The following is a 44846-nucleotide window of genomic DNA, read 5'->3' as shown; positions in this document are numbered from 1 at the left end:
CTTCGGAAACATCAACAACTTCAACCACTTGCGCTTCCGATCTCTCGTTAGCGGGAGGCGAATTCTACAGCGTTACTCGCTGCTGTCAACACCTCTTTTTCACCGCTTTCGACCGAGAAGATCGAATCGCCGATAGAGCCAAACAACACCGCTCTATCTGCTCCTTCCGGGCTTCGATGACCTGAAGCCCAACACCTTCGAAACTTACTTAACTCATTGAATCTCAAGGAGTTTTCCGTTTCGACTGCGCCGGAAGTGGGGCGAATTATAGACTTCCAGAATCTGCCGTCAACCCTTAATTTCGCTTTTCTATCAATAAGTTGCGCAGCACTGGAGATCGCCCTTTAAAACGCTCCTCTATATAGAAGAGAACGCTCAAAGAACCCCCGCCTCTCTGAACACCTTCACCGCGGCCTCATCCAAGCCCAGCACTCGCTGCAGCACCTCCAGCGTATGCTCCCCTAATAAAGGGGGCGCATTGCGATATTCCACCGGTGTCTCGGACAGTCGAATCGGACTGGCCACCTGCGGCACGCTACCGGCCAGTACGTGAGGCAATTCCATCGCCAATCCACGCGCCTGCACCTGAGGGTCGGCAAACACCTGGGCAAGGTCGTTGATTGGTCCACACGGCACACCCGCCCGCTCCAATTGAGTCACCCACTCGGCGGTGGTCTTGAACACCGTCGCCTGGCGAATCAACGGAATCAACACCGCCCGATTCGCCACCCGCAGTTTGTTTGTGGCAAAACGCGGGTCGTCAGCCCACTGCGGTTGACCGGCAACCTCAGCGAACTTTCGGAACTGGCCGTCATTACCCACCGTAAGGATGAAATCGCCATCGGCGGTAGGAAAATCCTGATAGGGCACGATGTTCGGATGGGCATTGCCCAACCGCTTCGGCGCATTACCTGTGGTCAGGTAATTCATCGCCTGGTTGGCCAGGCAAGCCACTTGAACATCCAGCAAGGCCATATCGATGTGCTGCCCGCCACCGGCATGATCCCGATGAGCCAGCGCCGCCAAAATAGCAGCAGTCGAATACAGCCCCGTGAGGATATCCGTCAGCGCGACCCCCACCTTCACCGGCCCCGCCCCGTCATCGCCCTCAGGGCGGCCAGTCAGGCTCATCAGCCCCCCCAGCCCCTGAATCATGAAGTCATACCCGGCACGCTTGGCATAAGGGCCCGTCTGGCCAAACCCAGTGATCGAGCAATAGATCAATTGCGGATTGATCGCCTTTAGCGACTCATAGTCCAGGCCATAAGCCGCCAGCCCGCCCACCTTGAAATTCTCGATCAGGATGTCGGACTTGGCCGCCAGCTCTCGCACCAGCCGCTGCCCCTCTGGACGCGTGAAATCGATGGTCACCGACTGCTTATTGCGATTGGCCGACAGATAATAAGCCGCCTCGGTCGTGTTCTCGCCTCGGGCATCCTTCAGGAACGGCGGCCCCCAGGCGCGCGTGTCGTCACCATTGCCGGGACGCTCGACCTTGATGACATCAGCCCCCAGGTCCGCCAGGATCTGTCCGGCCCACGGCCCGGCCAGGACCCTCGATAAATCCAGTACCCGCAGATGCGAAAGCGCGCCCATGAACGTTCTCCTATTAATAGAACGCCTGGATACCGGTTTGAGCACGCCCCAGGATCAGCGCATGAACGTCGTGAGTACCTTCGTAGGTGTTTACGACTTCCAGGTTCACGAGATGACGAGCGATACCGAACTCATCGGAAATACCGTTGCCACCCAGCATGTCCCTCGCCATGCGAGCGATATCCAGGGACTTGCCGCAGGAGTTGCGCTTCATGATCGAGGTGATCTCGACCGCTGCCGTGCCTTCATCTTTCATACGCCCCAGACGCAGGCATCCCTGCAAGGCCAGCGTGATTTCGGTCTGCATGTCGGCCAGCTTCTTCTGGATCAACTGATTGGCAGCCAGCGGACGCCCAAACTGCTGTCGGTCCAGCGTGTACTGGCGAGCGGTGTGCCAGCAGAACTCAGCCGCCCCCAAAGCGCCCCAGGAGATGCCATAACGCGCCGAGTTCAGGCAGGTAAACGGGCCCTTCAGGCCGCGGACATCGGGAAAAATGTTCTCTTCCGGAACGAATACGTTGTCCATCACGATTTCGCCAGTGATGGAGGCGCGCAGGCCGACCTTGCCATGAATAGCCGGCGCACTCAGCCCCTTCCAGCCCTTCTCGAGCACGAAGCCGCGGATATCGCCCGCATCATCCTTACCCCAGACGACAAAGACGTCGGCGATCGGACTGTTGGTGATCCACATTTTGCTACCCGTCAGGCTGTAGCCGCCTTCCACTTTGCGCGCACGAGTAATCATCGCGCCCGGGTCAGAACCATGGTTCGGCTCGGTCAGACCAAAGCAACCGATCCATTCACCAGACGCCAGCTTTGGCAGATACTTCTGTTTTTGCGCCTCGGTACCGAATTCATTGATCGGCACCATGACCAGCGAGGACTGCACGCTCATCATTGAGCGATAACCGGAATCGACGCGCTCGACTTCGCGAGCGATCAGGCCATAGCTGACGTAGTTCAGCCCACTGCCGCCGTACTGTTCAGGAATGGTTGCCCCCAACAGGCCCACCTCACCCATCTCGCGGAAAATCGCCGGGTCGGTCTTCTCATGGCGGAACGCTTCCAGCACCCGCGGCGCGAGCTTCTGCTGGGCGAACTGCTCGGCAGTGTCGCGGATCATGCGTTCTTCTTCGGTGAGCTGCTGATCCAGCAACAATGGATCGATCCAGTTGAAGCTCGCTTTACCGGCCATGAAAGAGTCCTCGCCAATTAAATGGAAATCGTGGATTGATCCTAGGCGCGCTTTCCTACAAGGGCAAACGAGGATTGCGCACTATCTTGTGCTAATTTCTCACTCCGTAAACGCCATAAACCCAGTTTATGTCGATATTGAGTGAGGCTTGCGTACATGCGCCGTAAAATCCCCAGCACCACCGCCCTGATCAGTTTCGAAGCAGCTGCACGCCATGAGAGCTTCACCAAGGCGGCGCACGAGCTTTCTCTTACGCAAGGCGCTATCTGCCGACAGATCGCCAGCCTGGAAGACTTCCTCAGCGTGGAGCTTTTCCGACGCTCACGTCGAGGCGTCAAACTGACCGAAGCCGGCCTTTCCTACAGCCGTCGAGTTGCCACCCAACTGGATGCCGTCGAGCGCGACACGCTTTCAGTAATGGGCCACACCGGTGCGAACGTGATTGAACTGGCCGTCGTGCCGACCTTCGGCACCCAATGGCTGCTGCCACGCCTCAAGGACTTCCAGCAGCAGCATCCGGAAGTCACCGTCAACCTGACCAACCGCACGCGGCCCTTTCTCTTTGCGGACACAGAGTTTGACGCCGCCATCTATTTTGGTGATGCGGACTGGTCCGGTACCGAATCCCACAAACTGATGGGCGAAAATCCGATGCCGGTATGCAGCCCTACCTTACTGGGAGGCCGGACGAGCCTGACACCTGAGGCCATCGCCGAATTGCCCCTGCTCCAGCAGACCACTCGCCCGTATGCGTGGCGCCAGTGGTTCAACGCCCAGAACCTGAACATTGCACGAGACCTGACAGGCCCGCGTTATGAACTATTCTCCATGCTTGCCCAAGCGGCCATGCACGACATGGGCATTGCGCTGATTCCGCCCTTCTTGATCCAGCGCGAGCTGGCAGAGAAACGACTGGTCGTGGCCAACCGCAGCGCGCTATCGAGCATCAAGGCCTACTACCTGATGATTCCAGAGCGAAAGGTCGAATCCGCCTCTCTTCGAGCTTTTCGCGATTGGCTCGTGAAGCAAGCAAGCAACTATCACCTTGATTAATGAAGAAAAACTTAAAACAGACTTAGGTAGTCAACTAACAGAAGACGCTACAGATATAAGTTTATGTCGCATTCAGTCAATCTGTTATGAAGCCCGTGCAGTAGTCTCCAAAGCGTTTAAATACATGGCTTTGAGCCATATTGCGCAGCGCATCAGGGCCTATTCATCTGACCGATGGGAAAAGTTGTCAATTTGAACCTGAATCCTTGGAAAGCACGGCCTACAAGGGATGCCGATCGATAATTGCGACATTCGGTCACAGGGTGACTTGTAGTTAATTTTCCGTCACCCGTCATAATCCCTTGAAGGGCTGAATTTTCGCCTGCAAAATGCCGCGCCCCGCCTGGTTTGGCGGGATCGTGCTGATCGGCCGCCCCAGCCGCACCATCCGAAGTGCCTGGGTTTACTCAATAAGATCACGCAGGAGATTTGACGTGCACATTGGTGTTCCCCTCGAAACCCAAACGGGTGAAACACGGGTTGCTGCTACCCCGGAAACCATCAAGAAGTTGATCGGCCAAGGCCATAAAGTCACTGTTCAAAGCGGCGCCGGCATCAAGGCCAGCGTTATCGACAGTGCCTATGAGGCGGCGGGCGCAAGCATTGGCAGTGCCAGTGATGCATTCGGGGCCGAGCTGATCCTCAAGGTGGTTGCCCCCAGCGACAGCGAACTGGCGCTGATCAAGAGCGGCACCGTTCTGGTGGGCATGCTCAATCCGTTCAACAACGAAACCATCGCCAAGCTGGCCGAAAGCGGTATTACCGCTTTCGCCCTTGAGGCCGCGCCACGAACCTCCCGCGCCCAAAGCCTGGACGTGCTGTCGTCTCAAGCGAACATTGCCGGCTATAAAGCCGTGCTGCTGGCCGCCCACCACTACCCGCGCTTCATGCCAATGCTGATGACCGCCGCAGGCACCGTGAAAGCGGCGCGCGTGCTGATTCTCGGCGCAGGCGTGGCCGGGTTGCAGGCGATTGCCACGGCCAAGCGCCTGGGCGCGGTGATCGAAGCCTCGGATGTGCGTCCGGCGGTCAAGGAACAAATCGAATCCCTTGGCGCCAAGTTCGTCGACGTGCCTTACGAAACCGACGAAGAGCGTGAATGCGCCGTCGGCGTCGGTGGTTACGCCCGGCCGATGCCGGCCAGCTGGATGCAGCGCCAGGCCCAAGCGGTGCACGAGCGCGCCAAGCAGGCGGACATCGTCATCACCACCGCACTGATTCCGGGCCGCAAGGCACCGACACTGCTGAGTGCCGAAACCGTCGCGCAGATGAAACCCGGCTCGGTGGTCATCGACCTCGCGGCAGCCCAGGGTGGTAACTGCCCGCTGACCGTGGCCGACCAGGTCGTGATCGAGAATGGCGTGACCATTTGCGGTCCGACCAACCTGGCCGGTGAAGTCGCGGCAGACGCTTCGGCGCTGTACGCCCGCAACCTGCTGGACTTCCTGAAGCTGGTCTTCACCAAGGAAGGTCAGTTCGACGTGAACCTGGAAGACGACATCGTTGCCGCGTGCCTGATGTGCCGCGACGGCCAAGTCATCCGCAAAAACGCCTAAGCAGGGATTCAGACAATGGAAGAGCTTATCTCCCCCGGTATCTACAACCTGATCATCTTTGTGCTGGCAATTTATGTCGGTTATCACGTGGTCTGGAACGTAACACCCGCGCTGCACACACCATTGATGGCGGTGACCAACGCCATTTCGGCGATCGTGATCGTCGGCGCCATGCTCGCCGCTGCGCTGACCGTAACGCCTCTGGGCAAGACCATGGGCACCCTCGCCGTGGCCCTGGCCGCGGTCAACGTATTCGGTGGCTTCCTGGTGACGCGCCGCATGCTTGAGATGTTCAAGAAAAAAGCCCCGAAAGCCGTAAAAGAAGAGGCGCCCAAGTAATGAGCATGAACCTGGTAACGACGCTCTACCTGATCGCGTCGATCTGCTTCATCCAGGCCCTCAAAGGCCTGTCGCACCCCACCACCTCTCGCCGTGGCAACCTGTTCGGTATGCTCGGCATGGCGCTGGCGGTGATCACCACTGTGGGCCTCATCTATAAGCTCGGTGCTGAGCTGGCCACTGCTGGCATCGGCTACGTCATCGTCGGCCTGCTGGTCGGCGGTACCGCCGGCTCGATCATGGCCAAGCGCGTCGAGATGACCAAGATGCCCGAGCTGGTGGCGTTCATGCACAGCATGATCGGCCTGGCGGCGGTGTTCATTGCCATCGCGGCGGTCGTCGAGCCGCAATCCCTGGGCATCGTCAAGCAACTGGGTGATTCGATTCCGGCCGGTAACCGCCTGGAACTGTTCCTCGGCGCAGCCATTGGTGCAATTACCTTCTCCGGTTCGGTGATCGCCTTCGGCAAGCTCTCCGGCAAGTACAAGTTCCGTCTGTTCCAGGGCGCACCGGTACAGTTTGGTGGCCAGCACAAGCTCAACCTGATCCTGGGCCTGGCAACGCTGGGCCTGGGCCTGACCTTCATGTTCACCGGCAACCTCGGCGCGTTCGCCTTGATGCTGGCCCTGGCCTTTGTTCTGGGCGTGCTGATCATCATCCCGATCGGCGGCGCGGACATGCCGGTGGTGGTCTCGATGCTCAACAGTTATTCCGGTTGGGCCGCCGCGGGTATCGGTTTCTCGCTGAACAACTCGATGCTGATCATTGCCGGTTCGTTGGTGGGTTCGAGCGGTGCGATCCTGTCGTACATCATGTGCAAGGCGATGAACCGCTCGTTCTTCAACGTGCTGCTCGGCGGTTTCGGCAACACAGCAGATGCTGCTGGCCCGGCAGGCTCCAAAGAAGCCCGCCCAGTGAAATCCGGCTCGGCTGACGACGCGACCTTCCTGCTGACCAACGCCGACACGGTGATCATCGTCCCAGGCTACGGCCTGGCGGTGGCACGGGCGCAGCACGCGCTGAAAGAGCTGACCGAGAAGCTGACCCACCACGGTGTGACCGTTAAATACGCGATCCACCCGGTGGCCGGTCGCATGCCCGGGCACATGAACGTATTGCTGGCCGAGGCCGAAGTGCCTTACGACCAGGTGTTCGAGATGGAAGACATCAACTCCGAGTTCGGCCAGGCAGATGTGGTGCTGGTGCTGGGCGCCAACGACGTGGTCAACCCGGCGGCGAAGAACGATCCGAAGTCGCCGATTGCCGGCATGCCGATCCTCGAGGCCTTCAAGGCCAAGACCATCATCGTCAACAAGCGCTCGATGGCCAGCGGCTATGCGGGCCTGGACAACGAACTGTTCTATCTCGACAAGACCATGATGGTGTTCGGTGACGCCAAGAAGGTCATCGAAGACATGGTCAAAGCGGTGGAATAACGCTCACGGCTTCACCATCAACGCCCCGACTTGTCGGGGCGTTTTGATTTGTATCAAGGCCGAACGTTACCGATCCGGTAATAATGTTTTGCCTGAAACCCCCGTAATAGAGGCCTCAAATGCGACCTTTGTAGCGGGTCGGGCACCGCGCGAATTCACTAGACTGCGCATCTTGCTTTCCAGCCCGAGATAACAACCTATGTACCGTGATCGCATCCGCTTGCCTTCGTTATTGAATAAAGTGATGAGCGCTGCCGAAGCAGCCTTGTTGATTCAGGACGGCATGACCGTCGGCATGAGCGGCTTTACCCGCGCCGGAGAAGCGAAAGCAGTGCCCCACGCCCTGGCCGAGCGCGCCAAGGTCACTCCGCTGAAAATCAGCCTGATGACCGGTGCGAGCCTGGGTAACGACCTCGACAAGGAACTCACTGAGGCCGGCGTGCTGGCGCGACGTATGCCATTCCAGGTCGACAGCACGTTGCGCAAGGCGATCAACGCAGGCGAGGTGATGTTCATCGACCAGCATCTCTCGGAAACTGTTGAGCAACTGCGCAACGGCCAGCTCAAGCTGCCCGACATTGCCGTGATCGAAGCGGTGGCCATCACCGAGCAAGGGCATATCGTACCGACCACATCGGTAGGTAACTCGGCCAGTTTCGCCATCTTCGCCCGGCAAGTGATCATCGAGATCAACATGGCCCACAACCCGAACCTGGAAGGCTTGCACGACATCTATATCCCGACTTATCGCCCGACCCGCACCCCGATCCCCCTGGTGAAAGTCGACGACCGTATTGGCAGCCCCGCCATCCCGATCCCGCCGGAAAAAATTGCCGCCATTGTCATCACCAACCAAGGGGACTCGCCTTCGACCGTCGCGCCTCCGGACAGCGACACCCAGGCCATCGCCGATCACCTGATCGACTTCTTCAAGCAGGAAGTTGCAGCCGGGCGCATGACTAACAAGCTCGGGCCGTTGCAGGCCGGGATTGGCAACATCGCCAACGCTGTGATGTGCGGGCTGATCGATTCCCCGTTCGAAGACCTGACCATGTATTCCGAGGTCCTGCAGGACTCGACATTTGACTTGATCGATTCTGGCAAGCTGGGCTTCGCCTCCGGCAGCTCTATCACGCTGTCGAGTCGACGTAACGCCGACGTATTCGGAAATCTGGAAAGGTATAAGGACAAACTGGTCCTGCGCCCGCAGGAAATCTCCAACCATCCCGAAGTCGTACGCCGCCTCGGCATCATTGGTATCAACACCGCGCTGGAGTTCGACCTCTACGGCAACGTCAACTCCACCCACATCTGCGGCACTCGGATGATGAATGGCATTGGCGGTTCGGGGGATTTCGCCCGCAACGCCCACTTGGCGATTTTCGTCACCAAGTCGATTGCCAAGGGCGGCGCCATTTCCAGTGTCGTGCCGATGGTCAGCCATGTGGACCATACCGAACACGATGTCGACATCCTGGTGACCGAGATCGGCCTGGCCGACCTGCGTGGCCTGGCGCCAAGGGAGCGGGCACGAGTGGTCATCGACAACTGCGTGCACCCGTCCTACCGCCAGGCGTTGAATGATTATTTCGAAGCAGCGTGCGCTCTAGGTGGGCATACCCCGCATATCTTGCGCAATGCACTGAGTTGGCACGTCAACCTCGAAGAAACCGGGCGCATGTTGGCCGTCTGATACAGCTGGATCACCGCTATCGCAAATACAGTTTTGATTGGAGGCTGGCACTCAAGCCTGACGCGACAAAAACTGTACTGCTGTACCGGTGTTTTCTTACAGTCTTTTCCCACAAAACATTAGGCAACCACCTAAAACGCACCAATACAGTGCTGATAGGTACAGTTGCCTCAATATTGACCAGTACACCGCTCTTTAACAGTTAACTGGTCTCTCACAATACAGGTGAACTGTATCTAGAGAGACTGGCCAAACGAGAGGATCATGGGCACCAGTTAAACCACTACCTAATCCCGCCACAAGCGGAAGGATGTCAACCATGGAACGTACACTCAGTTCCGAGCTGTTTTTCGAAGACAAAGCTGAAAAAAACCAGGCTTCCCTGCCTCTTCGCGTTATCGCTAACCTGATGTTGTGGCAGCGCCGCATCGCCAGCCGCCACCAACTGGCTCGTCTGGATTCGCGCCTGCTGGCTGACGCCGGTATCAGCGAAGCACAACGTTACGAAGAGCTGAGCAAGCCGTTCTGGCGCTAACTCAGCGTCGCTGGCCCTGACCCACCGGGTCCACCGCCAGCACCGAATTGAACAAACAAGACCCGTCGCGGGAAACCGCGACGGGTCTTGTCGTTTCCGGGCCCGTTTTTTTGAAGACCGGAGAGACATAACAGTTTTCTGACAATCAAAAACATACCAGTACAGTTAATCTTGAGCCGTAGCGCCCAATGCGGGCATCATGCTGCCGATGACTGTTGCAAAGGGCTGTCAGCCAACGCGTTCTGTCCTAATATCGATACGAACGTGGCGAAGCGAGTCGAGCATGCGTCTCTTCTTCCAGCTACACGCACCGGCATCACCTCATCCTTCAAGGAGTTTCCTCATGATCCGTCTTCGCCTGCTCAGCGCAGTTGCCCTGCTGGCCGTAGCCGCCCACTCCAACGCCAGCAGCTTTATCGTTACCACTGACTCGATCGTCGGCGCACTCAAGGCCACGTCCGACGTGACCTCCGATGCAACCTCATCACTGCGGGACAACAAGATCGTTCAAGCCGCCCGTGATGACGCCGCCAGCTTCGTGGCCAGCGAAGGCGCCATCCGGGGTGTGAAACTGGAAAGTGCCCTGGATTACATCCGCCAGCAGGCACCACAGCTCAACGCCACCGATGCACAGCTGGCCCAGGCTATCCTGGTGATCTGATGCAACATGAAACATCGGGCACCAAATGGTGTTCCGATGTTTCAGCGCTGGCTCTGGCCCGCAGGTTTGCGCTAGCCTTCAGGCTCGCCATCAACCGTCGAGCCCCATGCGTTTTTACTCAGATCTGTTCATCGCGTCTTTCTTCGTCGTTTTTTGTTGGTCTGTTCCGGCCCATGCTTTCGATGTGTCCACCCAGCAAGTGGTGGTCAGCGGCTATGCCACGAGCATGGTGACCTCCGCGCCCTTCGACCATAAACTGATCGTCGCCGCTCACGATGACGCTGCGGCCTTCATTGCCAGCGACGGGCAGTTGCGAGGTGCACAACTGGAATCGGCCCTGGATTACCTGCGCCGGACCCAGCCAAAACTTCACGTCAGCGACCTTGAACTGGCACAGGCAATTCTCGTCCAATAGTTATCCTTATTTCTCCGGAGTCGTTCCATGCGTAGCCCGCTGATTGCTGCCGCCCTAGGCCTGCTGGTGTTGGCCGATGTGGCCCAGGCACATACCCTGGTAGCCACCAGTAACATCATCGTTCGCGCATCCCAGCGCACGATTGATTTCACTTCCGACACCACCACCTCCATCCGTGACTCAAAAATCGTCCGCGAAGCCCATGACGATGCGGCCAGTTTTGTCGCCAGTAATGGTGAGATTCGTGGCGCTCATCTCGAGGCCGCCTTCGACACCTTGCGCACCCGCATGCCGGAAGCCCGCGACGCCAGTGACCAGGTTCTCGCCGAAGCCATCCTCGCATTGTGAGGCGATTCGCCGCCTGGCTGGCGGCCGGGGTCTTGCTGCTCACGGGCAGCATGGCCCAGGCCGGCCTGCAACTGCACCTCAACGTCGAAGGACTGAGCCCGGCGCAACAGCAGGCCAGCCAGGCGCTGCTCGATGAAGCCATGCAGGCGCTGCCGCCGCGATTCATCGAGCGGCTGGACCGACGCATCGATGTCGGCTGGACCGACCAGATGCCGGCCAACGCCTACGGCCAGGCCTCGCTGGTGTCGCAACTGGACCTCAACAGCAACCTGCTCGACAGCCTTGTCGACGGCAGCGCCGCGACGCAAAAGACCCATCGCCCCCACGGCACCGTGCGACGGGAAATGCTCGCCACCGTTTTGCACGAACTGACCCACATTTATGACCGCTCGCGTCTATGGCCCGATGCCGAGCGTGCGCTGATCCAGCGTTGCACTCGACGCAACAGCAGCGCCGGGTTGATCGGCCTTCCCGATGAATGCCGGGGCCAGAACGACCGCCGCTTCACCCTCAGCGATGATCCTCGGTTGCTGGACCTCGCCGGCTGGCCACAATACGTCGGCCGGCGCGGTGAGCGGGAACAGCACAACCGCCAAGTCGCCCGCAGCCCGGATCTCTATGAAACGAGCAGCCCCAAGGAGTTCGTCGCGGTCAACATGGAGTACTTTCTCCTCGACCCGAGCTACGCCTGCCGACGCCCCGCCCTGTATCGCTATTACCAGGAACACTTCGACTGGGCACCCGCAGCCAAGGACACCTGCGCCAAATCGTTCGCGTTCCTCAACGCCGGCAACGACTTCGCCAAGACGCCACTGGGCAAAGTTGATCCCGAGCGGGTCTATGCCATTGATTACCTGCTGGCCGAAGCCAACCAGAACTGGGTGAGCCGCTGGGGCCACAGCATGCTCCGGCTGGTAATCTGCGCACCGGGTCGTCCACGTGGCCCGGACTGCCGACTGGATCTGGACCAACACCTGGTGCTGTCATACCGCGCCTTCGTCGGCGATGTGCAGCTGTCGAGTTGGGATGGGCTGGTCGGCAAATACCCGTCGCGCCTGTTCGTATTGCCGTTGGCCCAAGTGATCGATGAATACACCAAGACCGAACTGCGCAGCCTGGCATCGGTGCCGCTGAACCTGTCGCGCACCGAGATCGAGGAGACGGTCGAGCACGCCGCCGAAATGCATTGGAGCTACGACGGCAACTATTACTTCCTGTCCAATAACTGCGCCGTGGAAAGCTTGAAGTTGCTACGCAGCGGCAGCAATAACGCGCAGCTCAACGGCCTGGACAGCATCCTGCCCAACGGCTTGTTGGAAGTCCTCAAGGGCCGAGGCCTGGCGGACACCAGCGTGCTGGATGATCCCAAGGAAGCCTTGCGCCTGGGCTACCGCTTCGACTCATTCCGTGAGCGGTATCAGGCGATGTTCGATGTGCTGAAGAAGTATCTGCCGATCAAGCAGCAAACGGTGGAAGACTGGCTGGCCCTGGACGCCGCCGAACGCCGCGTCTGGTTCGAAAAGGCCGACCTGCGCACCAGCGCGGCGCTGTTGCTGCTGGAACAGGCCAGTTATCGTCGGCAACTGCTGTTGGCGCAGGATGAAGTCAAACAGCGTTACCTCGGAGCCCGTGAATTGCAGAATGGCGGTATGGAAAGGGCTAACGCGACGTTGCAGCAGATCCTCGCCAACAGCGGCTTCCTCAGCCGTCCCGCCGAGTTGTTGGGCAGCAGCGGCTACGGCTTGCCGCAACCCAGCGAGTGGCAACGTTTGGAATCGGAAAGCAGCTTGCGTCAGAAACAGCTTCAAACGCTGACAGGCGACCTGGACAAGGAAGTCCGGGCATTGCTTGAGCCGAGTCGCGCGGCTGAAATTGCTGCCAGCGAGGCCAATGTGAAAGCGATCGGCGAGCATTTGCGCAAACTGCACAAGGCCGGGGGCGGGTTGGAGTTGCCCTGATCTCCCTGCCACATGTTAAGACAGGCGACATGATGAACCTGTGGCGAGGGGATTTATCCCCGCTGGACTGCGAAGCAGTCCCGAGAAGTCGATACTGCATGGAGCTGAATTGGGGCCGCTTCGCGCCCCAGCGGGGATAAATCCCCTCGCCACAAAAGCCAGGCCTCAGACATCAACCGCCAAGCATTTCATGCGCAATAAAAAAGGGTTCAGAACTTAGTTCTGAACCCTTTTTTGTGCCTGCGAGTCGAATCAAAATCAGCCTAGACGCGCCTTGCGCACACCATCAGCCAGGGCGGCACACAAGCTCAACACGCCATCAATCGCCTGCTCCGACGTATCGGCACTGGCGATATGGTCGATCAGCGCCGAGCCCACCACCACCCCATCAGCCAATCGTGCGATGGCCGCCGCCTGCTCCGGCGTACGAATACCGAAACCAATGCTGATCGGCAAATCGGTGTGGCGACGCAGCCGCGCCACAGCTTCTTCCACGTGCTCCAGCGTCGCGGCACCGGCACCGGTCACACCCGCCACCGACACGTAATATACAAAGCCCGAACTGCCGTTGAGCACCGTCGGCAAACGCACGTCGTCGGTGGTTGGCGTGGTCAGGCGGATGAAGTCCAGGCCAGCTGCCTGGGCCGGTTCGCACAGTTCGCTGTTGTGCTCGGGCGGCATGTCCACAACGATCAGGCCATCCACGCCAGATTCCAGCGCCTCGCCAATGAAACGCTGCACGCCATAACGGTGGATCGGGTTGAAGTACCCCATCAGCACCAGCGGTGTCTGGCTGTTGTCTTTGCGGAACTCACGAACCATCTGCAGGGTTTTCGCCAGGTTCTGCTGGGCCCCCAGGGCGCGGATGTTTGCCAACTGGATCGCCGGGCCATCGGCCATCGGGTCGGTGAACGGCATACCCAACTCGATCACGTCGGCACCGGCCGCCGGCAGGCCCTTGAGGATCGCCAGCGAGGTGTCGTAGTTCGGGTCGCCAGCCGTGACGAAAGTCACCAGGGCGGCGCGGTTCTGTTCCTTGAGTTCGGCAAAACGGGTTTGCAGGCGGCTCATCAGTGTTTCTCCTGCTGGGACTGTTCCATGTGGTGCATCACGGTTTGCATGTCTTTGTCGCCACGGCCGGACAGGTTGACCACCATCAGGTGATCTTTCGGCAGGTTGGGTGCGCGTTTGAACACTTCCGCCAGGGCATGGGCGCTTTCCAATGCAGGAATGATCCCTTCCAGTCGGCAGCATTTGTGAAAGGCTTCCAGGGCTTCGGCGTCAGTCACCGAGGTGTACTGGACGCGGCCAATGTCGTGCAACCAGGCGTGTTCCGGACCGATACCGGGGTAGTCGAGACCTGCGGAAATCGAATGGGCGTCGATGATCTGACCGTCGTCGTCCTGCAACAGGAAGGTGCGGTTGCCGTGCAGTACACCGGGGACGCCGCCGTTCAGGCTCGCCGCATGCTTACCGGTCTCGATGCCATAACCGGCGGCTTCGACGCCGATGATCTCGACACTCTTGTCGTCCAGGAACGGGTGGAACAGGCCCATGGCGTTGGAGCCGCCGCCGATGCACGCCACCAGGCTGTCCGGCAGGCGACCTTCCTGGGCTTGCAACTGCTCGCGGGTTTCCTTGCCGATCACGGCCTGGAAGTCACGCACCATCGCCGGATACGGATGCGGGCCAGCCACCGTACCGATCAGGTAGAACGTGCTATCAACGTTGGTGACCCAGTCACGCAGGGCCTCGTTCATTGCATCCTTCAGGGTACCGGTGCCAGCGACCACCGGGATCACTTCAGCGCCCAGCAGCTTCATGCGGAACACGTTGGCCTGCTGGCGCTCGATGTCGGTGGTACCCATGTAGATCACGCAATCGAGGCCAAAACGCGCGGCTACGGTGGCGGTGGCCACACCGTGCATGCCGGCGCCGGTCTCGGCGATGATGCGTTTCTTGCCCATGCGCCGCGCCAGCAGGATCTGGCCGATGCAGTTGTTGATCTTGTGCGCGCCGGTGTGGTTCAGCTCTTCACGCTTGAGATAGATCTTGGCGCCGCCGCAGTATTCGGTCAGGCGCTCGGCGAAGTAGAGCGGACTCGGACGACCGACGTAATCGCGCTGGAAGTAGGCCAATTCTTCGAGGAACGCCGGATCTTCCTTCGCCACTTCGTATTCGCGGGCCAGATCGAGGATCAGCGGCATCAGGGTTTCGGCCACATAGCGGCCACCGAACGCACCGAACAGGCCGTTGGCATCGGGACCGCTGCGCAGGTTGAAAGGGGTCGTGGACTGGGTCATCGGGCGCTCCAAGCAAATGCGTTGAAAGACAATGAGGTTCACTCTACCCCTGACATCCCCGACTGAAAACCGATAAGATCGCCACAACCTGTCAGAAAAACTCACAGATCACATGAGCCACGACCTTCCCCCCCTCAACGCCTTGCGCGCCTTCGAGGCCACCGCCCGCCTGAACAGCGTAAGCCAGGCGGCCGAACAGCTGCACGTCACCCATGGCGCTGTAAGTCGACAGCTGAAGGTACTGGAAGAGCATTTAGGTGTCAGCCTGTTCGTCAAGGATGGACGCGGCTTGAAACTCACAGATGCCGGCCTGCGCCTGCGGGATGTCAGCGCCGATGCGTTCGAGCGACTGCGTGGTGTTTGTGCAGAGCTGACCCAAAGCACGGCCGATGCCCCGTTTGTCCTGGGCTGCTCGGGAAGTTTGCTGGCACGCTGGTTTATTCCCCGCCTGGGCAGGCTCAATGCCGACCTGCCGGATTTGCGCCTGCACCTGTCTGCTGGCGAGGGCGACCTGGACCCCAGGCGACCGGGACTGGACGCCTTGCTGGTATTCGCCGAACCACCCTGGCCGGCCGACATGCAGGTGTATGAACTGGTGAGCGAGCGGATCGGCCCCGTGATGAGCCCGAACTACGCCGGATTCGCCCGCCTGCAGGCCGCACCGGCCAGCGCGTTGCTGGACGAATCATTGCTGCACACCACCTCCCGCCCACAGGCCTGGCCGACCTGGGCACAGCAAAACGGCCTTGATCCCCGGGCATTGAAATTCGGGCAAGGATTCGAGCATTTGTATTATTTGCTGGAGGCCGCTGTAGCGGGGCTCGGCGTGGCGATCGCGCCCGAGCCGCTGGTGGCTGAGGACGTGCGCGCCGGTCGCCTGGTCGCGCCGTGGGGTTTCGATGAGACGGCGGCGCGCCTGGCGTTGTGGCTACCCAAGCGCGCCGCAGACGGGCGCGCTCGGCAATTGGCCCAGTGGCTCAGGCATGAGCTGAGCCAACCGACTCAGTCACCGCGTTTGCACAGCAAGTAAGCCGCCAGTAAACCAAGCGCACCGACCGCGACACCCGCTGTGGTCCATGGGTGTTCCTGCGCGTAGTCGCGTGTGGCGATCCCGGTTTCACGGGTTTTCACCTTGACCTCTTCATACGCGTCGCTGAGCAGATGGCGAGAATGTTTCAGGGCGTTCTCGGCATTGGCCTTGAGCGACTTGAGGGTCTTACGCGACTCGTCCGAAGCGTCGTCCTTCAGGCTTTCCAACGACTTGAGCAGACTCTCGATCTCCGCTTCCATGCTTTGCAACGAGGCTTTGCGTAACGAATTGCTGGCCATGGTGGCTCTCTCCTGCAGTGGTTGAGTGGCGTGTGTGAATTGGGACTGCGGACGTTTCTGAAAGTGCAGTAAATCTGAACTTCAGCGCGCAAACGGCGACACACGTATGACGAAAAATCGCTGCTAGGCTGTTAAAAACAACCAAGGAGAACCTCATGAGTGATCATCACACTTACAAAAAAGTCGAGCTGGTCGGCTCGTCTCCCACCAGCATTGAAGACGCCATCAACAACGCCCTGGCCGAGGCCAGCAAAAGCCTCAAGCACCTGGAGTGGTTCGAAGTCACGGAAACCCGCGGCCACATCGCAAACGGCCGGGCAGCGCACTTCCAAGTGACCATCAAAGTCGGCTTCCGGATTGCCAATAGCTGAGGGGCGGTGAACTTGCACGCTGGCGGAGTGCCATAGGGAATGGCGATGCGCTATGGTGTGCGCATCCTGTTTTTCCAATACCTGCCCTATTTGATCCGACCAAGGAGTGCGAGCGATGAAAAAGTTGATGGTAGCCCTGGGTTTGCTGAGCCTTGCCGGTGGTGCGTTTGCGGCCGGCAAGCCCTGCGAGGAGCTGAAAAGCGAAATCGCGGCGAAGCTGGATGCCAAGGGGGTGTCAGGTTATTCGCTGGAAATCGTCGATAAGGGCGCAGCGGCTGACGGAAAAGTCGTAGGCACCTGTGAGGGCGGTACGAAAGAAATCGTCTATAAAAAGTGATTCTTTTCGAACGTCAAAGCCGACGCAGTGCGTCGGCTTTTTTATGCGCGTCATTCAGCCTTTCATGACCTGCGCCAGCAACTCGTATGAGTGCAAACGATCGGCATGCTCGTACAGGTCGCTGGTGAAAATCAGCTCATCGGCCTGGGTTTGCTCGATCAACACGTCGAGCTTGGCGCGAATCTTCTGCGGGCTGCCGACCATGGCCAGTCCCAGGAAATCACCAACCGCTTCTTTTTCATGGGGCAACCAGAGGCCGTTCATGGTGTCGACCGGCGGACGCTGCACCAGGCTCTGGCCGCGCATCAGCGCCAGGATCCGCTGGTACACCGACGTCGCCAGGTAATCGGCCTGTTCATCCGTGTCCGCCGCCACCAGCGGCACGCCGAGCATCACATAAGGCTTGTCGAGCACTGCCGACGGTTTGAAATGGTTACGGTAGATACGAATCGCCTCGTGCATGTAGCGCGGTGCGAAATGGGAGGCGAACGCGTAGGGCAAACCGCGCTCACCGGCCAATTGCGCACTGAACAGGCTCGAACCCAGCAGCCACACCGGCACGTTGGTGCCGGTGCCAGGCATGGCGATGATGCGTTGGTCCGGGGTGCGTGGGCCCAGATAACGCATCAGCTCGGCCACGTCTTCGGGGAAATCGTCCGCGCTGCCGGAGCGCTCGCGACGCAGCGCCCGGGCGGTCATCTGGTCGGAACCTGGCGCACGCCCCAACCCCAGGTCGATTCGACCCGGGTAGAGACTTTCCAGCGTGCCGAACTGTTCGGCGATGATCAACGGCGCGTGATTGGGCAACATGACGCCTCCGGAGCCGACACGAATGGTCGAAGTCCCCCCCGCCAGATAACCCAGCAGCACCGCCGTCGCGGAACTGGCGATACCGTCCATGTTGTGGTGTTCGGCCACCCAGAAGCGGGTGTAACCGTATTTTTCCACGTGCTGCGCCAGGTCCAGCGAGTTGCGCAAGGACTGGGCGGCATTGCCATCGGCGCGGACAGGCACCAGGTCGAGGGTTGAGAATTTCACTTCGGACAGCTGTTTCATGGGCCGGGATCTCCAACGGCGTTCCGGGCTTTTCCCGAGGGCAAAAGCCTGCCGTTTCTAAAGGTGTGTTCCATGCAATGTGGGCATATACCCGAGTTTCAATAGCCGCGAAGAATTTTCCTACTAAATTCGTCGGCTAATCGACAAGGTGAACTTTTCCGGGCGGTCTATCCTCACAACCCAGACAGTTAAAAAAACACCCAGGCGCGCTCTCGCGCCGGATCTTCAGGAGGCAGACATGGCTATCATCAAGAAAGCATCGGCTCATTGGGAAGGTGACCTGAAAACCGGTATCGGCTCCATTTCCACGGAAACCGGTGTGCTGCGCGAAGCGCCCTACGGCTTCAAGGCGCGCTTCGAAGGCGGCAAGGGCACCAACCCAGAGGAATTGATCGGCGCGGCCCACGCCGGCTGCTTTTCCATGGCCTTTTCGATGATCCTCGGCGATGCCGGGCTCAAGGCCGACAGCATCGACACCAATGCTGAAGTGACCCTGGACCAGGTCGATGGCGGTTTCGCGATCACGGCGGTCAAGCTGGTGCTCAAGGCGAAAATCCCCGGCGCCAGCCAGGCGCAATTCGACGAACTGAGCAAGAAGGCCAAGGAAGGGTGTCCGGTTTCCAAGGTATTGAACGCCCAGATCACCCTGGATGCGACGCTGTTGAACTGACGCGTGAAAGGGGCGCAGCCTTCGCAGGCGCTGCCGAAGGCTGCGATTTCTTGAATACAGTCGAGCTGTTTACCCTGGCGCAATTGTGATCGAATGAAGCCTGCAGTTTCAGCGCACAGGCAGTGCGCGCTGCCATGAGGAATTCGAACATGAAACGAGCAGCCTTGGTGGTCATCGGTTGCGCATTCACTGCATCAGCCCTTGCAGCACCCAAATCCTGCGAAGAGCTGAAAGCGGAAATCGAAGCGAAGATCCAAGCCAATAACGTGTCGTCCTACACCCTGGAAATCGTCACGAATGACGAAGTTCACGACCAGAACATGGTGGTGGGCAGTTGCGAAGGCGGCACGAAGAAGATCATCTACCAGAAGAACGACCGCTAGGACGCTCTACGGAACGCAATTGATTTGTCGCTCTTCGGCCACGATTTGACGCTTGGCATCATAGAGCCGGGCGCTGGGCGTGAACGCCAGGTTGCGAGCCTCCAGCCGATAGCGCTGGCCGGCCTCGAAATGATCATAACGCACGAGCATGTAGCACAGCCGCTCTTGCGGTTCGGCTTGCATGCCCAACCCACCACCGCTAAACACTTCGAAGTCGAAGCGCACTTTCAGTTCGTGGCTGCCCGGCGAAACCTGAAAAAACCGGCCGTCTCGCAATCGCTGGCCATCCAGGCTTTCAGCCATCAGCATTTTGCCGCCCGGCATGGGGGTAGCGAAATCGATCCACGCCATGTTCGGATCGACCTGGGGCAGTGGGCTCGTTGCACAACTGCTCATGGAGACCAGGACCAGTAACAGCAGAGGTAAGCGCATGGTGAATTTCCTGAAATCAGACCCTGAGCATAGCGCCAATCACGTTTGCTGGCAGCCCGCCGGCGTACCTTGCCCCACCACTTTGCGTTGCTGATCGTAAAGCTTGGCCCATGGCCGGAAACCAATGCTGCCGGCCTGCAGCTGGTAACGTTGGCCGGCGTTGAAGTCCTTGAATTTCACGTTCAACCGGCAATCACGCCACAGCGGCTCGGCATCCGGGCCGATGTTGCCGGGTTCGACGGCAAATTGATAACGCACCGTCAGTTCATGGCTGCCGGGTTGCACTTCGAAATAGCGCCGGTCGATGGACGTCCTGTCATCGACTTTTAACGCTTGCAGCGCGGTGTCCTGCTGGTTTCCCAGGTCGATCCACGCTTGGGATGGATCAGGATCAGGCAAACCGGCGCAACCGGTCAGCAGCAACAGGCCGCTCGTCAGCATCAACACGCGCATAGCGAAGCTCCAGGCAAGCGAGATAGTCTTGTGGACAGACTTCCCAGGGTGATTCCAATTGATCAGGCCGCGTTCAAGCCATCGGTTACTCGACCGCGTTTTCCAGACTTTGTTTCCAGGCCTCCTGCTTTTGTTACTGAACGGTTGCACAAGCGCCGGTTACTACAGCCAGCTCGTCGGTGGGCAACTGCGGTTGTTGCAGGCCCGGGAGCCTATCGACCAGGTCATTGCCGACCCTGCTCGTGATGCCCAACTGAAGGCGCACCTGACCCAGGCGCGCGAGGCACGGGCGTTCGCCAGCGCTCACCTGCACTTGCCGGACAATCAAAGCTATCGCCTGTATGCGGACATTGGCCGGCCATTCGTCGTCTGGAATGTCTTCGCCACGCCGGAGTTTTCCCTGGCGCCGCTAAATCATTGTTTCCCGATTGCCGGTTGCGTGGCTTATCGCGGTTATTACAGCCAGGGCGCCGCCCGTGGCGAGGCCGCATTGCAGCGTTTGCAGGGCATGGACGTGTCGATCGGTGGTGTAGAGGCCTACTCGACGCTGGGCTGGTTCAATGATCCGATCCTGAGTTCGATGATGCATTGGGGCGACGAACGCCTGGCGACGCTGATCTTTCATGAACTGGCGCACCAGCGCTTTTATGTAAAGGACGACACCGAATTCAATGAGTCCTTCGCCACCTTCGTCGAGCAGGAAGGCAGCCGGCAATGGCGCGCCAGTCGTGGGCTGGCGCCGGATAACGGCAAGCAGGTGCGCCAGCGCGACCAATTCATCCAATTGATCCTCGACACCCGCCAGCGCCTGGAAAAGCTCTACGCCCACCCCCTGCCGACCGACCAGATGCGCCAACGCAAGACACAGGCATTCGAACGCCTGCGCACCGACTATGAGCAGTTGCGCGACACTCAATGGGCCGGCGACAAACGCTACGATGCCTGGGTCTATGCCCCACTGAACAACGCGCGGTTGCTGCCGTTCGGACTATATGACCAGTGGGTGCCGGCGTTTGCGGCGCTGTTCAAGCAGGAGGGCGGGGACTGGATCGGGTTTTACGCAGCGGTGGAAAAGCTCGGAAAATTGCCGATCGACGAGCGCAAAGCGGCCTTGAAGGCGTTGGCAGCGCCGAAGACGTCTACTGACTAGGCGGACGTCATCGCGAGCAAGCTCGCTCCCACAGGGGCATCTCCAAATCCTGTGGCGAGGGAGCTTGCTCCCGCTCGGCTGCGCAGCAGTCGTCGCTTTTAGGGCCGCTTCGCGACCCAGCGGGAGCAAGCTCCCTCGCCACGGACAACCCAGCACAAAAAAGGGCATACCGATTCATCGGTATGCCCTTTTTGATTGCCGCTTTCTTCCCCCTAGCCGAGGTACTCCGCAGCAATTACGGGTTGACGCTGTCTTTCAGGAATTTGCCTGGTTTGAAGGCAACGGTGTTGCTGGCCTTGATCTTCACCGGCTCACCGGTCTGTGGGTTTTTGCCAGTGCGGGCGCCGCGGTGGCGTTGCAGGAAAGTGCCGAAGCCCACCAGGGTGACGCTGTCCTTGCGATGCAGGGCACCGGTGATTTCTTCGAGGACGGCGTTGAGGACGCGGTTGGCTTGTTCTTTGGTGAGGTCTGCTTTTTCCGCGATGGCGGCGGCGAGTTCTGGTTTACGCATGAATGAAGCCCCTTTGACGGTTTTTTTGTTGTTATGTCCGTGCCGTTCTCTTTGGAACAGCCCCTAAGGCGCCGCAGGCTCTACTCTGCGGCAGACGGGAGTGAGGATGGCACGGTGCCGAAAACGGCGCCAGTGGCCGGGCGACCTTTGTGGGACCAAAAGTAGGGTTTTTGCGACAGAACGACCAGTATTTACGCCAGCAGGGGTGGAAGTTCCTTGTTCAGTGCCAGTTTCTCCATCACCGCCGCACCTGTCAGCGCGTAGCCCAGCAGATTGCCTTGAGCGTCGCGGCATAGTGCCTTGATATCCGCGCCCTGCCCTTCGACACTCCACACGCCCTCGCTGCCTCGCGGCGGTGGCGACACCACCAGTGGGCACACCGGGGTTTTTACAGTAATCGGCATGGCGCCGTAGCTGACGGCCGTCGGGTTGCCGGCCAGGGTCTGGGCCAGGGCGCGGGCACAGCTCATCAGCGGCATGACATACAGCAGGTTCAAGCCATCGACCTCGGCGCAGTCACCCAGGGCGTAAATGTTGGCGTGGGAGGTTTTCAGGTGGCGGTCGACCACGACGCCGCGGTTGACCACCAGGCCCGCCGCGGCTGCCAGATCGATGCGTGGGCGCAGGCCGATGGCCGAAACCACCAGGTCGCAGGCGATCACCTGGCCGTCGGACAGGTGCGCCTCCAGCCCGTCGGCGACCTTCTGCAAGCGGTTGAGCACCGGGCCCAGGTGGAAACGCGCGCCAAGGCCTTCCAGCCCAGCCTGGACCGCTGCGGCAGCGGCCGGGTGCAACAGCGTCGGCATCACTTGCTCGCACGGCGCCACCAGCTGCACTTCGTAGCCACCCAGGCTCAGGTCGTTGGCGAACTCGCAACCAATCAGGCCGGCACCCAGCAACAACACTCGACGCTTGCCAGCGGCCGCGGCCCTGAAGCGTGCGTAGTCTTCCAGGTCGTTGATGGGAAAGATCAGCTCCGCCGCATCGCCCTGCACCGGTACGCGCACGGTTTCGGCGCCCCAGGCCAGGATCAGGTCGCGGTAGCTCACCGCCTCTTCGCCGATCCACAGCCGTTTGTGGCCCGGATCGATACCGCTGATACGGGTGTGGGTACGTACTTCGGCCTTGAGTTGCTCGGCCATCGCGCCCGGTTCGGCCATGCTCAGGCCGTCAGCGTCCTTATTTTTACCAAAACCTGTGGAGAGCATCGGCTTGGAATACGAGCGACCGTCGTCCGCGGTGATCAGCAGCAACGGGGTTTCGCTATCGAGCTTGCGAAACTCCCGGGCCAGGTTGTAACCGGCCAGCCCAGTACCGACGATGACGACAGGTGCACTCATGTTGCTCTCCATTTGATGCTCTCCATGCAGGTGAGGAACGATCAGTTGATTTCGATCATTTCGAAATCCATCTTGCCGACGCCGCAGTCCGGGCACAGCCAGTCTGCCGGTACGTCCTCCCAGCGAGTGCCGGGCGCGATGCCATCTTCAGGCCAGCCGTCAGCTTCGTTGTAGATCAGGCCGCAGACGATACATTGCCACTTCTTCATTCCAATACTTCCTCAAGATGTCAGGCCTTGGCCGGTATTTTCCGGCTCAGGGCCGTTTTGTACTGATCGGTCGCGACAGATGCAAGCACGATCAGCAGGGCAGGCGGCCGGGCCAGTCAAAATCACCGACCGACATGGTAAGCTCGCGCCCTCATTTGCTGCCATTCAAGACCTCTGTGCCGCATACAAATTCGATATTTCCTACACTCCAATGGCTGCCCCAGCCCCTGCTGTCGCCCCGGCCCGATGCAGGTGTCCTCGACTGGCTGTTCGACGAAGGCTCCCTGACCCGGCGCCTCACGCGCCTGTCGGACGGCCATTTCAGCGTCACGCCGTTGTTCGAAGGCTGGCAGCCATTGCGCACCGACGAATGCGCGGCCCTGGACCTGGCCGAGGGCAGCGAGGGCTGGGTGCGCGAGGTGTATCTGCGCGGCCGCGACCAGCCTTGGGTGTTCGCCCGCAGTGTGGCGGCGCGCAGCGCCTTGCAGGGTGACGGCTTGCAGATGGACGAACTGGGTAGCCGTTCCCTGGGGGAGTTGCTGTTTTGCGACCAGGCGTTCCAGCGCCGAGCCATCGAGGTCTGCCATTACCCCGACGCCGGGTTGCCGGAAGAAGTGCGCGCCAGCGGGCTGTGGGGTCGCCGCTCACGTTTCGACCGCGGTGCGTTGAGCGTGCTAGTGGCGGAAATTTTCCTGCCGCGCCTGTGGACCGTCGCCCGCGCCTATTCGGAGAATTTCTGATGTACGTGCAACTGCTCAAATCCTTGAACCGCCTGAATCCACGGGCGTGGGACTTCGTGCAACTGACCCGTATGGACAAGCCCATTGGCATCTACCTGCTGCTGTGGCCGACGTTGTGGGCGTTGTGGATTGCCGGTGAAGGCTCGCCGTCCATCGCCAACGTGGTGATCTTCGTCCTCGGCGTGGTGCTGACCCGCGCTGGCGGCTGTGTGATCAATGACTGGGCCGACCGCAAGGTGGACGGTCACGTCAAGCGCACCGAGCAGCGCCCGCTGGTAAGCGGCAAGATCAGTTCGAAAGAGGCGCTGGTGTTCTTCGCCGTGCTGATGAGCGTGAGTTTCCTGCTGGTGCTGTGCACCAACGCCCCGACTATCCTGCTCTCCCTCGGTGGCCTGGCGCTGGCGTTCAGTTACCCGTTCATGAAGCGCTATACCTACTACCCGCAAGTAGTCCTGGGCGCGGCGTTCTCCTGGGGCATGCCGATGGCGTTCACCGCCGAAACCGGTCATCTGCCGGCCGCCGCCTGGTTGCTGTACATCGCCAACCTGCTGTGGACGGTGGGCTACGACACCTATTACGCGATGACCGACCGGGACGATGACCTGCGCATTGGCGTGAAGTCCACGGCGATCCTGTTTGGCGATGCCGACCGGGTGATCATCCTGACGTTGCAAGGCCTGGCCTTGGGCTGCCTGCTGCTGGCCGGGTCGAAATTCCAACTCGGCGGCTGGTTCCACCTGGGGCTGGTGGCCGCTGCCGCGTGCTTCGCCTGGGAGTTCTGGTACACCCGTGACCGGGACCGGATGCGCTGCTTCAAGGCGTTCCTGCACAACCACTGGGCCGGGTTGGCGATTTTCGTGGGGATTGTGCTGGATTACGCGTTGCGTTGATTCCCCTTGTGGCGAGGGAATTTATGTGGGAGCAAGGCTTGCCCGCGATGAAGGCGCTGCGGTCTCTTAGAAATCGAGGTGCCTGTTTCGCGAGCAAGCTTTGCTCCCACATAAACCCCCTCGCCACAGATGATCTGTCGTTACCTTGGTGGAAATATTTCAGTCAGGGCTTGGCGACCTTCCAGGCACCGTCCATTTTGCCGTCGCCAGTCATGTCTCCGGCCTTCTTGTCCATCACGAAGGTATACAGCGGCATACCCTGATAGGCCCACTGCATTGAGTCATCATCACGCTTGATCACGGTCCAGTCACCCATGGATTTATCACCTGCCTCAGCCATCAGCGGCGGCCAATTGGTGGCACACTTGTCATTGCACGCCGACTTGCCGGCCGAGTCCTTGGCGAAGGTGTAAAGCGTCATGCCCTTATGGTCGGTGAACATACCGTCCTTTTCCATCGCAGGATCGGCTGCCATCGCCAATCCAGGCAGCGTCAGGGCAGCAGCCATCAGCAGGGCTTTGAAAGAAACAGTCATTTGTTTCATGGAAACCTTCCTTTGTAGTTGTCAGAATTCGGACTGAGAAGCTTAGTCCAGGATCCCTTTCACTGCCGCCCCCCGAAATAACTGTCACACGACTGCAATAATTCCGTTATCTAATGCGGCGCAAGACAGTTAAATGACAAGAGGATTACCCCATGGTTGGCAGGAGCATTCTGATCGTCGACGACGAGGCGCCCATCCGCGAGATGATCGCCGTTGCGTTGGAGATGGCCGGCTATGACTGCATGGAAGCAGAAAACTCTCAACAGGCCCACGCCATCATCGTCGACCGCAAGCCCGACCTGATCCTGCTGGACTGGATGCTGCCCGGCACTTCGGGCATCGAACTGGCGCGGCGGCTCAAGCGCGACGAGCTGACCGGCGATATTCCGATCATCATGCTCACCGCCAAGGGCGAAGAGGACAACAAGATCCAGGGCCTGGAAGTCGGCGCCGACGACTACATCACCAAGCCGTTTTCCCCACGGGAGCTGGTGGCGCGTCTGAAAGCCGTGCTGCGACGCGCCGGACCGACGGATGGCGAAGCCCCCATCGAAGTCGGTGGCCTGCTGCTCGACCCGATCAGCCATCGCGTGACCATCGACGGCAAACCCGCCGAAATGGGCCCGACCGAATACCGCTTGCTGCAATTTTTCATGACTCACCAGGAACGTGCCTACACCCGGGGCCAACTGTTGGACCAGGTCTGGGGCGGCAACGTCTATGTCGAGGAGCGCACCGTGGACGTGCATATCCGGCGCCTGCGCAAGGCCCTCGGCGATGCCTATGAAAATCTGGTACAAACCGTGCGCGGCACCGGTTATCGTTTTTCGACCAAGGCCTGATCCGAGCCCTTACCGCCCGACAAAGCTGACAAGGACGCGCGTCACGTGAACCAAAACTGGCATGGCACCCTGATTCGCCACATGTTGTTGCTGGTGACCGGCTGTTTGCTGATCGGCCTGATCAGTGGTTATTACGGTTGGAGCCTGGCCGCGGGCCTGGGGCTTTACCTGGCCTGGACACTCAAGCAATTGCTGCGCCTGCATGAATGGCTGCGCCTGCACCAACCCGACGAAGCGCCGCCCGACGGCTATGGCCTGTGGGGTGAGGTGTTCGACAGCATCTACCACCTGCAACGGCGCGACCAGCGCGTTCGCGGGCGCCTGCAGGCGGTGATCGACCGGGTCCAGGAGTCCACCGCCGCGCTGAAAGACGCGGTGATCATGCTCGACAGCGACGGCAACCTGGAGTGGTGGAACCGCGCCGCCGAGACCCTGCTGGGCCTCAAGACGCCACAGGACAGCGGCCAGCCGGTGACCAACCTGGTGCGTCATCCGCGCTTCAAGGAATATTTCGAGCAGGCCAATTACGCCGAGCCGCTGGAGATCCCTTCGCCCACCAATGATCGGCTACGCATCCAGCTGTACATCACTCGCTATGGCAACAATGAGCACTTGATGCTGGTGCGCGACGTCACGCGTATCCATCAGCTGGAACAGATGCGCAAGGACTTCATCGCCAACGTTTCCCACGAACTGCGCACGCCGTTGACGGTGATCTGTGGTTACCTGGAAACCCTGCTCGACAACGTCGAGGAGGTGAACCCGCGCTGGAGCCGGGCCTTGCAACAGATGCACCAGCAAAGCGGGCGCATGCAGACCCTGCTCAACGACTTGTTGCTGCTGGCGAAGCTGGAAGCCACCGATTACCCGTCGGACAACCAGCCAGTGCCCATCGACGACCTGCTGCAAACCATTGTCGAAGATGCGCAGGAACTGTCCGGCTCCAAGCAGCAGACCATCACCCTGGAAGCCGACGCGGCCGTGCAGCTCAAAGGCAGCGAGGCGGAACTGCGCAGTGCGTTTTCCAACCTGGTGTTCAACGCGGTCAAATACACGCCGGAGCAAGGCCGGATCCATGTGCGCTGGTGGGGCGATGAGCAAGGCGCACACCTGAGCGTGCGCGATTCGGGCATTGGCATCGACAGCAAACACCTGCCGCGCCTGACCGAACGCTTCTACCGTGTCGACTCCAGCCGCAACTCCAATACCGGGGGCACCGGGCTGGGCCTGGCCATCGTTAAACACGTCCTGCTGCGCCATCGCGCCCGCATGGAAATCAGCAGCGTACCCGGCCATGGCAGCACTTTTACCTGCCATTTCGCTCCGACCCAGGTGGTTCGCGCACGCCTCGCCCGCCCCGCTGATTAAGCCCGCCCCCTAGGCAATCGCCGAGTCAGCCGCTACATTGGCTGACTTGCGCCTGCCTTTTCAGGCGCTCATTTTCAATTCCTACGACTATACGGAACCCGCAAAACTCCATCATGGACCCTTCCCCTGGCTTGTCCCTCGTTACACTCTTCGCCGAATTCGGCATGATTCTTTTTGCTCTGATCCTGGTTTTGCTCAACGGTTTTTTCGTTGCGGCCGAATTCGCCATGGTCAAGTTGCGCTCGACCCGGGTCGAAGCCATTGCCGAGCAGAACGGCTGGCGCGGGCACATCCTGCGCACCGTTCATAGCCAGCTCGACGCCTACCTGTCGGCCTGCCAGTTGGGTATCACCCTGGCCTCCCTGGGGCTGGGCTGGGTCGGTGAGCCGGCGTTCGCCCACATCCTCGAGCCCCTGCTGGGCGCTGTCGGCGTACAGTCGCCGGAAGTGATCAAAGGCGTGTCGTTCTTCACCGCGTTCTTCATCATTTCGTACCTGCACATCGTGGTCGGTGAACTGGCGCCCAAATCCTGGGCCATTCGCAAACCCGAGCTGCTGTCGCTGTGGACCGCCGTGCCGCTGTACCTGTTCTACTGGGCCATGTACCCGGCGATCTACCTGCTCAACGCCAGCGCCAACGCCATTTTGCGCATCGCCGGCCAAGGCGAGCCCGGCCCCCATCACGAACACCATTACAGCCGCGAAGAACTGAAGCTGATCCTGCACTCCAGCCGTGGCCAGGACCCGAGCGACCAAGGCATGCGCGTGCTGGCCTCGGCCGTGGAAATGGGCGAGCTGGAAGTGGTGGACTGGGCCAACTCCCGGGAGGACCTGGTGACGCTGGAGTTCAACGCGCCGCTCAAGGAAATCCTGGCGATGTTCCGTCGCCACAAGTTCAGCCGTTACCCGGTGTATGACAGCGAGCGCCAGGAGTTCGTCGGCCTGCTGCACATCAAGGACCTGCTGCTGGAACTGGCGGCCCTGGATCACATTCCCGAGTCGTTCAACCTGGCCGAACTGACCCGGCCGCTGGAGCGCGTGTCGCGACACATGCCGCTGTCGCAATTGCTGGAGCAGTTCCGCAAGGGCGGCTCGCACTTCGCCCTGGTCGAGGAAGCCGACGGCAACATCATCGGCTACCTGACCATGGAAGACGTGCTGGAAGTGCTGGTGGGCGACATCCAGGACGAACACCGCAAGGCCGAACGCGGCATCCTGGCCTACCAGCCGGGCAAGCTGCTGGTACGCGGTGATACACCGCTGTTCAAGGTCGAGCGCCTGCTGGGGATCGACCTGGACCACATCGAAGCCGAAACCCTGGCCGGGCTGGTCTATGAAACCCTCAAGCGCGTGCCGGAAGAGGAAGAAGTACTGGAAGTCGAAGGCCTGCGGATCATCATCAAGAAGATGAAAGGGCCGAAGATCATTCTGGCGAAGGTGTTGATGCTCGATTGAGTGTCAACCCGTTCCGGCGAGCCGGTGGCAAAGCTGTGGGAGCAAAGCTTGCTCGCGATACAGGCGACTCGATTCTGAAAGACCGAGTCGCTTTCATCGCGGGCAAGCCTTGCTCCCACAGATAAATCCCTCCACCACAAAAGCTCCTTCGCATCTGCAGAAGCTATTGCTTGCCCACCGCAAAGTTGGGCAGGTCGCCCACCGGTTGATTGAACTGGTAGGGAATCGACACCAGCCCCAAGCCGGTATTGCGCTGCACCACGAAATGCAGGTGCGGGCCTGAGCTGTTGCCGGTATTGCCCGACAACGCCAACGGCGCGCCCACCCCGACCCGCTGCCCTTCCCGTACGCTCACCGAACCTTTCTGCAAGTGCAGGTAGACGCCCATGGTCCCGTCATCGTGCAGCACCCGCACGAAGTTGCCCGAAGGGTCGTCCCCGCGGCCGGTCTGCTCGTTTTCGGTCTTGATGACCACGCCACCCCGCGCCGCGATGATCGGCGTGCCCACAGGCATGGCAATGTCCATGGCGTAGCGGTTCTTCGGGCCGTAATGGCTGTACTGGCCGTTGGCACCCTGGCTCAGCCGGAACGGCCCGCCACGCCACGGCAACGGGTACTGATAGGCCTGTGCCGCGCCTGCGGGGTCGCCCAGGGAATATTCGAACCTTGGGGTATACACCAGCGGCCTCCCGGGCCGAGTGGCCGTGAGCAGCGCCAGGCGAAGGTTGCTGCGCGCCGGCAGTACCCGACGAATCGGCCGGCTCGGCGTCCCGCTGACGTTGCGCAGCCCGGCGAAACTCAACTCGATCTCCACCGGCGCATACAAATCGTTGCGCACGAACACCGCGTCCGCGCCGTTCTGTTTCTTGATATCGAGGAATACCTGTCGCTCCAGGCGCTCGACCATGCGGTCGCGGAACACGAACACCTGGGCGCCCTTGCTGGGGCGGTCGCTATAGGACACCACGCCATTGGCATCGGTGGATTTGTAGATCGTCATGGCCACGGCCGAGGTGGAGGCCAGGACAAGACCACAGGCAAACAGCAGGGGAGCGAGCATGGGTAAGGGTTCTGTCGAAAAATGAAGGCCTGCACAGCAGCCTAGCAGCTGGGATGGACCAGCGTAGTCGACGGATGTTTCAAAATTGGATCAACGATCGGTGTTGATGATCGTTCCCACGCTCTGCGTGGGAATGCAGCCAGGGACGCTCCGCGTCCCCTCAAGCGCCGAACGCAGAGCGTCCGTAGAGGCATTCCCACGCGGAGCATGGGAACGATCTGCATGGCCGAATCAGGCGCCAGGTACGAAGTGCTTCTGCGCGGTGCCGCGGGCGATCAGGCGGGAGATGTAGTCGAGTTTCTGCGGGTCTTTGTCGACGAAGCGGAACGTCAATTGCAGCCACTCGCTGTCGGGCGTCTGCTCATGGGCGACGATGGCGTGCAGGTAGCCGTTGAGACGCGCGGTTTCGGCGTTGTCGCCCTGCTCCATGTCCAGCACTGCGCTTTCGAGCACTTGTGGCAGGGTCTCGCTGCGCTTGACCACCAGCAGCGCTTCCTTGAGGCTCAGGGCCTTGATCACGCATTGCTGGGTGCCGCTGGACAGGCGCAACTGGCCTTGGCCACGGTTGGTCGTCGAAGCGGCGGCTACCGGTGCCTTGACGGGTGGGCTGTTGAGCAGGCCACGGGCCGGGGCAGCAGCGGCGGGAGCGGGGGCAGCAGCCGGCTTGGCAAAAGGATTCACCACAGGCGCCGAAGCGACCGCCGCCACCGCAGCCTTGCCGCCCGTCAGGGCGCTTAGGGAGTCATTGCCGAACGCCGAGTTCATCTTGGTCGGGGCACTGTTCATCAGCGTGTCGAGCTTGCCGACCTTATGCAGGGCCTGCTTGACCTTGGTCAGTAGCTGCTCGTTGGTGAACGGCTTGCTGACATAACCGGAGACGCCGGCCTGGATCGCCTGGACCACGTTTTCCTTGTCGCCGCGGCTGGTGACCATCACGAACGGCATGCCCTTGAGGTTGTCCTGCTGGCGGCACCAGGTCAGCAGTTCCAGGCCGGACATTTCCGGCATTTCCCAATCGCACAGCACCAGGTCGAACGCCTCTCGAGCCAGCAGGGCCTGGGCTTTCTTGCCGTTCACCGCGTCTTCGATGCGCACGCCCGGGAAGTAGTTGCGCAGGCACTTCTTCACCAGGTCACGAATGAACGAAGCATCGTCCACGACCAACACACTGACCTTACTCATCCAGATACACCTCTAAAAAATCCCGGCAAGCATACCGCTTTTACTGATGGCACATTGCCAAAAACCTTCAGTCACGCCGGGACTTTTCGTTCGCGGGGTGCTGCTTTCGATTAAAAAAAACCCAAAAAAAAGCCCGACCAGAAGGCCGGGCGCTTTTCTTGGCAATCTTACTTATCGTCAGTTTCGCCCGGAACATTAGCAGTTTCGGACGGGGTGCCCTCAACTTCTTCCTTCATGCGCTTGAGCCCCAGATGCCGCACATCGGTGCCGCGCACCAGGTAGATGACAAGTTCCGAGATGTTGCGCGCATGATCGCCGATACGCTCGAGAGAACGCAGCACCCAGATGATGCTCAACACCCGCGAGATAGAGCGCGGATCTTCCATCATGTAAGTCGCCAGCTCGCGCAGGGCGGTCTTGTATTCGCGGTCGATGATCTTGTCGTACTGGGCCACCGACAGTGCCAGGTCGGCGTCGAAGCGGGCAAAGGCGTCCAGTGCATCGCGGACCATGTTGCGCACCTGGTCGCCAATGTGGCGAACCTCGACGTAACCGCGCGGCGCCTCGCCTTCTTCGCACAACTGAATGGCACGACGGGCGATCTTGGTGGCTTCGTCGCCGATTCGCTCAAGATCGATCACCGACTTGGAGATGCTGATGATCAGGCGCAGGTCAGAAGCCGCCGGCTGTCGACGGGCCAGGATACGCAGGCACTCCTCGTCGATGTTGCGCTCCATCTGGTTGATCTGGTCATCGATTTCACGCACCTGCTGGGCCAGGCCGGAGTCGGCCTCGATCAGCGCGGTCACCGCGTCGTTGACCTGCTTTTCCACCAGCCCGCCCATGGCCAGCAAGTGACTGCGCACTTCCTCAAGCTCAGCGTTGAACTGTGCGGAAATGTGGTGAGTAAGGCCTTCCTTCGAAATCATCTTGTTCGCTCCGCGAAAGTTGCAAGCTTCAAGCTGCAAGCTTCAAGCAGTTAAATGTTGATCCTGATAGCGCAGTGCGGCTATGCAGCAGCCTCGACTAGCCGTAACGACCGGTGATGTAGTCCTCGGTCTGTTTCTTGGCCGGATTGGTGAACAGGGTATCGGTATCGCCGAATTCCACCAGTTTGCCCATGTACATGAACGCCGTGTAGTCGGAAACCCGCGCCGCCTGTTGCATGTTGTGGGTCACGATGACGATGGTGAACTTGGACTTGAGCTCGTAGATCAGTTCTTCGACTTTCAGCGTCGAGATCGGGTCCAGGGCCGAGCAAGGTTCGTCGAGCAGCAGCACTTCCGGCTCCACGGCGATGGTGCGGGCGATCACCAGACGTTGCTGCTGACCGCCGGACAGACCGAGGGCCGATTCATGCAGACGGTCCTTGACCTCATCCCACAGCGCCGCGCCCTTGAGGGCCCATTCCACGGCTTCGTCGAGGATGCGCTTCTTGTTGATGCCCTGGATGCGCAAGCCGTAGACCACGTTCTCGTAGATGGTTTTCGGGAACGGGTTGGGCTTCTGGAACACCATGCCCACGCGACGACGCAACTCGGCCACGTCTTCGCCCTTGCGGTAGATGTTGTTGCCGTAGAGGTTGATTTCCCCTTCGACACGGCAGCCGTCCACCAGGTCGTTCATGCGGTTGAAGGTGCGCAGCAAGGTCGACTTGCCGCAGCCCGACGGGCCGATGAACGCGGTGACGCGCTGTTTCGGGATATTCAGGCTGACGTCATACAGCGCCTGCTTGTCGCCGTAGAACAGGTTCAGGCCGGGCACTTCGATGGCGACGGTTTCCTGAGCCAGGTCCAGGCTCTGCTTGTCGCGGCCCAGGGCCGACATGTTGATGCCGTGTGTGTGTGCTTCGTGTTGCATGGGAGGCTCCCTGTGCTAACAAATTCGGTTCGGTTGGCCACTGAGCGGCCATGCCAATCTGTGTATGTGTCTGTGTGGGAGCGAGCCTGCTCGCGATTCAGGCGACTCGGTCTGGCTTTGAACCGAGGTGATGCCATCGCGAGCAGGCTCGCTCCCACAGAAAATCAATGTGTAATCAACTATCCAGTGCCTTGTACTTCTCGCGCAGGTGGTTACGGATCCACACCGCCGACAGGTTGAGCGTGGCGATCACCAGCACCAGCAGCAGCGCCGTGGCGTACACCAGCGGTCGCGCCGCTTCGACGTTCGGGCTCTGGAAGCCCACGTCATAGATATGGAAGCCCAGGTGCATGATCTTCTGGTCCAGGTGCAGGTACGGGTAGTTGCCGTCCAGCGGTAGCGACGGCGCCAGTTTCACCACGCCCACCAGCATCAACGGCGCCACTTCACCGGCAGCACGGGCCACGGCGAGGATCATCCCGGTCATCATCGCCGGACTCGCCATGGGCAGGACGATTTTCCACAGGGTCTCGGCCTTGGTCGCGCCGAGGGCCAGGGAGCCTTCGCGCACGGTACGCGGGATCCGCGCCAGGCCTTCCTCGGTGGCCACGATCACCACCGGCACCGCCAGCAGCGCCAGGGTCAGGGATGCCCAAAGCAGGCCCGGGGTGCCGAAGGTCGGCGCCGGCAAGGCCTCGGGGAAGAACAGGCGGTCGACCGAACCACCCAGCACGTAGACGAAGAAGCCCAGGCCAAACACACCGTAGACGATGGCCGGAACACCCGCCAGGTTGTTCACCGCGATGCGGATCAGGCGGGTCATCGGGCCTTGGCGGGCGTATTCACGCAGGTAGACCGCCGCCAGCACGCCGAACGGCGTCACGATCATCGCCATGATCAGGGTCATCATCACAGTGCCGAAAATCGCCGGGAAGATGCCACCTTCAGTGTTGGCTTCACGCGGGTCGTCGCTGAGGAATTCCCAGACCTTGCTGACGTAGAAACCCATCTTGGTGAACGTCCCCATGCCGTTTGGCTGGTAGGCGTGCACCACTTTGCCGATTTCGATTTCCACTTCCTTGCCGTTGGCATCGCGGGCGGTCAGGCTGTCGCGATTGAACTGCGCATGCAGGTCGGCCAGGCGCGCTTCGATATCCTTGTAGCGGGCATTGAGTTCGGCACGCTCGCTTTCCAGGTCCGCCTGGGCAGAAGCGTCGAGCTTGCCGTCCAGTTCCAGTTTGCGACCGTGCAGACGGATGCGTTCCAGGCCGGCGTTGATTGCACCGATGTCGACTTTTTCCAGGGTCTTGAGCTCGGAGGCCAACTGGTTGACGCGCTCTACGCGAGCCTGCAGTTGCGGCCAGGCGGCCTCGCCTTCGGCGATGACCTTGCCGTCTTCCTTGACGTTGACCAGGTAGCCGTAGAAGTTGCCCCACTCACGACGCTCGATGGCCATCAGCTCCGGCGGCGTGGTCTGGTTGGTCAGCCAGTCGCCAACGATCCAGGTGAAGTCGGTGCCGTTCAGGTCCCGGTTGCCAACCTTGATCAGTTCGCGGGTCATGAACTCGGGGCCTTCGTCGGGCACCGGCAGGCCAGCGCTTTTCAGGCGCTCACGAGGCACTTCTTCCTTCTGCACGACTTCGCCGACCACCAGGTGCGCAGGCATTCCCGGCACGTTGTAGCTAGCGTGGACCAGGTCCGCCGGCCAGAAGTGGCCCAGGCCGCGCACGGCGATCACCGCCAGCAGGCCAATGGTCATGATGACCGCGATGGACACCGCGCCGCCGCTGATCCAGACGCCGGGGGCGCCGCTCTTGAACCATCCTTTCAGGGAGTTCTGTTTCACAGACTTCTACCTTTCTTAAAGCGACGAATATTTCTTGCGCAGACGCTGACGGATCAGCTCGGCGAGGGTGTTCATGACGAAGGTGAACAACAGCAGCACCAGGGCCGACAGGAACAGCACGCGGTAATGGCTGCCGCCGACTTCCGACTCAGGCATCTCCACCGCCACGTTGGCCGCCAGGGTGCGCAGGCCTTCGAACAGGTTCATTTCCATGACCGGCGTGTTACCGGTGGCCATCAGCACGATCATGGTCTCGCCCACCGCACGGCCCATGCCGATCATCAGCGCCGAGAAGATGCCGGGGCTGGCGGTGAGGATCACCACGCGGGTCATGGTCTGCCACGGCGTGGCACCGAGGGCCAGGGAGCCCAGGGTCAAGCCGCGCGGCACGCTGAACACGGCGTCTTCGGCGATGGAGTAGATGTTCGGGATCACCGCGAAGCCCATCGCCAGGCCGACCACCAGGGCGTTGCGCTGGTCGTAGGTGATGCCCAGGTCATGGGAGATCCACATGCGCATGTCGCCGCCGAAGAACCAGGCTTCCATGTACGGGCTCATGTACAGCGAGAGCCAGCCCACGAACAGGATCACCGGGATCAGCAGGGCGCTTTCCCAGCCGTCCGGCACTCTCAGGCGAATGGATTCCGGCAGCCGGCTGAAGACGAAACCGGCGACCAGGATGCCAATTGGCAGCAACATCAGCAGGCTGAAAATACCCGGCAGGTGCCCTTCGACGTACGGCGCCAGGAACAGGCCGGCGAAGAACCCGAGGATCACCGTCGGCATCGCTTCCATCAGCTCGATCACCGGTTTGACCTTGCGGCGCATGCCCGGGGCCATGAAGTAGGCGGTGTAGATCGCGGCGGCAATGGCCAGCGGCGCAGCCAGCAACATCGCGTAGAACGCCGCTTTCAGGGTGCCAAAGGTCAGCGGCGAAAGGCTCATCTTGGGTTCGAAGTCGGTGTTGGCGGCGGTCGATTGCCAGACGTACTTGGGTTCGTCGTAGTTTTCGTACCAGACCTTACTCCACAACGCGCTCCACGACACTTCCGGGTGCGGATTGTCCAGCGTCAAGGGTTGCAGCTTGCCGCCCTGTTCAACGATCAGGCGGTTGGCCCGTGGCGACATGCCGAACAGGCCCTGGCCGTCGACCACCTGGTCCACCAGCAGAGTACGGTGGGCGGTGCTGTGGAACACGCCAAGCTTGCCGGCGGCGTCGAGCGCAACAAAGCCTTTGCGACGTTCTTCGGCGCTGATCTCGACGATGGGCGTGCTGCCCATCTGGAAGGTACGAATCTGTTTGAAGCGCAACTCGCCGTCCGGATCGCGGGCCATGAACCACTGGGCCAGGCCGCCCTTGGAGTCGCCGATGATCAGCGAGATCCCGCCCACCAGCTGGGTGGCGGCGGTGACTTGGGCGTCGGCGTTCTCGAGCAGTTTGTAGCGGCCATTGAGGCTCTTGTCCCGCAGGCTGAACACATCGGCCTGGGCACGTCCGTTGACCACATACAGCCATTGCTGGCGCGGGTCGACGAAGATGTTCTTCACCGGCTCAGTCATCTGCGGCAGGTCGATACGCGTCTGCTCGCTGGTGACCTCACCGGTCATCATGTTTTCTTCGCTGGTGAGCGACAGCACTTGCAGCTGGGCACCGCTGGAACCGGCCAGCAGCAGGGTCGAATCGGTGGCGTTGAGGCTGACATGTTCCAGGGCCAAGCCCTGTTCGTTCAACGCGATCGGCGTCTCGCCGTAAGGGTATTCGACGGCGGGCGAGATGGTTTTCTTGCCGTCCGGGTAGCTGACCTTATAGGTGTGACGGAATACCAAAGCCTGGCCGTTGGACAGGCCGATCGCCACCAGTGGGCTGCCGGGCTGGTCTTCCCCAATGGCCGTCACGCTGGCGCCAGCCGGAATCGGCAGGTCGACGCGGCGCAGTTCGGCACCGCTGTCGAGGTCGTAGAACAGCGCCTGGCCCTTGTCGGAAACCCGCATGGCCACTTGGTTCTGTTCTTCGATGGCAATCATCAGCGGTTTGCCGGCGTCTTGCATCCAGGCCGGGGTGATCGAGTCCTTGGCCTCCAGGTCCGCGCCCTGGAACAGGGGCAGCACGACGTAGGCCAGGAAGAAGAAGATCAACGTAATGGCGGCGAGGACGGCGAGGCCGCCGACCAGCACGTACCAGCGGGTCAGGCGATCCTTGAGCGCGCGAATGCGGCGCTTGCGTTGCAGCTCAGGCGTATTGAAGTCAATGCGCTTGGGAGGGGAAGTCGTAGTCATTGTGGAATTGGCCAGATCATTCATGCGCACACCCTAGCGATCCTGTATGACAGAAAGATGACAATGCAGTGACGCAACAAATCCGCCGCCAGCAGAAAGCGGCAGCGGACAGGAATTTGGGTTGTGGGAGCAACCTTCACTCCCACAGGAGTCCGGGCGTTGGCCCGGGCTCAGGTATTACTTCTTGGCGACGTTGCCGCCTTCTTGCAGACCCAGGTCAGCCAGTGCCTTGGCGGCTACTTTGGCTGGCAGCGGGATGTAGCCGTCCTTGACCACGACTTCCTGGCCTTGCTTGGACAGGATCAGCTTCACGAACTCGGCTTCCAGCGGGGCCAGAGGCTTGTTCGGTGCCTTGTTGACATAAACGTAGAGGAAGCGCGACAGCGGGTACTTGCCGTTCAGGGCGTTTTCTTCGGTGTCTTCGATGAACTCGCCGCCTTCTTTCTTGGCCAGGGCAACGGTTTTCACGCTGGCGGTCTTGTAGCCGATACCCGAGTAGCCAACGCCGTTGAGCGAGCTGCTGATCGACTGCACAACCGAGGCCGAGCCAGGCTGTTCATTGACGTTGGACTTGTAGTCACCTTTGCACAGGGCTTCTTCTTTGAAGTAGCCGTAGGTGCCGGACACCGAGTTACGACCGAACAACTGGACTGGCTTGTTGGCCAGGTCACCGGTCACGCCCAGGTCGCCCCAGGTCTTGACGTCAGCCTTGGCGCCGCACAGACGAGTGGAGGAGAAAATCGCATCAACCTGAGCCATGGTCAGGCCTTTGATCGGGTTGTCCTTGTGTACGAATACCGCCAGGGCGTCCACGGCAACCGGGATGGCGGTAGGCTTGTAACCGTATTTGGTTTCGAAAGCCTGCAGCTCGTTGTCCTTCATCTTGCGGCTCATCGGGCCCAGATTGGAGGTGCCTTCGGTGAGCGCAGGTGGCGCGGTGGAGGAACCGGCGGCCTGAATCTGGATGTTTACGTTCGGGTATTCTTTCTTGTAGTTCTCGGCCCACAAGGTCATCAGGTTGGCCAGGGTATCGGAGCCGACGCTGGACAGGTTGCCCGATACACCAGTGGTCTTGGTGTAGCTCGGGATCGCAGGGTCAACAGCGGCCACCGCGTTGGCAGTCGCAACGCCAGCAGCGACAAAAGTCATTGCCGCCATCAAACGCTTCAGTTTCATGCCTTACTCCTAGCAGATAGGGTGTGTTAAGTCGGCCAAGTATCGGTAAGCCGTGTGAACACTCTATGGCTGAAATATGACAATTGGATGAAAGGCCAGTATCGAGTTTTACAAAATGATTCGTGGCGCTCCCCATCGCGAGCAAGCTCGCTCCCACAGGGGCTTTGCGGCGAACGCAGAACCTTTGTGGGAGCGAGCTTGCTCGCGATGAGGCCCGTGCAGTCAGTGAAAAAATCGGACCTAGCGCCCCTTCTTCCAAAGATAACCGCCCACCACAATCCCGATCCCACAGATGGCCGCCACGTAATACGCCGGCCCCATCGAGCTCTCTTTCAACAGCAGGGTCACGATCATCGGCGTCAACCCGCCGAAAATTGCATAGGCCAGGTTGTAGGAAAATGACAGGCCGCTGAAACGCACCACGGCCGGGAAGGCATTGACCATCACATAGGGCACCGCGCCGATGGTGCCCACCAGCAAGCCACTCAAGGCATACAGCGGGAACAGCCACTCGGGGTGATCGAACAGGCAGTGGTAGAAGGTCCAGAAGGTGATCAACAGCAAACCGCTGCCGAAGACAAACACCCGGCCGGCGCCGAAACGGTCGGCCAGCACACCCGCACCGATGCAACCGAAACTCAGGAACACGATCGCCAGGCTGTTGGCCTGCAGCGCGGTGGTCGGACTGAAGTGGTACACCGTCTGCAGCACAGTCGGTGTCATCAGGATGACCACAATGACGCCGGCCGACAGCAGCCAGGTCAACAGCATGGAAATGGCGATGGCGCCGCGATGATCACGCAGCACGGCCCGCAGCGGCACTTCCTCGGCCAGGGCCTTGCGCAGTTGCAGCTCGGCGAACACTGGGGTTTCGTGCAACCAGCGGCGCAGGTACACCGAAAACAGCCCGAACACACCACCCAGCAGGAACGGGATCCGCCAGGCGTAATCGGCCACTTCCACGGGTGTATAAATGCTGTTGATCGCCGTGGCGACCAGCGAACCCAACAAAATTCCCGCCGTCAGGCCGCAAGTCAGCGTGCCGCAGGCATAGCCGATGTGGCGCGCCGGAACGTGTTCGGAAACGAATACCCAGGCGCCCGGCACTTCTCCGCCGATGGCCGCGCCCTGGATCACCCGCATCAGCAACAGCAGGATGGGCGCCCACATGCCGATCTGCGCATAAGTGGGCAGCAGGCCCATGATCAGGGTCGGCACCGCCATCATGAAAATGCTCAGGGTGAACATCTTCTTGCGCCCCAGCAGGTCGCCGAAGTGGGCCATGACGATCCCGCCCAGCGGCCGGGCCAGGTAACCGGCGGCAAAAATGCCGAACGTCTGCATCAAGCGCAGCCACTCGGGCATTTCGGCAGGGAAGAACAATTTGCCGACCACGGTGGCAAAGAACACGAAAATGATGAAATCGTAGAACTCCAGCGCACCACCCAAGGCAGAAAGCGACAGGGTCTTGTAATCGTTGCGGGTCAGTGGACGTGCCGGTTGTGCGGGCGTCGCCGTGCTCGAAGGCGCAATGGTCATGGCAAGGACTTCTCTTATAGTTGGTTCTGCAACCCTGTTAACACGGGTTGGGGGCCTGGGCAGGTCCGGCACGATAGCAAATTGTTCGAAAAAGCACATAGAGGTGCGTATTTGATAGTCAAAATCAGAACCGAGTGGTCGTCTCGACGTCTATCGCCCGATATACTCGCAACCTTGCAGTACTCTGTAAGGGGTTGCTGTGCGAAAACGTCGTTGGTGGTGTAGTACCAGAACCAGCCGGTTTCGCAGAGTTTCCCTTTGGCACGCCTTTACGAAAAACGTGACGAACGCAGTATGTTCGGGCTGAATCGTTTTTTACAAAGACGGCTATTCACCTGAAGTACAAGACAGCGTTACGGGTCAGAGGCACCCCCGGCATGATAGAGCTCGAACAAGAAGATCCAATCCCGCAAGGCGACCTGGCCCTGCAAATCACCGCGCTCCCTCGCGAGACCAACGGCTTCGGCGATATTTTCGGCGGCTGGCTGGTGTCCCAGATGGACCTGGCCGGCACCGCCATGGCCAGCAAAGTGGCCGGCGGACGCGTGGCCACTGTGGCGATCGATCGCATGGCGTTCCTCGTGCCGGTGGCAGTGGGGGCGCAGCTTTCCTTTTATACCCAGGCGCTGGAAATCGGCCGCAGCTCGATCCAGATGATGGTCGAGGTCTGGAGCGACGACCCGCTGTCCAGTGAATGGCGCAAGGTGACCGAGGCGGTATTTGTCTTCGTCGCCATCGACGGCAGCGGTCGCACCCGCTCGGTTCCGCCGCGCGCCCGTTAAACACGACGGCCGTTTTGCGGTCCATTGCAGTCCCTGTTCCCGAGCGAGATTTGCAACATGCCTACGCCCAACGTCGAAGCCGTCAAACTGGATGAACTGAACGCCTGGCGCATCCGCCACGGTCAGGCCGAGTTGCTGGTGGCCCAACAAGGCGCGCATATCCTCAGCTATCAAGTGGACGGCCAGCCGCCGCTGATCTGGCTCAACGACCAGGCTACCTTCAAGGCCGGCAAGAGCATCCGCGCGGGCGTGCCGGTGTGCTGGCCGTGGTTCGGCAACCTGACGCGCAACCCCGACAGCGTACAGGCCATGCGCGTGAGCAACGACCCGGCCACCGCCCACGGCCTGGTGCGGGCGATGGATTGGTCGTTGAAGGGCATCGAAGCCGAAGGCGAAAGCCTCAAGGTGGAATTCGTGCTGCCCTACCCCGAGAACGGCCTCCCTGGCTGGCCTCATCAGGTCGACCTGACGCTGACCATCGTGATGGACGAGCAACTGCACATCCGCCTCACCAGCCATAACCGTGGCAGCGAAACCGTCAGCCTCAGCCAGGCGCTTCACAGCTACTTTGCCGTGAGCGACGTGCGCAACGTGCAGGTCGAAGGGGTGGACGGCTTGAGCTACATCGAGACCCTGGACGACTGGAAAACCGTCACCCAGGCCGGCAACCTGCACTTTGCCGGCGAGACCGACCGCATTTATCTCGATACCCCACCGAAGCTGAGCATCATTGACCCGCTGTGGGAACGACGGATCGAGCTGACCAGCAGTGGTTCGCGCTCGGCGGTGATCTGGAACCCCTGGACCGAACGCGCCAAGGCCTTCAGTGACATGGCCGACGATGGCTGGCAGCGCATGCTGTGCATCGAGACAGCCAATGTGATGGACGATGTGGTGACGTTGTTGCCAGAAGCCAGCCATACCCTGGGCGTGAGCATCGGCAGCAAGCCGCTCTAAGTCTAAGCCACACCATAAAATCGACTGTGGGAGCGGGCTTGCTCGCGAAGGCGGTGTATCAGTTGATACTCATTTGACTGACACGCCGCCTTCGCGAGCAAGCCCGCTCCCACATTTGGATCTACGCCATATCTGCGGCCTATTACAAATCAGCCTCCTGCACCACCCGCACCTTCTCCGCCTCCAGCGCATACGCCGCACTCGCCAGATCATTGTCGACCTTTTCGATCTTCAACGTGCCCGTCACCCACAGCGGTGTGTAGATGTCGTCCAGCTTCAGGCCCTTGGGAAAGCGCACCAGCACCAACTGGTTAGGCGGCGGTGGCGGGACGTGGATGCAGGCGCCGGGGTAGGGCACCAGGAAAAACAGCGTGCTGCGGCCCTTGGCGTCGGTTTCCAGCGGCACCGGGTAACCGCCGATGCGGATGTGTTTGTCATTCATGGCCGCCACGGTCTTGGTCGAATACATCACCGCCGGCAAGCCTTTGCTTTGCTTCAGGCCGCCTTTTTCGGTGAAGGTGCCGTTGGCTTCCGGGGAGTCGTGGTCGATCTCGGGCATGGCCTCGAGGGCTTTCTGGTCCGACTTGGGCATCAGTTCGAGCCAGTCGGTTTCCGGCAGCTCGGCAGCATGGGCCAGGCCACTGCCCAGCAGAAGAAGGGTCAACACTAGACGGCGCATGAAAGGGCTCGGCAATGAGTGGAAAGTGAACCGCCGAGCATTCTAGCCCCCTCTGCGCGCCAGGCAGAGAGGGCTTTATTGCATTTGAATCAGTTTCTTTTGATCAGGCCGTAGATCACCAGCAATACCACCGCGCCCACCAGGGCCCCGATGAAACCAGCACCTTGGCCGGCCTGGTAGATGCCCAGGGCCTGGCCGCCGTAAGTGGCCGCCAACGAACCGCCGATACCGAGCAGGATGGTCATGATCCAGCCCATGCTGTCATCGCCCGGTTTCAGGAAGCGTGCCAGCAGGCCAACGATCAAGCCGATAAAAATGGTTCCGATGATTCCCATGGCATTGCCCTCTGGTTGGATAGCTATGCCAAAGCCTAGACAGGCTTTGGCACTTAGCCATGAGAGAGATTCGCCGACGAATGGTTCCACCGATGCTGCAGATTATTGCTCGGCGATCAGCGTCTCGACCTTGATGATCTGCTGGGCCAGCGTCGCCCGGTCAGCACAGCGCAGGTTGGCGTGGCCGACCTTGCGCCCGACCTTGAACGCCTTGCCATAGTGATGCAGATGGCAGTCAGCGATCGACAGGACTTTCTCGCTGTCCGGCACCTTGCCGATGAAGTTGAGCATGGCGCTTTCACCGACCTTGGCGGTCGACCCCAGTGGCAGCCCGGCCACCGCCCGCAGGTGGTTTTCGAACTGGCTGCACTCGGCGCCTTCGGTGGTCCAGTGCCCGGAGTTGTGGACCCGAGGGGCGATTTCGTTGGCCTTGAGGCCGCCGTCCACTTCAAAGAACTCGAACGCCATCACGCCGACATAATCGAGCTGCTTGAGCACCCGGCTGGAATAGTCTTCGGCCAGGGCCTGCAACGGATGGTCGGTGCTGGCGACGGACAGCTTGAGAATGCCGTCCTTGTGAGTGTTGTGCACCAGCGGGTAGAAACGGATCTCACCGTCACGGGCACGCACGGCGATCAGCGAGACTTCCCCGGTGAATGGCACGAAGCCTTCCAGCAGGCAGGCCACGCTGCCGAGTTCGGCGAACGTACCGACCACGTCTTCAGGCTTGCGCAGGACTTTCTGGCCCTTGCCGTCGTAACCCAGGGTGCGGGTCTTGAGCACGGCGGGCAGGCCGATGGCAGCGACGGCAGCGTCCAGGTCGGCCTGGGACTGAATGTCGGCGAAGGCTGGCGTGGGAATGCCCAGGTCCTTGAACATGTTCTTTTCGAACCAGCGGTCACGGGCGATCCGCAAGGCTTCGGCGCTCGGGTAGACCGGGACGAACTGGGACAGGAAGGCCACGGTTTCGGCCGGGACGCTTTCGAACTCGAAGGTCACCAGGTCAACTTCATCAGCCAATTGACGCAGGTGATCCTGGTCGCCGTAGTCGGCCCGCAGGTGTTCACCCAGTGCCGCGGCGCAGGCGTCCGGCGCCGGGTCCAGGAAAGCGAAGTTCATCCCCAGCGGTGTACCTGCCAGGGCCAACATGCGACCCAACTGGCCGCCACCGATTACACCGATCTTCATTTCGTCAACAACCTCAGGCAATGCGTGGGTCTGGATTGTCCAGGACGCTGTCTGTCTGCTCAGCGCGGAATTTTTTCAGCACGGTATGAAATTGTGGGTGCTTGGCGCCCAGGATGCTCGCCGACAGCAGGGCCGCGTTGATCGCGCCAGCCTTGCCGATGGCCAGGGTCGCGACCGGGATGCCGGCCGGCATCTGCACTATCGACAGCAACGAATCGACGCCCGAGAGCATCGCAGACTGGACCGGCACGCCCAGCACCGGCAGGTGGGTCTTGGCCGCACACATGCCTGGCAAATGGGCGGCGCCACCGGCACCGGCGATGATCACCTCGATGCCACGCGCCTCGGCCTCTTCGGCGTACTGGAACAGCAGGTCCGGGGTACGGTGGGCGGAGACCACTTTCACCTCGTAAGGGATGCCGAGCTTTTCCAGCATATCGGCGGTGTGGCTAAGGGTGGACCAATCGGACTTGGAGCCCATGATCACGCCAACCAGTGCACTCATCGTCGTGCCTCTTCTCTCTGGGCGCCCGCAGGCGCGTCAAAAAACAACAAGCCACGCAGGAAACCGGCGTGGCTTGTTGTACGAATTATGGCCGGGCGAACCGACCGAAGGCCGGGCAGTATACCGAAAATGGTGCGTTAAACGCACTTTCGCCGACCATCTGTCATTTGTGGTGAAGTGGCGGTTTTATTGACTCGCAGGTCAGCGTCGGAACAGCGCTGATCCCTTGTGGGAGCGGGCTTGCTCGCGAATGCGGTGTGTCAGTTAAGAAGGTGGCGACTGACACACCGCAT

47 protein-coding genes are annotated in these 44846 nt (G+C 60.5%); 23 read left to right on the top strand and 24 right to left on the bottom strand.

What is annotated here, in order from left to right; all coding sequences use genetic code 11:
• Window positions 1-375 precede the first annotated feature (375 nt).
• Window positions 376-1596 (bottom strand): CaiB/BaiF CoA transferase family protein, encoded by a 1221-nt coding sequence (locus AD662_RS00740; protein ID WP_053184907.1) that lies wholly within the window; start codon window positions 1594-1596, stop codon window positions 376-378.
• A 13-nt stretch (window positions 1597-1609) separates the two neighbouring features.
• Window positions 1610-2791, bottom strand: a complete 1182-nt coding sequence (locus AD662_RS00735) for an acyl-CoA dehydrogenase (RefSeq protein WP_014335919.1) — start codon at window positions 2789-2791, stop codon at window positions 1610-1612.
• 156 nt (window positions 2792-2947) lie between these two features.
• On the opposite strand from AD662_RS00735, the gene AD662_RS00730 reads away from it, so the two are divergent.
• From AD662_RS00730 to AD662_RS00685, 10 genes are all read left to right on the top strand, one after another.
• A complete protein-coding gene (locus tag AD662_RS00730) occupies window positions 2948-3844 on the top strand; it encodes a LysR family transcriptional regulator (protein ID WP_053177483.1) in 897 nt (298 codons plus the stop codon).
• A gap of 434 nt (window positions 3845-4278) precedes the next feature.
• The gene (locus tag AD662_RS00725; protein WP_053177481.1) at window positions 4279-5400 is read left to right on the top strand and encodes a Re/Si-specific NAD(P)(+) transhydrogenase subunit alpha; all 1122 of its coding nucleotides are present in this window, start codon (window positions 4279-4281) and stop codon (window positions 5398-5400) included.
• Between the two features lie 15 nt (window positions 5401-5415).
• The gene (locus tag AD662_RS00720; protein ID WP_003187010.1) at window positions 5416-5739 is read left to right on the top strand and encodes an NAD(P) transhydrogenase subunit alpha part 2; all 324 of its coding nucleotides are present in this window, start codon (window positions 5416-5418) and stop codon (window positions 5737-5739) included.
• Window positions 5739-7175, top strand: coding sequence for an NAD(P)(+) transhydrogenase (Re/Si-specific) subunit beta (locus AD662_RS00715; RefSeq protein ID WP_053177479.1), 1437 nt, complete (start codon window positions 5739-5741; stop codon window positions 7173-7175). The genes AD662_RS00720 and AD662_RS00715 overlap by 1 nt, the downstream gene beginning before the upstream one ends.
• A 199-nt stretch (window positions 7176-7374) precedes the next feature.
• Window positions 7375-8868: a succinyl-CoA:acetate CoA-transferase ScpC gene (gene scpC, locus AD662_RS00710; RefSeq protein ID WP_053184904.1), complete on the top strand. Its 1494-nt coding sequence runs from the start codon at window positions 7375-7377 to the stop codon at window positions 8866-8868.
• 319 nt (window positions 8869-9187) lie between these two features.
• Window positions 9188-9403: a DUF1127 domain-containing protein gene (locus tag AD662_RS00705; RefSeq protein WP_003187014.1), complete on the top strand. Its 216-nt coding sequence runs from the start codon at window positions 9188-9190 to the stop codon at window positions 9401-9403.
• A 343-nt stretch (window positions 9404-9746) separates the two neighbouring features.
• On the top strand, window positions 9747-10064 hold the full coding sequence (locus tag AD662_RS00700; RefSeq protein ID WP_003196441.1) for a DUF2388 domain-containing protein: 318 nt from the start codon (window positions 9747-9749) through the stop codon (window positions 10062-10064).
• Between the two features lie 106 nt (window positions 10065-10170).
• Entirely contained in the window at window positions 10171-10479 is a 309-nt protein-coding gene (locus AD662_RS00695; protein ID WP_024616321.1) for a DUF2388 domain-containing protein, read from the top strand.
• A gap of 27 nt (window positions 10480-10506) precedes the next feature.
• A complete protein-coding gene (locus AD662_RS00690) occupies window positions 10507-10827 on the top strand; it encodes a DUF2388 domain-containing protein (RefSeq protein ID WP_053184900.1) in 321 nt (106 codons plus the stop codon).
• On the top strand, window positions 10824-12785 hold the full coding sequence (locus AD662_RS00685; protein ID WP_053177477.1) for a DUF7844 domain-containing protein: 1962 nt from the start codon (window positions 10824-10826) through the stop codon (window positions 12783-12785). The genes AD662_RS00690 and AD662_RS00685 overlap by 4 nt, the downstream gene beginning before the upstream one ends.
• A 258-nt stretch (window positions 12786-13043) precedes the next feature.
• Here AD662_RS00685 and trpA read toward each other — a convergent pair whose 3' ends face one another.
• Entirely contained in the window at window positions 13044-13856 is an 813-nt protein-coding gene (gene trpA, locus AD662_RS00680) for a tryptophan synthase subunit alpha (protein WP_018609915.1), read from the bottom strand.
• Window positions 13856-15088: a tryptophan synthase subunit beta gene (gene trpB, locus AD662_RS00675; RefSeq protein WP_014335911.1), complete on the bottom strand. Its 1233-nt coding sequence runs from the start codon at window positions 15086-15088 to the stop codon at window positions 13856-13858. Before trpB ends, trpA begins: the two co-directional genes overlap by 1 nt.
• 112 nt (window positions 15089-15200) lie before the next feature.
• Between trpB and AD662_RS00670 the strand changes: the two genes are divergently transcribed.
• Window positions 15201-16118 (top strand): LysR family transcriptional regulator, encoded by a 918-nt coding sequence (locus tag AD662_RS00670; protein WP_053177474.1) that lies wholly within the window; start codon window positions 15201-15203, stop codon window positions 16116-16118.
• Here AD662_RS00670 and AD662_RS00665 read toward each other — a convergent pair.
• Window positions 16091-16417, bottom strand: a complete 327-nt coding sequence (locus AD662_RS00665; RefSeq protein WP_003196426.1) for an ElaB/YgaM/YqjD family protein — start codon at window positions 16415-16417, stop codon at window positions 16091-16093. The genes AD662_RS00670 and AD662_RS00665 overlap by 28 nt on opposite strands.
• 155 nt (window positions 16418-16572) lie before the next feature.
• On the opposite strand from AD662_RS00665, the gene AD662_RS00660 reads away from it, so the two are divergent.
• Window positions 16573-16788, top strand: a complete 216-nt coding sequence (locus tag AD662_RS00660) for a dodecin (protein WP_014335909.1) — start codon at window positions 16573-16575, stop codon at window positions 16786-16788.
• A gap of 115 nt (window positions 16789-16903) precedes the next feature.
• On the top strand, window positions 16904-17125 hold the full coding sequence (locus AD662_RS00655) for a DUF1161 domain-containing protein (protein WP_018609939.1): 222 nt from the start codon (window positions 16904-16906) through the stop codon (window positions 17123-17125).
• Window positions 17126-17179: 54 nt separating this feature from the next.
• On the opposite strand, the gene AD662_RS00650 is transcribed toward AD662_RS00655, so the two are convergent.
• Window positions 17180-18181, bottom strand: coding sequence for an LLM class flavin-dependent oxidoreductase (locus AD662_RS00650; RefSeq protein WP_053177472.1), 1002 nt, complete (start codon window positions 18179-18181; stop codon window positions 17180-17182).
• A gap of 238 nt (window positions 18182-18419) precedes the next feature.
• On the opposite strand from AD662_RS00650, the gene AD662_RS00645 reads away from it, so the two are divergent.
• The gene (locus AD662_RS00645) at window positions 18420-18851 is read left to right on the top strand and encodes an OsmC family protein (protein ID WP_018609942.1); all 432 of its coding nucleotides are present in this window, start codon (window positions 18420-18422) and stop codon (window positions 18849-18851) included.
• Between the two features lie 149 nt (window positions 18852-19000).
• Window positions 19001-19234 carry a DUF1161 domain-containing protein gene (locus AD662_RS00640; protein WP_018609944.1) on the top strand — a complete coding sequence of 78 codons (234 nt, stop codon included), beginning with the start codon at window positions 19001-19003 and terminating at the stop codon, window positions 19232-19234.
• Window positions 19235-19240: 6 nt separating this feature from the next.
• Here the strand turns inward: AD662_RS00640 and AD662_RS00635 are convergent, their stop codons facing one another.
• Complete coding sequence (locus AD662_RS00635; RefSeq protein ID WP_053177469.1) at window positions 19241-19666, bottom strand: PA0061/PA0062 family lipoprotein; 426 nt, start codon at window positions 19664-19666, stop codon at window positions 19241-19243.
• A gap of 39 nt (window positions 19667-19705) precedes the next feature.
• A complete protein-coding gene (locus AD662_RS00630; protein WP_053177467.1) occupies window positions 19706-20119 on the bottom strand; it encodes a PA0061/PA0062 family lipoprotein in 414 nt (137 codons plus the stop codon).
• A 58-nt stretch (window positions 20120-20177) separates the two neighbouring features.
• On the opposite strand from AD662_RS00630, the gene AD662_RS00625 reads away from it, so the two are divergent.
• Entirely contained in the window at window positions 20178-21269 is a 1092-nt protein-coding gene (locus AD662_RS00625) for an aminopeptidase (protein WP_053184897.1), read from the top strand.
• Between the two features lie 235 nt (window positions 21270-21504).
• On the opposite strand, the gene AD662_RS00620 is transcribed toward AD662_RS00625, so the two are convergent.
• From AD662_RS00620 to AD662_RS00610, 3 genes are all read right to left on the bottom strand, one after another.
• On the bottom strand, window positions 21505-21780 hold the full coding sequence (locus AD662_RS00620) for an HU family DNA-binding protein (protein WP_003177201.1): 276 nt from the start codon (window positions 21778-21780) through the stop codon (window positions 21505-21507).
• Between the two features lie 191 nt (window positions 21781-21971).
• Window positions 21972-23120 carry an NAD(P)/FAD-dependent oxidoreductase gene (locus AD662_RS00615; RefSeq protein ID WP_053184909.1) on the bottom strand — a complete coding sequence of 383 codons (1149 nt, stop codon included), beginning with the start codon at window positions 23118-23120 and terminating at the stop codon, window positions 21972-21974.
• A gap of 41 nt (window positions 23121-23161) precedes the next feature.
• Window positions 23162-23329: a rubredoxin gene (locus tag AD662_RS00610; protein WP_053184894.1), complete on the bottom strand. Its 168-nt coding sequence runs from the start codon at window positions 23327-23329 to the stop codon at window positions 23162-23164.
• 176 nt (window positions 23330-23505) lie between these two features.
• Here AD662_RS00610 and AD662_RS00605 point away from each other — a divergent pair, with 176 nt between their 5' ends.
• A complete protein-coding gene (locus tag AD662_RS00605) occupies window positions 23506-24069 on the top strand; it encodes a chorismate--pyruvate lyase family protein (RefSeq protein ID WP_033062741.1) in 564 nt (187 codons plus the stop codon).
• Complete coding sequence (ubiA, locus tag AD662_RS00600; protein WP_018609961.1) at window positions 24069-24959, top strand: 4-hydroxybenzoate octaprenyltransferase; 891 nt, start codon at window positions 24069-24071, stop codon at window positions 24957-24959. The genes AD662_RS00605 and ubiA overlap by 1 nt, the downstream gene beginning before the upstream one ends.
• Window positions 24960-25122: 163 nt before the next feature.
• On the opposite strand, the gene AD662_RS00595 is transcribed toward ubiA, so the two are convergent.
• Window positions 25123-25503 carry a COG4315 family predicted lipoprotein gene (locus AD662_RS00595; RefSeq protein WP_018609963.1) on the bottom strand — a complete coding sequence of 127 codons (381 nt, stop codon included), beginning with the start codon at window positions 25501-25503 and terminating at the stop codon, window positions 25123-25125.
• A 152-nt stretch (window positions 25504-25655) separates the two neighbouring features.
• Between AD662_RS00595 and phoB the strand changes: the two genes are divergently transcribed.
• The 3 genes from phoB (at window position 25656) to AD662_RS00580 (ending at window position 29167) form a co-directional block, all read left to right on the top strand.
• Complete coding sequence (phoB, locus tag AD662_RS00590) at window positions 25656-26345, top strand: phosphate regulon transcriptional regulator PhoB (protein WP_003177195.1); 690 nt, start codon at window positions 25656-25658, stop codon at window positions 26343-26345.
• A 45-nt stretch (window positions 26346-26390) separates the two neighbouring features.
• Complete coding sequence (gene phoR, locus AD662_RS00585; protein WP_018609965.1) at window positions 26391-27713, top strand: phosphate regulon sensor histidine kinase PhoR; 1323 nt, start codon at window positions 26391-26393, stop codon at window positions 27711-27713.
• Window positions 27714-27826: 113 nt separating this feature from the next.
• Window positions 27827-29167: a hemolysin family protein gene (locus tag AD662_RS00580; RefSeq protein WP_014335895.1), complete on the top strand. Its 1341-nt coding sequence runs from the start codon at window positions 27827-27829 to the stop codon at window positions 29165-29167.
• 163 nt (window positions 29168-29330) lie between these two features.
• On the opposite strand, the gene AD662_RS00575 is transcribed toward AD662_RS00580, so the two are convergent.
• The 8 genes from AD662_RS00575 to AD662_RS00540 form a co-directional block, all read right to left on the bottom strand.
• Complete coding sequence (locus AD662_RS00575; RefSeq protein WP_053184891.1) at window positions 29331-30227, bottom strand: peptidoglycan DD-metalloendopeptidase family protein; 897 nt, start codon at window positions 30225-30227, stop codon at window positions 29331-29333.
• A gap of 231 nt (window positions 30228-30458) precedes the next feature.
• Window positions 30459-31409, bottom strand: a complete 951-nt coding sequence (locus tag AD662_RS00570) for a response regulator (RefSeq protein WP_018609968.1) — start codon at window positions 31407-31409, stop codon at window positions 30459-30461.
• A gap of 167 nt (window positions 31410-31576) precedes the next feature.
• On the bottom strand, window positions 31577-32338 hold the full coding sequence (gene phoU / locus AD662_RS00565) for a phosphate signaling complex protein PhoU (protein WP_018609970.1): 762 nt from the start codon (window positions 32336-32338) through the stop codon (window positions 31577-31579).
• A 97-nt stretch (window positions 32339-32435) separates the two neighbouring features.
• Window positions 32436-33269, bottom strand: coding sequence for a phosphate ABC transporter ATP-binding protein PstB (gene pstB, locus AD662_RS00560; RefSeq protein WP_014335891.1), 834 nt, complete (start codon window positions 33267-33269; stop codon window positions 32436-32438).
• A gap of 175 nt (window positions 33270-33444) precedes the next feature.
• Complete coding sequence (gene pstA, locus AD662_RS00555; protein WP_018609972.1) at window positions 33445-35115, bottom strand: phosphate ABC transporter permease PstA; 1671 nt, start codon at window positions 35113-35115, stop codon at window positions 33445-33447.
• Between the two features lie 15 nt (window positions 35116-35130).
• Window positions 35131-37416, bottom strand: coding sequence for an ABC transporter permease subunit (locus tag AD662_RS00550; RefSeq protein WP_053177457.1), 2286 nt, complete (start codon window positions 37414-37416; stop codon window positions 35131-35133).
• A 153-nt stretch (window positions 37417-37569) separates the two neighbouring features.
• Complete coding sequence (locus AD662_RS00545; RefSeq protein WP_018609977.1) at window positions 37570-38568, bottom strand: phosphate ABC transporter substrate-binding protein PstS family protein; 999 nt, start codon at window positions 38566-38568, stop codon at window positions 37570-37572.
• Between the two features lie 240 nt (window positions 38569-38808).
• On the bottom strand, window positions 38809-40107 hold the full coding sequence (locus AD662_RS00540) for an MFS transporter (protein WP_053184889.1): 1299 nt from the start codon (window positions 40105-40107) through the stop codon (window positions 38809-38811).
• A gap of 377 nt (window positions 40108-40484) precedes the next feature.
• Here AD662_RS00540 and AD662_RS00535 point away from each other — a divergent pair, with 377 nt between their 5' ends.
• Entirely contained in the window at window positions 40485-40889 is a 405-nt protein-coding gene (locus tag AD662_RS00535; protein WP_003177184.1) for an acyl-CoA thioesterase, read from the top strand.
• A gap of 57 nt (window positions 40890-40946) precedes the next feature.
• Window positions 40947-41846 (top strand): D-hexose-6-phosphate mutarotase, encoded by a 900-nt coding sequence (locus tag AD662_RS00530; protein ID WP_053184886.1) that lies wholly within the window; start codon window positions 40947-40949, stop codon window positions 41844-41846.
• Between the two features lie 142 nt (window positions 41847-41988).
• Here the strand turns inward: AD662_RS00530 and AD662_RS00525 are convergent, their stop codons facing one another.
• From AD662_RS00525 to purE, 4 genes are all read right to left on the bottom strand, one after another.
• Window positions 41989-42525 (bottom strand): DUF3299 domain-containing protein, encoded by a 537-nt coding sequence (locus AD662_RS00525; protein WP_050585389.1) that lies wholly within the window; start codon window positions 42523-42525, stop codon window positions 41989-41991.
• Window positions 42526-42614: 89 nt separating this feature from the next.
• Window positions 42615-42860 (bottom strand): GlsB/YeaQ/YmgE family stress response membrane protein, encoded by a 246-nt coding sequence (locus AD662_RS00520; RefSeq protein WP_003196372.1) that lies wholly within the window; start codon window positions 42858-42860, stop codon window positions 42615-42617.
• Window positions 42861-42962: 102 nt separating this feature from the next.
• The gene (locus AD662_RS00515; RefSeq protein WP_018604709.1) at window positions 42963-44048 is read right to left on the bottom strand and encodes a 5-(carboxyamino)imidazole ribonucleotide synthase; all 1086 of its coding nucleotides are present in this window, start codon (window positions 44046-44048) and stop codon (window positions 42963-42965) included.
• A gap of 13 nt (window positions 44049-44061) precedes the next feature.
• Window positions 44062-44553 carry a 5-(carboxyamino)imidazole ribonucleotide mutase gene (purE, locus tag AD662_RS00510; protein ID WP_018604706.1) on the bottom strand — a complete coding sequence of 164 codons (492 nt, stop codon included), beginning with the start codon at window positions 44551-44553 and terminating at the stop codon, window positions 44062-44064.
• Window positions 44554-44846: the final 293 nt, after the last annotated feature.

This window comes from Pseudomonas kilonensis, from assembly GCF_001269885.1.
Taxonomy (GTDB): domain Bacteria; phylum Pseudomonadota; class Gammaproteobacteria; order Pseudomonadales; family Pseudomonadaceae; genus Aquipseudomonas; species Aquipseudomonas kilonensis.
Note: the sequence above shows the minus strand (reverse complement) of the source record. Positions and strands in the feature narration are given on the sequence as shown.

Excerpts from the sequence above, each read along its gene's own strand:
- AD662_RS00595 (WP_018609963.1), bottom strand. The coding sequence starts at position 25,503 with ATGAAACAAATGACTGTTTCTTTCAAAGCCCTGCTGATGGCTGCTGCC.
- scpC (WP_053184904.1), top strand. The coding sequence starts at position 7,375 with ATGTACCGTGATCGCATCCGCTTGCCTTCGTTATTGAATAAAGTGATG.
- AD662_RS00580 (WP_014335895.1), top strand. The coding sequence starts at position 27,827 with ATGGACCCTTCCCCTGGCTTGTCCCTCGTTACACTCTTCGCCGAATTC.
- AD662_RS00660 (WP_014335909.1), top strand. The coding sequence starts at position 16,573 with ATGAGTGATCATCACACTTACAAAAAAGTCGAGCTGGTCGGCTCGTCT.
- AD662_RS00705 (WP_003187014.1), top strand. The coding sequence starts at position 9,188 with ATGGAACGTACACTCAGTTCCGAGCTGTTTTTCGAAGACAAAGCTGAA.
- AD662_RS00525 (WP_050585389.1), bottom strand. The coding sequence starts at position 42,525 with ATGCGCCGTCTAGTGTTGACCCTTCTTCTGCTGGGCAGTGGCCTGGCC.
- AD662_RS00740 (WP_053184907.1), bottom strand. The coding sequence starts at position 1,596 with ATGGGCGCGCTTTCGCATCTGCGGGTACTGGATTTATCGAGGGTCCTG.
- AD662_RS00620 (WP_003177201.1), bottom strand. The coding sequence starts at position 21,780 with ATGCGTAAACCAGAACTCGCCGCCGCCATCGCGGAAAAAGCAGACCTC.
- AD662_RS00735 (WP_014335919.1), bottom strand. The coding sequence starts at position 2,791 with ATGGCCGGTAAAGCGAGCTTCAACTGGATCGATCCATTGTTGCTGGAT.
- AD662_RS00630 (WP_053177467.1), bottom strand. The coding sequence starts at position 20,119 with ATGCGCGTGTTGATGCTGACGAGCGGCCTGTTGCTGCTGACCGGTTGC.
- AD662_RS00695 (WP_024616321.1), top strand. The coding sequence starts at position 10,171 with ATGCGTTTTTACTCAGATCTGTTCATCGCGTCTTTCTTCGTCGTTTTT.
- AD662_RS00530 (WP_053184886.1), top strand. The coding sequence starts at position 40,947 with ATGCCTACGCCCAACGTCGAAGCCGTCAAACTGGATGAACTGAACGCC.
- AD662_RS00615 (WP_053184909.1), bottom strand. The coding sequence starts at position 23,120 with ATGAGTGCACCTGTCGTCATCGTCGGTACTGGGCTGGCCGGTTACAAC.
- AD662_RS00720 (WP_003187010.1), top strand. The coding sequence starts at position 5,416 with ATGGAAGAGCTTATCTCCCCCGGTATCTACAACCTGATCATCTTTGTG.
- AD662_RS00540 (WP_053184889.1), bottom strand. The coding sequence starts at position 40,107 with ATGACCATTGCGCCTTCGAGCACGGCGACGCCCGCACAACCGGCACGT.
- AD662_RS00700 (WP_003196441.1), top strand. The coding sequence starts at position 9,747 with ATGATCCGTCTTCGCCTGCTCAGCGCAGTTGCCCTGCTGGCCGTAGCC.
- AD662_RS00690 (WP_053184900.1), top strand. The coding sequence starts at position 10,507 with ATGCGTAGCCCGCTGATTGCTGCCGCCCTAGGCCTGCTGGTGTTGGCC.
- AD662_RS00515 (WP_018604709.1), bottom strand. The coding sequence starts at position 44,048 with ATGAAGATCGGTGTAATCGGTGGCGGCCAGTTGGGTCGCATGTTGGCC.
- AD662_RS00665 (WP_003196426.1), bottom strand. The coding sequence starts at position 16,417 with ATGGCCAGCAATTCGTTACGCAAAGCCTCGTTGCAAAGCATGGAAGCG.
- AD662_RS00670 (WP_053177474.1), top strand. The coding sequence starts at position 15,201 with ATGAGCCACGACCTTCCCCCCCTCAACGCCTTGCGCGCCTTCGAGGCC.
- AD662_RS00635 (WP_053177469.1), bottom strand. The coding sequence starts at position 19,666 with ATGCGCTTACCTCTGCTGTTACTGGTCCTGGTCTCCATGAGCAGTTGT.
- ubiA (WP_018609961.1), top strand. The coding sequence starts at position 24,069 with ATGTACGTGCAACTGCTCAAATCCTTGAACCGCCTGAATCCACGGGCG.
- AD662_RS00650 (WP_053177472.1), bottom strand. The coding sequence starts at position 18,181 with ATGAAACAGCTGTCCGAAGTGAAATTCTCAACCCTCGACCTGGTGCCT.
- AD662_RS00520 (WP_003196372.1), bottom strand. The coding sequence starts at position 42,860 with ATGGGAATCATCGGAACCATTTTTATCGGCTTGATCGTTGGCCTGCTG.
- AD662_RS00570 (WP_018609968.1), bottom strand. The coding sequence starts at position 31,409 with ATGAGTAAGGTCAGTGTGTTGGTCGTGGACGATGCTTCGTTCATTCGT.
- phoU (WP_018609970.1), bottom strand. The coding sequence starts at position 32,338 with ATGATTTCGAAGGAAGGCCTTACTCACCACATTTCCGCACAGTTCAAC.
- AD662_RS00550 (WP_053177457.1), bottom strand. The coding sequence starts at position 37,416 with ATGAATGATCTGGCCAATTCCACAATGACTACGACTTCCCCTCCCAAG.
- AD662_RS00645 (WP_018609942.1), top strand. The coding sequence starts at position 18,420 with ATGGCTATCATCAAGAAAGCATCGGCTCATTGGGAAGGTGACCTGAAA.
- pstB (WP_014335891.1), bottom strand. The coding sequence starts at position 33,269 with ATGCAACACGAAGCACACACACACGGCATCAACATGTCGGCCCTGGGC.
- phoB (WP_003177195.1), top strand. The coding sequence starts at position 25,656 with ATGGTTGGCAGGAGCATTCTGATCGTCGACGACGAGGCGCCCATCCGC.
- AD662_RS00730 (WP_053177483.1), top strand. The coding sequence starts at position 2,948 with ATGCGCCGTAAAATCCCCAGCACCACCGCCCTGATCAGTTTCGAAGCA.
- AD662_RS00545 (WP_018609977.1), bottom strand. The coding sequence starts at position 38,568 with ATGAAACTGAAGCGTTTGATGGCGGCAATGACTTTTGTCGCTGCTGGC.
- purE (WP_018604706.1), bottom strand. The coding sequence starts at position 44,553 with ATGAGTGCACTGGTTGGCGTGATCATGGGCTCCAAGTCCGATTGGTCC.
- AD662_RS00715 (WP_053177479.1), top strand. The coding sequence starts at position 5,739 with ATGAGCATGAACCTGGTAACGACGCTCTACCTGATCGCGTCGATCTGC.
- trpB (WP_014335911.1), bottom strand. The coding sequence starts at position 15,088 with ATGACCCAGTCCACGACCCCTTTCAACCTGCGCAGCGGTCCCGATGCC.
- AD662_RS00640 (WP_018609944.1), top strand. The coding sequence starts at position 19,001 with ATGAAACGAGCAGCCTTGGTGGTCATCGGTTGCGCATTCACTGCATCA.
- AD662_RS00575 (WP_053184891.1), bottom strand. The coding sequence starts at position 30,227 with ATGCTCGCTCCCCTGCTGTTTGCCTGTGGTCTTGTCCTGGCCTCCACC.
- AD662_RS00610 (WP_053184894.1), bottom strand. The coding sequence starts at position 23,329 with ATGAAGAAGTGGCAATGTATCGTCTGCGGCCTGATCTACAACGAAGCT.
- AD662_RS00655 (WP_018609939.1), top strand. The coding sequence starts at position 16,904 with ATGAAAAAGTTGATGGTAGCCCTGGGTTTGCTGAGCCTTGCCGGTGGT.
- AD662_RS00535 (WP_003177184.1), top strand. The coding sequence starts at position 40,485 with ATGATAGAGCTCGAACAAGAAGATCCAATCCCGCAAGGCGACCTGGCC.
- trpA (WP_018609915.1), bottom strand. The coding sequence starts at position 13,856 with ATGAGCCGCCTGCAAACCCGTTTTGCCGAACTCAAGGAACAGAACCGC.